The organism is Marivita sp. (assembly GCF_048006345.1).
Lineage (GTDB): Bacteria > Pseudomonadota > Alphaproteobacteria > Rhodobacterales > Rhodobacteraceae > Marivita.
Genome location: NZ_CP180351.1, coordinates 1,803,546 through 1,860,270, shown reverse-complemented (window position 1 = coordinate 1,860,270; position 56,725 = coordinate 1,803,546). Strand labels below are relative to the sequence as shown.

Sequence of the window (56,725 nt, the reverse complement as noted above, 5' to 3'; positions counted from 1 at the left end):
CGCAAGAGCGCTGCACCAGTTTGCCCGGCGTCGCGCACGTCGCGCCGCGCTTCGTCATACGAGGCATATCCGATCTTGCGGACAAAGCGCGATACCGTCGCGTTCGATACCCCCGCCAATTTGGCGACTTCGGATGCCGTATAGCCCGCCATATCGCCCGGAAAGTTCAAAACGGTTTCGGCAAGCCGGCGTTCAGTGGGGTGCAGTTCACCCATGCTGGCGCGGACACGAGAGATAAAGGAGCGTGAGGACGTCTTTTTCATACGTGAAAAATGCTTTGCGCGGACAGCAGCGTAAAGCAAAATCTGTCGATTTGACTGAAGGCTTTTCACGGCCACACCAGTCTCATCAATTCCGACGCACTGAGTGCAGCGCAAACTCTTCATGCTCCGCATCTGCGAAAGCCATTTCAACGCATGACAACAGTCCCGCAAAAGATGCGCTTTGCGTTGGCTTGTGGCGTGCCGAAGGATGTCTGAAATTAGCCCGCTAAGTGAGCATCTGCGGGCTGATCGATAGCCAAGCAGATCATTCGGGTCATGTCATTTTACAACGCCGTCGGCGATCCACTGATCAAAGGTCTCAAGGACTGTCTCCGTGAAGGCCACGTCATTGATATGCGCGTCGATTTCGACCAGCCGCACGTTATCAGGACACTGCGCCCGAACTTCATCCACGAAAGCGGCAAGTCCATCAGGATCACAGAGCGGCCCACCGGGGCGGTCCCATTCATTTCCACCTTGCGTTGGCAGCAGGAACGTTGTCGGGCCAGTGGCCGTGCCCAGCTTGCGGCACATCTCGCGAGCCATGGCGCGGCGTTGTTCGGCGGTCATCATCACAGAGGACAGGAGCCGGTTGTGGGCGTGCAACTCTTGGCCGACCAGTTTTCCGGGTACCTCTTGCCAGCCCACGAAATCCACCAGATCATAACAGCCGATCGAGACCATCTGGGGCGTGCCGGACAGCCCTGCAGCTGTCATCCGGTCGGCACCAGCCGAGATGCCGGATCCCATGAGGTGGTTGCCGACCTCTTGCGGGGCGAAATCCAGAACGGCGGCAAAGCGCCCTTCTGCTGCAAGGCTTTCAAACGCACGGCCGCCCATGCCAGTGGCATGGAAAACCGCCACCTCGAACCCGCGTTTTTCCAGTTCCGGCTTGAGAGCTACCATGTATCGAAGGACCGTTTTGCCGAATGACGTCATGCCAATAAGCGGCTTGTCGCGCGGTGGCGCTTCGACCGCGCGGGCGGCGCCAAGCACCGCACCGGCGGCTTGGCTGAGCGAGGATTTGCAGATCGAATTCAGCCCATAGAGCCCGCCTGCCCAGAGGATCATCTGGATATCTGCGGGTAGGCGTTCCGGCGGGATCAACGGCGAGAACGATACGGTCGAGACGATGTATTTGGGTACACCAAGCGGCAGCGCCGAGCAGATATCCAGCGCGGCATCGGTGCCCATGGTGCCGCCCAGAACAAGCACACCATCAATCCGGCCTTCCGAATGTGCCTTGGCCGCCAGGATTGCTCCGCCCGTGGCCATGATTTGCATGGCCGTGTTCTCATCCCCGCTGTCGATGGCGTTCTGAATGGAATGCCCTCCGGCTGCGGCCACGTCATGTTTCGAGATATCTGCAGGTTGGCTTGGGTCGCCCAGCACGCTGACATCCATCGACAGGACACGCCCGCCCTGCGCCCAGATCGTGTTGGCGATATAGGTGAGCTCATCCTCTTTGGTGTCATAGGTCCCCACCAGCAGAATTGTCTTGTCGCTCATGGGACTCTCCTAAAGTTTGATCCATGCCGTCTTGAGATCGAAGAATTTGTCAAACGCATGCAGTGACTTGTCGTGCCCATTGCCCGATTGACCGACGCCGCCAAGCGGCACGGTCATGTCTGATCCGCCATAGGTGTTCACATGGACAACTCCGGCGCGGAGACGCGCGATCATGCGGTGCGCCCGCGACAGGTTCGACGTCCAGAGCCCTGCGGCAAGACCTAATTCCGTGCCGTTCGCCAGAGCGATGGCCTCGTCTTCTGTGTCGAAGGCCTGAACGGTGACGACAGGGCCAAAAACCTCGTCCTGAACGATGCGGTCAGATTGCGCCACACCTGCAACGATGGTTGGGGCCATGTAATAGCCTCCGGTATCGGTCAGAATACGGGTGCCGCCGCAAACGATGTCGCGCCCGGCTGCCCGGGCCTCGTCGATAAAGGCGAGGTTTCGGGCCAACTGCTGGTCCGAGTTGACAGCTCCGGCCTGTGTGGCGGGATCAAGCGGATCGCCGACCACCATCGCTTCTGCCATGGATTTCAACTTGGCGACCAAGGCATCATGGATGCTGCGCTCGACCAAAAGGCGCGATCCGGCGATGCAGACCTGTCCAGAATTGCGGAAAATGCCCGATGCCGAGACCGCAACCGCCTCATCCAGATCGGGGGCATCGGCGAAAATGATGTTGGGGGATTTGCCGCCCAGTTCCAGGTAGACCCGCTTGAGGTTGGATCGCGCCGAGGCCTGCAAAAGCCGTCGCCCCGTCGCGCCTGAACCGGTGAAGACGAGCACATCCACGTCCGGGCTTTCGGCAATGGCAGCGCCCACAATCGCCCCTTCGCCACAGACCACGTTCAAGACGCCCTTGGGCAGCCCAGCCTGCAAGCCAACCTCTGCCAGACGCAAAAAACTCAGCGACGCGGTCTCGGCGGGCTTCAGGACAACGGTGCAGCCTGCGGCCAGTGCGGGCCCGATTTTCCATGCACCGATCATCAGGGGGAAGTTCCACGGGACGATGGCACCGACAACACCGACAGGCGTCTTGTGGACAAGGCCAAGCGTTCCGCGGGCCGTCGGCGCAATCTCACCGTATATCTTGTCGAGAGCTTCGGCATAATACCGGATCGTTCCAGCGGCGCTTTTGGGTTCGGCTTTCAGCGCCATGCTGATCTCGGTGCCATTGTCGCGGACGCCCAGGACCGCAAGTTCGAGCGCATGCGCATCGATCAAATCTGCCCATTTCAACAAGATCACCTTGCGGGCAGACGGAGCCATTCCCGACCAGCGACCATCGTCGAACGCTTGGCGGGCGGCTGTGATCGCTTGCGCAGCATCCTGTGCCGTGCCCCGTGCCATCGTGGTCAGCACGCTGCCGTCGATGGGCGAAACCACCGGCATTTCACCGCCATCTGACGCGGCAACCCGGACCCCGTCGATCAGGTGGAGCGCTGGGGGCACATCCACTTTTCTCAATTCTTCTATGGCGTTGCGATCCACGGAACCCTCCGGTTTGCGAGCGTCGCCCGACTGCGAAAGCACCCGGAACGAAAAAAGTTTGACAGAATCCGAGCCTCTGTCAATATTATTGATATCGATGGTTCAAATAATGAACCACGGAAAGCTACAGGGAGCTCTCATGTCCAAATTTGCTTCGGTCGCATTGACCGCCCTCGCTATCGGATTGGCTGGAACGGCCATGGCCGACTATCCGGAAAAACCTGTCACCTTCATCGTTCCGTGGCCTCCCGGCGACCTTGAAGATATTCTGACGCGCATGATCGCGGAAGATTTCCAGCAGGAATACGGGGTTCCAGCCGCAGTCGTGAACCGTCCCGGCGGCGGTGGCGGACCGTTCCCCGGCGCTGTTGAAGTGGCGACAGCTCCAGCCGATGGATATACGATCGGTTCTTTTGTTCCCGCCGTTTCGCTGATCGGGCACGAGATCGACATTCCCGAGCTGACGCCGGAAAAGTTTGATCCGATCGGGATCTTCCTCACTTATCCTTTTGTCATCGCAACCGCGGGTGATGCACCGTATTCGTCCATGGAAGAATTGGCTGCCTATGCCGCCTCGAATGATGTGTTCCTTGGCCATTTCGGGGACGTTTTGACGCCGACACAGGTGACCAAGGCACTGGCCGCGAACATGGGTTTCGAATGGGGCGGGGATGCGCCCTTTGATGCGCTTGATTGCAACACGCTGGCCTCTGGCGACGCGGATGTGATCAACACGACGCTGCAACTGATCCTGCCGTGCATCGATGATGTGAAGGTTCTGGTTTCGATCACCGGTGATCGCATTTCCCTGGTTCCCGACACGCCTGCCATCGGCGAAGTGGATGAAAGCCTGAACATCTCGCTTTGGAACGGGCTTTTCGTCACGAAGGACACCCCGGCCGAAGCACGTGAGGCCATTGCCGCTGTCGCAGAGCGTACCGTCATGAGCGACCGCGCGCAGGCACTGGCCGCGGAAACCGGAGCGCAGGTCTATTGGTTGAATGCCGAGGAAAGCGCCGCTGTGATCCAGGCGGACCGCGCCACACTTGGCACGATTTCCAAAGCGCTCGGCAACTGATCCAGAAAGGGGAGGGGACGCACCGCGTCCCTTTTCAACGCCTAAGCGATGTTTCCCTTTTCACAGGGCTCTTTTCTCATGAGCAAATCCGACCTTTTCGACGTCAAAACGCGCCTCTCTGGCCAGGTCATCTTCGTGATCGCCGCCTTCGCGGGATCGCTGCTGTTGCTGTCTCAAATCGGGACACAGACGCAATGGAGTGATACCGCCAGAACCATTGCCGCTCAGCCCCGCTTTTGGCCTGCCGTCGCTCTTGTGCTAATGGTGGCCGGTTTCGGTGCGCATTGGTGGTTGATGCGCAGGCGCAAGCCGGATCGCTCGGATTGGATCGAGGCGAAACGTTGGGTTGAGCCGCTCGAATATTACGGTTGGTTCATCCTCTTCGTCTTAGCGGTGCCGCGTCTTGGGTTCCTGCCGATGAGTTTGGTGTTTGCCTGCGCCCTGACATGGCGACTTGGCTACCGCAGCCGGGGCGCGCTGGCATTGGCCGCGATATTTGCCGTTGCGGTGACCGTGACGTTCAAAGGGTTTCTGGGTGTCAACATCCCGGGTGGGCAAATCTACGAACTTCTGCCTGCTTCAGTCCGTACGTTCTTCATGGTGTATCTGTGATGGACATGCTCCCCGCAGCTCTTGAAGTTCTCTGGCGTTGGGATGTTGCGCTTGCATTGCTGGCGGGGTCCATTGGCGGCGTGGCCATCGGCGCCATTCCAGGCGTCGGTCCTGCGGTGGCAATCGCAATCCTGCTGCCCGCGACATTTGCCATGGACCCGATCGTGGGGCTAACGCTGCTGCTGGGGATTTACGGATCGTCCATGTATGGCGGCGCGATCCCTGCGATCCTGATCAACACGCCCGGAACGGCCGTCAATGCCCTGACAACCTATGACGGGTACCCGATGACGCAGCGGGGCGAAGCCCGCCGTGCACTGTCCCTTGCTTATTCAGCGAGCTTTGTGGGTGGCATGTTTTCGGTCATCTGCCTGATCTTCCTGTCGCCCGTGCTGGCCAAGATCGCGCCCATGTTCGGCTCGCGCGAGATATTCCTTGCGGCGCTTCTTGGCATGATCCTCGTGGTCGTGGCGCATCGTGGACAGATGCTGATCGCGGCCGCCCTGTCAGGCTTTGGTATATTTCTGTCCACCGTAGGGCTGGAGCCCGCGGCCTATACCCGCCGCTACACATTCGAGCAAAGTTGGCTGGCAGGCGGTGTCGACCTGATTGTGGTGGTGCTGGGCCTCTTTGCGCTGTCCCAAGCGTTCCTGCTGCTGACCATGGACGACGAGAAGATCCGCCTGCCGCGCTCGCGCGGGTCGCTTTTGCAGGGCTTCCGCGAACTGGCACGTCATCCGCGCGTGGCTGCGGTGTCATCGGGCTTTGGCGTTCTGATGGGCATGATCCCAGGCGTGGGAGAATTCACCGCGCAATTCATGTCCTACACTTCCGCCAGGAAGTTGTCGAAGACCCCGCAGAGCTTTGGCAACGGATCGGCCGAAGGCCTGATTGCATCCGAAAGCGCCAACAACGCCGTGCCTGCCGCCGCAATGATCCCGCTTCTGGCGCTTGGCATCCCCGGTGAGGCGCTGACGGCAATGATGCTGTCGGTCTTCTATGTTCACAATGTCGTACCGGGGCCCGGGCTGTTTCAGAACGACATGCCCTTTGTCGTGGCGCTATATATTGCGTTGCTGATCCTGAACCTTTTGGTGCTGGTGTTCTTGCTGATCTCAACCGGGTGGCTGGTGCATCTGACACGTATCCCCAACCGGTTTCTTGGCATGTGCGTTCTGCTGCTCAGCTTTGTCGGCGTGTTCTCGATCCGCAACTCTGCCGTGGACTGCCTGATTGCCGGGGCCTTCGGGTTGCTTGGGTTTGTGTTGAAACGGCTGAACCTTCCCATCGTTCCAATCATCCTTGGCATGGTCCTCGGCGGGATCATGGAGGTCAAACTGCGCACCTCGCTGGCGCGTATCCGGGAGCCGCTTGATTTCATCGACCGCCCGATCGCCTTTATCCTGTTCTGCGTGATCCTGATTATTCTCGGCTCCACGCTGTGGCAGGTCTGGCGTGACTGGCGCAAACCCGACCGCCGGACCCCACAAAAGAAAGCCGTGAAGCACTTCAACACACGCATCGCGGGCCGGACGGCACGTCATTTCGAAAACCGTATAAAGCAACAGAGACGGAGACGGTTCTATGACCATTTGGGTTCCTGAGGATGACGGGTTCGCCGATCTGGGCAGTCATGACAGCTTTGCGAACGGAGCACCTTACAACACCTTCGCCCGCCTGCGACGCGAGGATCCGTGCCATTGGTCTGATTTTGAAGGCGGCAAAGGCTACTGGTCGATCACGCGACACGCCGACATCGACCGGATGATCCGCGACACCGACACCTTTTCCTCGGGGCTCGGCATCCGCATGGAAGACCAGACCTACGAAGAATACCTTGCCCGTCGCACCTTTCAGGAGGTGGATGGCGCCGATCATCGCAAGGTGCGCATGAAGGTCGCCCGTGCGTTCTCGCCGCGTGTCGTGGCGGACTTCGAAACACAGATCCGCGATCTTTGTGGCCCGATCCTCGACCGGGCCTGCGATATGGGCACCTTTGATGCGACGCGCGAAATTGCCCGCGAGCTTCCGATGCGGATGCTGGGGCAAATCCTTGGGCTGCCGGATGAAGATCTGCCATGGCTTGTCGATAAGGGCGATGCGCTGATGGCCAATTCCGATCCGGATTTCACGGATCATGTCGTCGACAAGCTGGAAACCGATGCCTACCGCCTGATGCCGTTCAATTCACCCGCCGGGGCCGAACTATATGACTATGCGCGCGAGTTGATGGAGCGAAAGAACGCGGCTGGCGATACCAGCGGCATTCTGCATCTTGTGCTGCAACCCGACGAGACCGGCGAGACGATCACCGAGTCCGAGTTCCGCAACTTCTTTTGCCTGCTTGTTGCCGCGGGCAACGACACCACGCGCTATTCCATCGCCGCCGGAATTCAGGCGCTGGCCTGTCAGGACGGCCTGTTGCAGCAGCTCCAGACCGGGGATGTTTGGGACACGGCACCGGATGAGATTGTGCGCTGGGCCTCGCCCGCGACCTATTTCCGCCGGACCGCAATGCGCGATGTCGAGGTGCATGGTCGCCAGATCCGCGAAGGCGACAAGGTGCTGTACTGGTTCATCTCTGCCAATCGCGATGAGGACATGTTCACCGACCCCTACCGCCTCGATCTGACCCGGAAACCCAACCGCCAGTTGGGTTGGGGTCAAGGCGGGCCTCATGTCTGTCTGGGAATGCATCTGGCGCGGCTCGAAGTGCGGGTGCTTTTCGAGGAATTGGCAAAGCGCATCAAACATATCGAACCAGCAGGCGAGGCCGCCTTCGTTCGTTCAAATTTCGTCAATGGCATCAAACGGATGCCTGTCACCGTTACAGTTCAGTAGGTTCCCATGTCCGACCGACTTCGCGCTCTATTCTTCGATCACCTGTCAATTGGCCGGGGCAAGTACCTGCCCAAAAGCAAGATCGGCGATGGTTCCAGCCGTTTTTCGCGTGCCACGTTTGCCGTGCATTACGACCGTGACCTTTTGCTGGATGCGCCGCATGCGGGCGCGCGCGATGGAGCGCCCGACATGGAACTGCGCTGGAATGGCGCTGATATCCGCTCGGGTTGGGAGCCGAACACGTCGGTTGTCCTTGGGGACTTGTATGACAATGACGGCGCGCCCTTGCCGCTGTGTCCCCGAGGGGCACTGAAACGCGCCATCGCGGATTGGCAGGCGCACGGGCTGACACCCAAACTTGGGATCGAGCTTGAGGCCTATGCCCTTCAGGGCGGTGAAGACGGACGCCTGCGCCCCTATGATGCGCCCGGCGGTGTGGTGTATGGCACCGGCCCCTTTGCCGATCCGATGCGGATCAATGACGTCATCTGGAACAAGGCCCACGAGGTGGGCTTCAAGCTGGACCTGATCACTGCTGAATATGACAGCCCGCAGTTTGAATACACGCTCAGCTTCGACGATGCGCTGGCCGCGGTCGATGACGTTGTCCTGTTCCGCCAGATGGCGCGTGAGATCGCACTGGATCACGGTGTGGTGCTGACCTTCTTGCCAAAGCCGATCTCCATGGCAGGTGGATCGGGCATGCATATCAATTTTTCGTTCTGGGATGCTGCGGGCCAGAACGCACTGGCCACCGGCGAAAAAGGCGGACCGGAGCACCTGAACGACCTGTCGCGGGGGTGTCTTGCGGGTTTGGTGCATCACCACAAGGGTCTGGCTGGGCTGATTGCACCCACGACCGGGTCCTATAACCGCCTGCAGCCATCTTCCATGTCAGGCTACTGGCAGAACTGGGGCGGTGATCATCGGGGCGTGACCACGCGGGTGTCCGGCGAAGGCGGGAAAAAGGCGCGGTTGGAACACCGCATGGCCGACGCCAGCGCGAACCCCTACACCGCCGCTGCCGCCGTTCTGCAAGCCGCCCGGCTCGGCTTCGAGGCAAAGCTGTCACTGCCCCCAATGGAGACCGGAGACGGCTTTGACAAAGTGGACGCAAAGGTCGGCACGGCCCAAAACCTGCGGGCCGCGATCCGGGATCTCGAGGCTGACCGCGCGCTTGTGGATGCGGTCGGGCGCCAACTGGTGGAGAACCACGCTTTCATGAAAGAACGCGAATTCCGCAAGACCCGCGACATGGAGCATGACGCGCTTCTCGATTTCTACGTCTGGTTTATCTGACATGAAGCTGGCCACCCTCGTCACGAACACCGATTTCAGCGACTTTGCCAAGGCACGGCCCCTAGACGATGCGAAATTCGCAGCGCTGATTGCAGAGGTGCGCCCAGAATGGACGGTGGAGGCATTCTGGGTCTGCAAAGGAGACTTCCCTGAGGATCTGTCGGTCTTCGACGGGATCATGGTCACCGGCAGTCCGGCCTCGGTCAATGATGCAGAACCGTGGATCGAGCAGTTGCAAGTCATGCTGCGGGGTGTGGTGGCGGAGGGCAAGCCGCTCTTCGGTGCTTGCTTTGGGCACCAGATCATCGCCAAGGCGCTTGGGTCTCAAGTGATCCGCAACCCCGATGGCTGGGCTCATGGTCTGCTCGATGTGATCCGCGTGGGCGACACGCCGTGGTCCAGTCCAGACCAGAGATTGCGGCTCTATGGGTCACATGTCGAGCAGGTCGATACGTTGCCGAAACACGCCAAACGGATCTTCGAAAGCCCAGGTTGCCCGATCGCGGGATTTTCCATCGGCACGACCGTCTTTACCATCCAGCACCATCCCGAGATGTCGCCCGACTTCTTTACCGATCTGGTCTCGGAATACGCGAGCTACGTAGGACCAGAGGTTACCGAGGCCGCCCGCGCATCTCTCGTTGGTCAGACTGCGGATGGTCGTGTGTTCGCCTCTGAGGTCGCAAGGTTTTTTGAGCAAGCGAGGCGCTGAAATGGGAACGATCACCAAGGCTCTGGACCTTCTCAATCTGTTTTCCGCCACCCAGCCGGAGATCGGGCTTGGTGAATTCGTGCGTCTGTCGGGGCGGGACAAGGCAACGGTCCATCGGCACCTGACCGAATTGGCCGAGAACGGCTATCTCGAACAGGATTCTGAAAGCCGCGCCTATCGGCTGGGGCCCGCGGTCTTGCGTCTGGCGGCCTTGCGCGAGACTCTCTTTCCGACGCGCAAGATCCTGTCTCGCATCGTCGTCGAACTCTCTCAGAAGGTCGGCGAACTTGCGCATGCAAGTCTGTTGCAAAGTAATGCAATGTCGCCGTTGGTTCATGCCGACCCCTGCGTCCATGGCGTGCAGGTGCATTTCGACATCGCCGAGATGTTGCCGCTGCACGCCACCTCGTCGGGGCTCGCCGCACTCGCCTTCAGCTCCAAAGAATTCCAGGAGCAGTTCCTCTCCGGCGAATTGACCCGTTTCACGGACAGCACCATCACCGACCCGGACGTGCTGCGCCGCGCGCTTAAGGACGCCCGAAGCTACGGTGTTGCAACCCTGACTGCGGCGTTCGACGATGGGGTAAGCTCGGTCGGCGCGCCGCTCTTTGGTCCGGGTGGACGGATCGTCGGCTCGCTTTCCGTCGCCATTCCGTCAATCCGCGTCACGCCCGAAAACCTGCGCCCCTTCGCGGTCGCCGTTTTGGCCTATGCCGAACAGGCAAGCATTGCCCTTGGCGGACGGTTCCCCAAGGATTTGACCCCAATTCCAAACGATTGGCCGATTGCCGCGTTGCAGGTTGATTGAACATCCAGATGAACGGAGCACGTCTCATGAAAGACTCAAACTTCCTCAAGGAAAACAATGGACGGTTGTTCTGGCACCCCATGACGTCTCCACAGGACAGCCTCGACAACCCGCCCAAGATCATCACCGGGGCGACGGGGGTGCGGCTGACAGATCTGGACGGGCATGCGGTGATTGATGCGGTCGGCGGACTTTGGAATGTCAATCTCGGCTATTCCTGTCAGCCGGTGAAAGACGCCATCGCGGCGCAGTTGGAGACCTTGCCGTATTATTCCACCTTTCGCGGCTCATCGAACGATGTCGCCATCGAACTGGCCTATGAACTGAACGCGTTCTTTGCCCCGGATGGGATGACGCGTGCCTTCTTCACTTCGGGTGGTTCGGATTCGGTGGAAACGGCGCTGCGCCTTGCCCGCCAGTACCACAAGCTGAGGGGCGAACCGGGCCGAACCAAGTTTCTGAGCCTCAAGAAAGGGTATCACGGCACCCATTTTGGCGGTGCGAGCGTCAACGGCAACGCCAATTTCCGCACCGCGTATGAACCGCTGATGCCCGGCTGCTTCCATCTGCCCGCACCTTATACGTATCGCAATCCCTTCAACGAAGCCGACCCCGAGCGTCTGGCACAGCTTTGCGCCGCTGCCCTTGAGGACGAAATCGCGTTTCAGGGGGCGAACACCATTGCCGCGATGATCATGGAGCCGGTGCTGGGTGCCGGAGGGGTGATCCCGCCGCATGAAAGCTTTATGCCGATGGTACGAGAGATCTGCACACGGCACGGAATCTTGTTGATCAGCGACGAAGTCATCACTGCCTACGGGCGCACCGGGGCATGGTCGGGCGCACGGCTCTGGGGCATTCAGCCCGATATGATGGCGACCGCCAAGGCGATCACCAACGGCTATTTCCCCTATGGGGCGGTGATGATCGGCGGACATGTCCAGGAGGTGTTCGAGAATAACCCCGCGGCCAAGATCGGCCACGGCTATACCTATTCCGGTCATCCCGTTGGCGCAGCGGCAGCCTTGGCCTGCCTTGCCGAAACGCAACGACTGAACGTGGTCGAAAACGCCGCTGCGCGGGGCACGCAGCTTTTCGAGGGGTGTCTGGCCCTGAAAGCCAAATATGGCATCGTTGGGGACGTGCGCGGTGGACATGGCCTGATGACCGCGATCGAGCTGGTCAGCGACCGCGCAACCAAAACGCCGCTCGGCGCCGAGGCCACCCAGATCATTCAGGAAACGGCCTATCAGCATGGCACGATGATCCGGATCTCCGGTCCGAACATCATCTTGTCGCCGCCGCTGGTGCTGACTGAAGCAGAGGCATCATCGATCCTTTCGGCGCTCGACGCTGGTCTTGCGGCCATCTGAGGGCCAGTCGTATGTCCGAAAATTACGTGGTTCTGCTTGGCACCAAGGGTGGTCCTGCGATCAGAACGGGGTCGTCGATGCCGACCTCGAACCTCTATCATTTGGGCGGGCGAGACATCGTCGTCGATTGCGGCCTTGGGGTGACGAAAGGGCTGGTGGATAAGGGCTTTGCCCTCAAGGACCTGTCCCTGATTTTCATCACCCACCTGCATTCGGACCATTTTCTGGAACTGGGTCCGCTCATTCACACGGCGTGGGTGGCGGGTCTGAAAACCCCGGTCGAGGTGTATGGCCCGCCCGGGCTAGATGCCTGTTGGAATGGCTTTCTTGCGTCGATGAAATGCGACATCGACCTGCGCATCGAGGATGAAGGTCGGCCTGACCTTGCTGCTCTCGTCTCGATCCACCCAATTTCCGAAGGCGTCTTCTTTGAAAGGGACGGCCTCACCGTTTCGGCCATCCGGACCGTCCACCCGCCACTCGTGGATTGCTTTGCCCTGTCGTTTCGCACAAATGAGGTCCATGTCGTGTGCTCCGGCGACACCGCACCGTTTGACGCGATGTCAGACTTCGCGCGCGGTGCAGACCTTCTGGTGCATGAAGCCATGCTGGAGGCCGCGTTGCCGGCGCTTCTTGAGCGGGTCGGGAACGGCAGCGACAAACTCTACGAGCATTGGCTTCGATCCCACACATTCGCCCATGACGCGGCGCGCATCGCGGCGGAAGCCGGGGTGAAGCGACTTGCCTTGTCACATCTGATCCCCTCCGACGACCCGACCTTTACAAAGGAGGACTGGGACGCCGCGACCTCAGAATATGCCGGGGAACTGAGCGTTCTGATCGGCTTTGATGGATTGAAAATTCACCTCTGAGGTGGGTGGCCGTGAGACGTCCGATTATCCCGTGGTTTCATGGTCTTCCTAGGACAGATCTATTGTAATCTTGCCGATGTGACCACGACTTGCCTGACGCTTCAGAGCTTCGCCGACTTGATCCATCGAAAAACGGGCCTCGTCGAGGATTGGCTTCAATCCATGAGCATCGATGGCAGAGATCGCCTCTTCAAGGTTGGTGCGGGACCCCGTGGCGATCCCCTGCACACGAATACAGCCGCCAATGAGTTTGCCGATATCGGCAGGTGCCTGTTTGGAACCCAGAAACCCGATTACGCCCACAAACCCATTAAAGGCCATGCTCTGCAAGGTCTGGGGCAGGGTGGAGCCCACGGTTTCAATGGCGATATCAACGCCACCACCGCTGATGTCCCGAACGACGGGGGCCCAATCCGGGGTCTCTTGGTAATTCACGACCGCGTCCGCGCCTAGGGTGGACAGCAAATCCGCCTTTTCCTGAGAGGACGTCAATGCCACGACGGATGCCCCTGCGAGTTTCGCGAATTGCAGAGCAAAAAGTGCGACGCCGCCTGTCCCCATTGTGAGGACCCATTGCCCGGGCCGTGCGCCCGCTTGTTTGAGCGTGGTCCACGCTGTGAGGGCTGCGATAGGCAGGGTGCTGGCCTCGCGATCGGACAGGGTTGAGGGCGCATGCACCGCATTGTCTTCAGATACTGCGATCATTTCTCGGGCGACTCCGTCGAAGGGGCCACCGAGCGTTCGCGCGGTACGCTGCTCAAGTGTTGCGCGTCCGTTCGTCCAGCCCCGTGTGTAGACGGGCAGGGCACGGTCACCCACTTTGAACCGGGTCACGCCGTCGCCGATTGAAACGACTTCGCCGCAGCCATCGGAGAGCGGGACAATCGGAAGGGCCATGTCGGGTCTGTACGTCCCGTCGACAACGACCACGTCGCGGTAATTCACCGATGCCGACGTTAACCGAATAACAATCTCATTTGGACTTGGATCGGGAACCGTGCGCTCTGTCAACATGAGGTGCTCTGCACCAAACTTCGGAAGTGTGACGGCTCGGTAAGTCTTGCTCATGAGCTTATTCTTTCAGTGGTTGGACAGGAGGCAGCTATTGCCGTGGTCGCGATACGGCTGCGCACGGCCCGAAATCTTTATTCTGCAGCTGGTTTGAGGCTGGCCATAAGGTGATGAAACTTTTCGCCCTGAACGGCGATATGCGCGCGCATCACATTTGCAGCTGTTTCACCGTCCCCGTTTTCGAGTGCGGCCACAATCGCCTTATGCTCGGACATCGATTGCCGCAGTCGCCCCCGGAGTTGCAGCTGCAATCGCCGGAACGGTTGGAGACGACGGTGCAGGCGAAAACATTCCTGCTCGAGGAAGCTGTTGCCGGATTGGCGGTACAACAGTGCGTGGAACCGCTCGTTTTCGCGGAAATAGCCGTTGGCATCATTGGCTTCGACCGCAGCATCGCAAAGCGCGTTTGTGTCGTGCAGCTTTTGCAAAGCGGCGTCCGAAATACGTGTCGCGGCAAGTCTCGCACAGACCGCTTCCAATTCGGCCATAACCTCGAACATCTCGATCAGTTCGACCGGTCCGGGTTGGCGCACAAACACGCCGCGTCTGGGCAACTGCTCGACAAGGCCGGACTGTGCAAGCCGCTGCAATGCTTCGCGAATTGGCGTGCGGGATACGTCAAAGCGACTGGCCAACTGCACTTCGTCCAGTCGTTCACCATCGGCGAGGGTGCCGTCAAAAATCAGCCCTTCTATCTCGTCGGCAATGATGTCAGATCGCTTTCTTTCCATGTTTTCGTCTGTATCCACAAGTGAGTTAGAATGCAAGATAGTTTGTCTTGTATACAAAAATATTGACTTCGAACACACCGCCGATACCTTGGTACACGGTTCCGAGGAGAATCGGGAGTTTTAGGGAGGATTCCATGAACAAGTTTTTCGCCACCGCAGCGGCTGCCGCTGCTCTGTTCGCGGGCGCGCTGAGTGCCAACGCAACAGAACTGCGCTTGTCCCATCAGTGGTCCGACAAGGACGTGCGCCATCAGGTTGCGCAGATCGTCGCCGACGAGGTCGCCGCAGCCGGTGTCGACCTCGATATCAAGATTTTTCCGACCGAGTCGCTGTTCAAAGCACGCGAGCAATACACGCCCCTGTCGCGCGGTCAGCTCGACATGACGGTGCTGCCGCTGTCCTATGCCGGTGGTCAGCAGCCTGCCTACAACCTCACGCTGATGCCGGGACTGGTGAAGAACCACGACCACGCTGCGCGCCTGTCCGACAGCCCCTTCATGACCGCTCTGGAAGAGAAGATGGCCGAAGACGACGTGATGGTGCTGGTGCACGGCTATCTCGCCGGAGGCTTCGCTGCCAAAGACAAGTGCATTCGCAAACCCGAAGATATTGCAGGCCTTCAGACCCGTGCCGCGGGCAAATCGTTCGAGCAGATGCTGGCCGGGGCAGGGGCGTCGATCGCCTCGATGGCCTCGTCCGAAGTCTATAACGCGATGCAGTCGGGCGTTCTGGATGCGGTCAACACGTCGTCCTCGTCCTTCGTGTCGTTCCGCCTTTACGAACAGGTTGCGTGCTATACGCCCGCAGGCGAATTCGCACTTTGGTTCATGTACCAGCCGCTTCTGATGAACAAATCCACCTTCGACGGCCTGAGTTCCGAACAGCAGGCTGCTCTGATGGCGGCTGCCGAAAAGGCCGAAGCCTTCTACCTTGAAGAAGCCAAAAAGGAAGACGCGGCTTCGGTCGAGGCATTCCGTGCTGCAAACGTGGAAATCGCCGAGATGACGCAGGAAGACTTCGATGCGTGGCTGGCCTTGGCCAAGGAAACGTCCTTCAAGGCCTTCGTCGAAGAGCTGCCGGATGGGCAGGCTCTGCTGGACATGGCTCTGGCCGTCGAGTGATGTGATCCGCCGGGGACGGCACCGCGCCGTCCCCGAACCTGTTTCGGAACTGACGCGAGGATGTCATGGCGACGCAACTCTCTGCTGCCCCGGCACGCACCGGCGGCAACCCCTTCCTGCGCATCGTGAACGGCATCTCGACCATGGCGGGCTGGACCGCGGCGGCGATGATCCTGACTTCGGTCTTCATCACCTGCCAGATGATCTTCGTGCGCTTCGTTCTCAATCAGTCGACCGTTTGGCAGACCGAGGCGGTGATCTACCTTATGGTGGCCTCGACACTCATCGGCTTGCCTTACGTCCAACGGATGCGGGGCCATGTGAATGTCGATCTGATCCCGCTGGCGCTTGCGCCGCGTCCGCGCTTCGCGCTCGCTGTCCTGACGCTGGGCCTGTCCATCGTCGTTGTCGCCGTGATGTTCTGGTATGCCTATGACTTCTGGCACCTTGCCTGGTCGCGCGGGTGGAAATCCGAAACAGTCTGGGCGGTGCGGCTCTGGATACCTTATCTGGCTCTACCCGTGGGGTTCGGCCTGTTCCTGCTTCAACTGATCGCCGATTTCGTGGCGCTGCTGATCGGTGCCGACAAACCTTTCGGACTGGAGAATAACTGATGGATCCGCTTGTCCTGGGCGCCTTCGTCGCCATCGCCACGATCGTGGTCCTGTTCTCGGGCGTGTCCGTCGCGCTGGGTCTGGTCATCGTCTCCGCCGGTTTTCTGATCGTCTTCGACGGCATGCGGTCGCTCGAGCTGCTGCCCGAGATCATGTTCGGCAAACTGAACTCCTTTGCCCTGCTGTCGATCCCGATGTTCATCATCATGGGCGCCGCCATTGCCTCTACAAGAGCGGGCGCAGACCTCTATGAGGCGCTTGAACGTTGGCTGACCCGCGTGCCCGGCGGTTTGGTGATTTCCAACCTCGGAGCCTGTGCGCTTTTCTCGGCAATGTCGGGGTCGAGCCCCGCGACCTGTGCCGCCATCGGCAAGATGGGCATCCCCGAGATGCGCAAGCGCGGCTATCCCGATGCGGTCGCTGCAGGGTCCATTGCCGCAGGTGGCACGCTGGGCATTCTGATCCCGCCCTCCGTGACGATGATCGTCTATGGCATCGCGACCGAAACCTCTATCGGACGCCTGTTTCTGGCGGGGGTTATTCCGGGCCTGCTTCTTGTGACCCTGTTCATGGCGTGGTCGCTTTACTCGACCTGGCGGTCCGGAGATGCGTCTGTCCTGACGGCGACGCCCTATACCTGGCGGCAGAAGTTCGAGATCCTGCCGCGCGTCTTGCCGTTTCTCATGATCATCCTCGGTGTGCTCTACGCCATGTATGGCGGGATCGCGACGCCGTCAGAGACGGCGGCCGTGGGTGCCCTGATGTGCCTTCTGATCGCGATGATCATCTACAAGCTGTGGAGCCCCACGGCCCTGTGGGTTGTCCTGCGGGACAGCACGCGGGAATCCGTGATGATCCTCTTCATCATCGGCGCGGCGGGCGTTTTCAGCTACATGCTCAGCTCGCTTTTCATCACGCAATCCATCGCCGAATGGATCGGAACGCTGGATGTGAACCGTTGGGTGCTCATGTTCGCAATCAACATCTTCCTGTTGGTCGCGGGTTTCTTCCTGCCGCCCGTAGCGGTGATCCTGATGGCGGCACCGATCCTGCTGCCTATCATCCTTGCCGCTGGGTTCGATCCGATCTGGTTCGCGGTGATCCTGACGATCAATATGGAGATCGGCCTGATTTCACCGCCAGTCGGACTAAACCTTTACGTCATCAACGGCATCGCGCCCGACATCAAGCTCAAGACCATCCTTGTCGGATCGCTGCCCTATGTCGGCTGCATGGTGCTCGCGATCATTCTGCTGTGCCTGTTCCCCGGGATTGTAACATGGCTCCCGGACCTGATCATGGGCCCTGCGATATGACGCTCTTCGCTGACCTTCTTTCGACGGTGTTCGAGCGGCGGTACAGACCCTGGGGTCCGGTGCGCCGAGACAGCCGACCGGTGACGGCGCTGGTCGCCGACCTGATCAGTGGCGCGGGCGAAGTGACAGGTGCGGGCCTCGCGCGGCAGATCATCGACCGCTACGGAGAGATGGACGACGACGCAAAGCTGGACTTCTTCCGGCACATCGCGACCAACCTCGCGATTGTCCCATCTGCCCTGCGTGCGGCGCTTGACGCCTATGAGGCCGAAGGTCAGTCAAAGGCGACCTATCGCGCGGTGATGGCCGCGTCCGAACCGCCGAGGCAGGAGTTGATCCGCCGTCTGAACCAGGTGCCGGGCGCAACGAAGTCGCTGGTCCGGATGCGAGCCGACCTGTTGCGGCTGGCACGGGGCGACGAAGCGCTTCAGGCCCTCGATCTCGATTTTCGGCACCTCTTTGCAAGCTGGTTCAACCGGGGCTTCCTTGTTCTGCGGCGGATCAGTTGGGAAAGTCCCGCAGACATCCTCGAAAAGATCATCGCCTACGAAGCTGTCCATGCAATCGACAGCTGGGATGACCTGCGCCGGCGTCTGCAGCCCAAGGATCGGCGCTGCTTTGCATTTTTTCACCCGGCCATGCCGGATGAGCCGCTGATCTTTGTCGAGGTCGCGTTGACGCGCGGGATTGCGGGATCGGTTCAGGCCTTGCTCTCGGAAAACCGGGAGGTGTTGCTTGCACAGGATGCGGACACGGCGGTGTTCTACTCCATCTCGAACTGTCAGGCGGGGCTTGCCGGTATTTCATTCGGCAACATGCTGATCAAACAGGTGGCCGCGGATCTGGCAGCCGAGCTTCCCGGTCTGAAGACCTTCATCACTCTGTCGCCTATCCCGGGATTTACCTCTTGGCTGTCGCAACAGCACCCGCAAGCAAGCAAGCCAGACGGCGAAACCTTGCGTGCACTGGCCGCGCACTACCTCGCCGAAGCCAAGCGCCCGGATGGCGTGCCGCTGGATCCGGTCGCGCGGTTTCATTTGGGCAACGGCGCGCAACTGCATGATGTGCACCTGAACGCGGACACGTCGCCCAACGGGGTGCGTCAATCACTCGGTGTGATGGTGAACTATCACTACGATCTCAAGAAGGTGGCCGAAAACCACGAACGTTTTGCAACCTCGCAAACGGTTGCGATGTCCTCCGGCTTCCGGTCGCTTTCGGCAAATGCCACGAAATTACTGACCGAGGAGGCATAACCATGCCCAACCCTCTTTACGACTCGCTATTTGGCATTCACGCGGGCAAGACGACGCCCTTCCTGCATCTGCAGGATGGCTCCGTGATCAGCCACAGTGACTTCCTCGAAAAGGCTGCGCGGCTTGCGCATGTCCTGACGGAAATCGGACTGGAACCGGGGGATCGGTTGGCCGTTCAGGTGCAGAAATCGCCCGAAGCGCTCGCGCTATATGCTGCCTGTGTTCAGGCCGGGGTCATCTTCCTGCCGCTGAACACGGCCTACACGGCCGACGAGGTCACCTATTTCATCGAGAACAGCGGCGCGCGGTGTGTCGTCTGCGACGACAAGAGTGCCGATGACCTCAAGGCAATCGCGGATCGTCTGGGTGCGCGGCTCGAAACGATGAACGCCAATGGCGGGGGAAGCCTGACCGATCAGGCTGCGAGCATGCCTGCCTCGTTCGACACGGTGCCGCGCGCGTCCGATGATTTGGCCGCGTTCCTCTACACCTCCGGCACGACGGGCCGGTCCAAGGGCGCGATGCTCACGCAGGACAACCTTCTGTCGAACGCGCTGACCTTGGGCGACTTCTGGAAATTCACGTCTGACGATGTGCTGCTGCATGCTTTGCCGATCTTCCACACGCATGGGCTTTTCGTGGCAACCAACGTCGTTCTGGCGACCGGTGGATCGATGATCTTCCTGCCGAAATTCGATCTCGATGCCATGATTGATCTCATGCCGAAGGCGACCACGATGATGGGGGTGCCCACCTTCTACACACGTCTGCTCGATGACGCGCGCTTCACAAAGGACCTCACGGCGCATATGCGGCTTTTCGTGTCCGGCAGCGCGCCGCTTTTGGCGGAAACCCATGTCCAGTTCGAAAAGCGCACGGGGCACCGCATTCTCGAACGCTACGGCATGACGGAAACCAACATGAACACCTCCAACCCGTATGACGGGGACCGCCGCGCCGGGACAGTTGGTTTTCCGCTTCCGGGTGTGGAGCTCAAGATCACCGATCCGGCGACGGGCAAAACGCTTCCACATGGCGACGTGGGCCAGATCGAAGTCCGCGGTCCCAATGTCTTCAAGGGCTATTGGCAGATGCCGGAAAAAACCGCCGCCGAATTGCGCGAGGACGGGTTCTTCATCACCGGTGATTTGGGCAAGCTTGATGACGACGGCTATGTGCACATCGTTGGACGGAACAAGGACCTTATCATCTCGGGCGGCTATAATATCTATCCCAAAGAGATCGAGTTGATCCTCGACGAACAACCGGGTGTTCTCGAAAGCGCCGTCATCGGTGTCCCGCACGCAGATTTTGGCGAGACAGTCCTCGGTCTGATTGTTCCAGAACACGGCGCGTCTCTAAATCTCGAAGCCATTGGCGAAGCTTGCAAAGCGTCACTTGCACGTTTCAAGCATCCCAGAAAGCTGATCGAAGTCGAAGATTTGCCGCGCAATACAATGGGAAAAGTTCAAAAGAACGTTCTTCGCGACACATACCGGGACGTGTTCTTGCCGGTCGATATGTAGGCGTACAGCCCGCTCACGTTTCGTTAGCGTGATTTCGCATCACCTCGCGCTTTCGTGCTTGGTCTTGTCAAAGACTGAGTGACTGCGCTTCGCATTTCACAACCCGAGTGTTCTGAGCACAGCTCCGCTGTTCGGTGCCCGCTTTCGCCTTTTTGAACCAAACACATTAAATGTTGGGATGACATGAGCCAACGCGTGATGAGCCTCGGGCAACAGGATCAACAGGCACGGGGAGCAAGCATCAATCCCGTGCAAGGCTTGAGCGAAATGCGTCACTCACGCGGCCAGCCAAGCGCCTATCACGACGCAAGCGCGGGCCGGGCGTGCCGAAGTCAACGTACCCAAAAGGATTCGGCGATTCAGCCAGTCGAATTTCCCAGCCTCCGCCGTAGCATCGATCACCGACATGGCATACCGGTTGGGCTGGACGGTTGGGTCCACGATCACGCGATTGCGCACGGTGATGATTGTGCCGTCCTCGCATTTCATCTCGTAGAGCGCGTCCAGTTCCTTGATCCCATCCGAACGCAAGAACTGTCGATCCGCTCCGCCGGGGAGTACGGTTCCGCTCAGACCTGCGCCTGCAGGACCGGCATAAAAGCGGCCCCCGGTGATAGGTACAAGAAAACGGTGTCCGCCACGCGCCGGTCCAAGGTCGATACCTTCGCCCACCTCGACCACGGCACGCCAGACCAATGAGAGTTCCGGTTTTTGCGGCTCCATGTCGTTCAGAAGTCGCGCATCATCCACAGAGTGCGGGGGCAATCGGACCTCCATTTTATGCTCTGACAGTGATATGGATGTCAGATCGCTAAGCCGAGAGACTTATTATACTCTTATAATGGTCGCAGATAGCATTTCAGGCAAGCGTATATGAAACGCGACAGGGAGGAATTGAAATGCTTGCGACACGTCGCTCTGGACTGGCGTTTTGCGCCGCTGCCGTTCTATCGGCTTTCTTGGCGAAACCAGCACTTGCTGCCGATGAACTGGTCATCTCGACAGCAACGCCGCCGCATCACATGCAAACGACCACGATGACGGATTTCGTGGCGGCTTTGGAAGAACGGTCGGGGGGCGCGCTGACGGGCAAGGTGTTCGACTCCAGCCAGCTTTACAACGCGCGGGATGTGTCCAAAGCGGTGGCACGGGGAGATGTGGGCATGGCTATCGTGCCGTCGCCCTATCTGAGCCGGATCGAGGCCAACATCAACGTGCTCGATCTGCCGATCCTCAACGGCATGACGGAAGACGCGCGCGCGGCGATGCTGGACGGGCCGCTCGGGACGGAACTCAACAAGATGCTAGAGGCCAAGATGGGTGTTGTCGTTCCCGGTCACTGGCCGTTGCTCGGACGGGTGTACTACTGGTCCACGGCCAAACCCCTGACGAATTTCGAGGAATTCGTCGGTATGCAGGTCCGCATTCCCGGTGGTGCCGCGCCCGCGGCACGGGTCGAGGGCATGGGTGGTGTTCCCGTGGTCATGCCCGGTTCGGATATGCCTTTGGCGCTGCAGCAAGGCACGGTGGATGCGACAATGGGGTCGATTGAATCCGTGGTGCAGCAGAAACTGACCGATGTCGGCGTGCGTTACGGGTTCTGGGATCAGGGTATCGTTGGCTTTCTTGTGCCGATTGTCAGCCAGAAATACTGGGACAGCCTGACCGAGGACGAAAAGGCGTTGTTCACCGAAGTCTGGAACGAAAACGTGGTGGCGCAGCGCGCGGAAGCGATTGCGCTTGATGGAGAATACCGTGCGACACTGGAAGCTCTGGGCGTCAAGATCTCGGATGCCTCGGCAGAGTCCGCACAAGCCATGCGCGAACAGATGATGCCGCAACAGCAGGACGTTGTCTCGAAATACGAGCTCTCCGCCGAGATCGTCGGCTTGGCCGAGGCCGCCGTGAAGTGAGTTGCCTGATCGCATTCCTCGACGATCTGATCGGCTGGATTGCAGCCGCAGCGATCGCGATCTGTTTCGTCCTGCTGACCTTCAATGTCGGTGCACGCTATCTTGCACCGTCCCTGCAGCCGAACTGGGTCTTTGAGGTCTGCGTCTTTCTTCTGGTTTGGGCGATCCTTCTCGGGGTCGCCCGGATCGAAAAACGCGCGCAACATATCCGGGTGGATTTCCTTTTCAACATGTTCGGCCCCAAGGTTCAGGTCGCTGCCGAGGTGCTGGCGTTGATCTTTGCGGTCGTGGTTGCGGTGTTCTTCATCTACTCGGGCTGGATCGTTGTGCAGGAGGCGATCCTTTGGGACGAACGCACCGAAAGCACCCTGCGCTTGCCATTCTGGGTTTTCTATCTGGCCTTGAGTGTCTCTTTCACTGTTCACCTGATCTTCATCCTTGAAAGACTGCGATTGCTGCTCTTTTCGGGGCAAAGTGTCCGGCAGTCACAATCCCATTAGGAACGCACAAAGATGGGCAGCCTCATCGTCATCGGTCTTGGCGCCGTGATCCTGTTTCTCGCACTCGGCATACCGATCTACCTCGTTCTGATGGGCGTAGCCTCGACCTTGCTGGTTGCCGAAGGGCGTACGGTCGCCGGTCTGGGACAACATGTCCTCGACCACCTGCAATCTCCCATCCTGATCTCGGTTCCGTTCTTCATTCTTGCCGCCGTGCTGATGCAGGGGGGTGGACTTGCGCGGGTTCTCTTCAACGCGGCTCTGGCGTGGATTGGCTGGGTGAGGGGAGGGTTGGCCATGTCGGGCATTGCCGCCACGGCAGTGTTCGCCGCAATCACAGGGTCGTCTGCGGCCACGACCATGGCGATGGGCACGCTGCTTGTGCCCATGATGGTCGAACGGGGCTATAAACCCAGCTTTGCCATGGGGTTGACGGCGGCAGCGGGCACACTTGGGATACTCATCCCGCCCTCGCTGCCGATGATCCTTTTCGGACTGATCGCCGAAGAAAGCATTCCGCGCCTGTTCCTTGGCGGCGTGATCCCCGGATTGATGCAGGCTGGTCTTTTTGCGCTCTATGTCTTTTTTGTTGCCGATCGTGTCGGGGGCAGGGCGGAACCGATGGTGTCGGGGCGGGAGTTTCTGTCCACGAACCTGCACGCGATCCCGGCCTACATGATCCCGATCGTTGTTCTCGGGGGCATCTATGGCGGGTTTGTCACCCTGACGGAGGCGGCGGTTCTGGGTGTGCTCTGTGCGCTGATCGCGGTGCTGTTTGTCTACCGCTCGGCGCGGCTGCGCGACATTCCGAAGATGTTGACCGACGCGGTCGACCGGACATCCGTTATCATCCTGATCATCATGGGCGCCACGCTTGTCTCGGCCTGGATCATAAAGTCCGGCGTCCCGCAGGATTTTGCCCGTACGATCATCGAAAGCGATCTTAAGCCGTGGCAATTCCTGCTGATCCTCAATGCCTGTCTGCTGATCCTGGGAATGTTCCTGGAAGGGGTCGCAATCATCCTGATTGTGCTGCCCGTGGTCTCGCTTGTCGTGCGCGACATGGGGATCGACATGACCCATTTCGCAGTGGTGATGGTGATCAATATCGAACTGGCCCTCTTGTCTCCGCCAATCGGGCTGAACCTGTTCGTGATGTCAAACGTCACCGGACGCCCCGTCAGCGAGGTCTTGCGCGGCACCGTGCCGTTCTTTCTCATAATGCTATGTCTCTTGATGATGGTGACATTCATCCCCGCCCTGTCGACATGGCTGCCGAACCTTGTTTTGGGCCAAGGCGGATAGCCTTGGAACGCTTTAGGAGACTGATATGAAACGCTTTATCATGACATCCATCCTGGCTCTTGGTCTGGCCTCCAGCCTGTCGGCCCAATCCGTAGAGCGGGATCTTGCATACGGTCCGCGTGACAGAAATACCTTGGATCTTTACTTGCCCGCAGGCGAAGGTGCCGCCCCTGTAGTCATGTTCATCCATGGCGGGCGCTGGTTCCGTAATGACAAGTCGCAGATCGAACTCTATGGCCGGATTGAGGCGCTGACCGGTGCGGGCATCGCCGTGGCGTCGATCAATCACACCTATTCAAGCGAGGCCCTTTGGCCAGCCCAGCGCGAAGACGTTTTGGCCGCTCTGCGCTTTCTCACCGAGAACGGCACAGAACTCGGAATAGACACGGACCACCTTGCTGTGTGGGGGCAATCATCCGGCGCGCATCTTGCCTTGTGGTCTGCTTTGGTCGACCTCGAAAGCGACGCAATCGAGGTCGATGCGGTGGTGTCGTGGTATGCGCCGTCCAACCTCTCGCAATTGACGGAAGACCGCGCAAACGATGATGTCCCGGGCGCGAACGAACGGTTCCCGGAGCCGTCGCCGGAAAGCCAGTTGATCGGGGTTCCGGTGCCGGAAAATCCCGAAGCGGCAGATGCAGCCAGCCCTGAACGGGCGCTTGCCGCACTGGAAAAAGATGTACCTCTTCCGCCATTCTTTCTGGTGCATGGGGATGCAGACCAAGTGGTCTCGCCGCTGCAAAGCGTCAGGTTGATGGAAACCTTGCAAGCGCATGGCACGGATGTTTCGCTCCGGATCGTTGCAGGTGGCGGACACGGAGGCGATGGCTTTGAGGCCGTGGTTCCAGAGGTGGTCGACTTCCTGCGCCCGATCCTGATACCTGATCGCTGAAGACGGAAACGTCAGGCGAGAGCCTGCGCGAGCAGGCGGTTTTCGGCGAGGAACGCCATCACTTCGCTGTTGAACTGTTCGGCTTGCTCCTGCGATACCGAATGGCCGCTTCGCGGGATGATCCGGACCTTTGCCTGTGGCATTGCCGTGCAGAGGTTCCTGAAGATCGCCGCATGAACCGGCGCGGTTTCGGCACCTGACATCAGCAGGATCGGCATCTGCAAGGCGGCAAGCCGCTCCGGCTCGATCCAAGGGAACTCGTCATCGGACAAGGCCAAGCTGCGGGCCGCGCGGACATTCGTCATGCGCCGATCCAGCACGGCCGCCGGAATGGCCTCGGGGGCACGCCCGGAAATACCGCCGGTCAAAAGCCGAACGCCTTCGACATCGTCTCCGCGGATGAATGCTGCGCGCGCCGGTCGGGCCGCGTTTTCAAGAAACGCCTCCGAAATCAGTGTGCCCTCTTCGGTTAGCGCGGCATAGCGCATCATCGGCGCTTCGACCGAGACAACGGCCTTGACCCGTTCAGGTGCACGGGCTGCCATCGCCAAAGCGGTGAACCCGCCATAAGAGCTTCCGACGAGGATTGCACTGTCCAGTGACAGGGCGTCTAACAATGCCTCCAGATCAGCCGCATCCACCAGCGCGTTGTGATCATGTGTCGTCAGTTCGTTTGGGTTCGGAAAACTGTATCTGCGGCTGTAACTGATACAATCGAACCGCGTGGTGAAATGGGTCCATTGTGGCCGCCAAGAGCGATAATCACCCATGGCACCATGTATGAAGACAAGCGGGTCTCCTGCGCCATCGCGGATGTAATTCAGCGTGGCGCCTGTCGGCAATTCCACGGGTTTAGGCGGGATATCGGCGATGTCCAAATGGCGTCCTTGGTTCGGGTCAGCGTTGTGGGGGCGTAAACTCTGATCGCAACTCTAGTCGTTCCAAGATATAGGGATAAAATAATCAATGTGACTTAGTGATACGAAAAGGCGATATGATGCCCGCGCCCGATGCCAACATTCTGATGAACCGTCTCCTGCTCAAGGGCAAGGTCCGGCACATGTTGGTGCTCGTCCGCCTCATCGAATTGGGCAGCATGCGACGCACGGCGACAGCGTTGAACATGGCCCAGCCTGCCGTGACGCAAATCGTGGCCGAGATGGAAGCATTGCTGGAGACTGAGCTTTTCTTCAGACATGCACGGGGGGTCGAACCCACCGAGGCGGCCAAAGACCTGCTTCCGGTAGCGCATCGCATCCTTGATGCTTTGCGTGACGGGGCCGAAGCTGTGGCCAATCGTCTGCACAATCATGGTGGACTGGTACGAATCTCCAGCAGTCCAGCAGCCCTTGGCGGCATGCTTCATGGACGACTTGATGACTTTGCCAGACGTTATCCCGATATTCAGGTGGTGATCGTGGAGGCGTCAAGCACGACGCCATTGCACGGCATTTCGGATGGGACGGCCGACATCATCTGCACGCGCGAACCCGAAGTGATCCCGGAAGGCTGGGAGTTTCAGCGATGTGTGGAGGATGCCTTGGTCGTCGTTTGCGGCAAGACCCATCCGCTGGCCGAGGTGAAGCATCCGACACTTGCGCAACTTGGAACCGGGAAATGGTTGATGAACCATGTCGGTTCCGTTGCGCGCAACCGGTTCGAGGAGGTCTTCGTCAAAGCAGGCTGGCCGCAAAGCGTGAGATGCCAGATCGTGATGCACATTCCAAAGCTCACCCGCGAAATGCTCGAAAGCGGGCGCTATCTGGCCATTCTTCCCCGCAGCGTTGCCGCGTCCTGGTTGGGTGAGGGCAGCGTGTGCGAATTGAAATCCGACATAAACACACCCTTGGCGCCGCTGGGGTATCTCTGGCGCGGAAAACAGGCCGGCACGGCCATCTCTGTCTTTGCGAGGTTTCTGGCGGAGTCATGAACTCCGAAAAGAGTAGCCTTTTCGAGTTTGGTTGTCCGCATCGTGCGACCACCCCAAGACGCAAGGACATGCCCCAGAGGGTCCGGGTTGCTCCGCGAAGCCGGAGGGCCGTGACTTGGTCTTCCTCAACGGCACCTTGTTGTAGCTTCTGAACTGTTTCCTGCGGATTGAGCCGCGGCTTTTCCTGCAGCGTCGCATCAAGCGCATGAAAACACGGGTCGAGCGCCGCAAGACAGTTTCCCACCCGGCACCAGGTTCAATATTGCTGGCCGAATCGATGCGCGCTTATTATTAACTAACTGATGGTTATTAATTTGAACTCCACATCTACGCCAGCCAGCCTCCGCCGTTCACATCGCGGAATGGCACTTTCCCTGATCGAGGCACAGCCCGGGGTCAGTCGGGCAGACCTGGCGCGTGCGCTTGGCTTTTCCGAGATGGCCGCGACACGGATCGTCCGTGAACTCTTGGCAGTCGGACTGGTTGAGGAATTCGAAGACGAGAACTGGTCAAGAAACCAGCGCAAGCGGGTAGGGCGTCCCAAGACCGGCCTGCGGGTTGTGCCGACCAGCCTTTACGCGGTTGGGATCACTGTCTCGGCGTATCATTCCGAAGTCTCGATTTCGGATGCCGCCGGAGAAATCCAAGCGACCCGTGCGATTACAAACCCAAACTTCGAAAGCGTCGAAGGCGCAGCGCAGGTCTATGCGCGCGCGCTGAAGGAGCTGATCGACGACACCGAAATCGATAACGAGCGTATCGTCGGCATCGGAGTGGCGTTGTCAGCGCGAACCAATCCTGAGAAGGGAGAGATCCTCCGGTCGGAATATTTCGGCTGGTCAAATGATGACGGCGCTTTTTGCGATGAGCTTCGCAAGATCCTCGACTTGCCAGTCGAAATCGAGAACATCGCGAACGCAATCGCTACTGCTGAAATGCGCTTTGGCGCCGCGCGCGCGTCCCGCGAGTTTTCGCTCGTTCACGTGGCGACCTTCGTAGGTGCCAGCGTCGTTTCCGAAAGCAGGGTGGTGCGCGGTGCCTCGGGGTTCTCTGGCTTGATCGGTCATATCCGGTCGCAGAAAACGGAACTGACCTGCGTGTGTGGGCGCAACGATTGCCTCAATCTCAACGCGACCGGCTTCGGCCTGCTGTCCCGCTTGGGCAAGCTTGATCAGCCGAAATTCGACACGTCGCGTCTGTCTGACTACGCCTCGTATCTTCTCGATGTCCTGAATGACGCAGACACGGCTGGTCTGGTAACGGATGCCGGCAAGGCTCTTGCGCCAGCAATCGACAGCATGGGCAAGATCCTTGGCCCCGAGATGATCATTATCAGCGGCCATCTTGGAGCCAACCCAACCTATTTCGATGGCGTGCAAACTGCCCTTGAGACGGAGTTCGGGCATGCGCGCGCTGCGCCGTTTCGACTTGTACGGGGCACGATAAGCCCGGAACGGTCGGCGGCGTTGCTGGCGCTTCATGCTTTTTGCTATTCCGACCGGCTTGACTACGACCGTCTGGCCGAGATCTCGGAGCGTCGGACGGCCCGCCATGGATAGGCCCCGGATCGTTTCGGCGTTGAATTTCATTCTCGCCCTAACGGCTCTGGCTCTGATCGGACTTACACTTTACAGCGCCTATTTCGGTGTTTTCCCTGATGGCATTCAGCGCAGTGCGCATTTGCTGATGATCTTTGTTCTGGTCACCGCCTATGCCCTGCGCGACACGTTCGACGCCGACAGGCCACAAAGCAGTTACCCCGGTTTAAAGCGGTTTTTCGCAGTTCTCATGATGACCGGCGGGCTTGTCGCGGTCGGACATCAGCTGGTCAATTTCGAGGCGATCAACAATCGCTACGGCGCGATCACGCAATTCGAGGTCTACCTCGGCGTTCTGCTGATCATTGCCCTGTTCGATGCATGTCGCAGAACCATCGGGTGGCCGATCGTGCTGCTTGCCAGCGCCTTTATCCTATACGGGCTCTTCGGTAACTATTTGCCGTCACCCTTCGGTCACCGCGGGTATTCAGTCCAGCGTGTCATGTCCCAGGTCTATCTCGGCGGTGGGGGCATTTTCGGCACACCTCTCGGCGTCAGCGCGACCTTTGTGACTGGCGTGGTGGTTCTTGGGGCGCTGCTGGAAAAAACCGGCGCAGGCCAGGTTTTGATGGACATCGCCACCGCGCTGACCGGCAGGTTGCGCGGCGGCCCGGCAAAGGCAGCGGTTGTGGGGTCGAGCCTCATGGGCATGATCTCTGGAACGGCGGTCGCCAACGTGCTGACAACCGGCCCAATATCGATCCCGCTGATGCGAAAGAGCGGCTACAACAAAGAGGCCGCTGGCGCGATTGAGGCCGTCGCGTCGACCGGTGGCCAGTTGATGCCGCCCGTCATGGGGGCCGCGGCCTTCATCATGGCAGAGTTCACCGAGACCTCGTATCTGACCATCGCCAAGGCCGCGTTTCTGCCCGCCGTGATCTACTATGCTGTGCTGCTCGCGATGGTGCATTTCGAAGCCGTGCGGCGGAACATTCCTGTTCTGCGCGATGCCGGTTCGACGATCGACTGGGCGTCGATCTTGCGGCGCGCCTATTTGCTCGCACCCCTGCCGATCTTCATCAGCATGTTGCTGAACGGCTATTCGATCATGCTGTCGTCATTCTGGGCAATCGTCGCCGCCTCGCTGGTCAGCTTTCTCAGCCGTGAGAGTGCCTTGACCCCGACACGTCTCATCGAGACAGCACAAGCTGCAGCACGCGCGGTGATCCCGGTTGCGCTGGCCTGTGCGGCGGCAGGTGTGATCATCGGCATCATCACTCTGACCGGGATCGGCCTGAAATTCTCGACGCTTGTCGTCCTACTTTCAGGTGGCTCTCTCCCGGTCGCCCTCGTGCTGACCATGCTGACATGTCTTGTCCTGGGCATGGGCTTGCCGACGGCGGCGGCCTATATTTTGGTCGCCACGCTGGTGGCGCCGGCTCTTGTCGATCTTGGCGTTGGGCTGCTGGCGGCGCATCTCTTTGTTCTCTACTCGGCGATGCTCTCTTCAATTACACCGCCGGTGGCTTTGGCCGCCTACGCCGCGGCGTCGATTGCCGACGGCAACCCGCTCAAGATCGCGTTGCTTGCCTGCAAGTTCGGAATGGCCGCCTTTGCCGTTCCATATTTCTTTGTCTACGACCCGTCGATCCTCGGCATCGACGTGACGGTGACCCAGATCGGTGTCTCCTTCGTCACGGCAATCTTGGGCGGGGTTTGTGCGAGCGCGGCGATAATCGGCTTTTTCAAAGGGCGGCTGACATTGGTGACACGCCTAGGCTTTGCTGTTCTCGCCATCTGCTTCTTGACGTCGGACTGGCGGCTCGATCTTGCGGCCGGTTTGGCTCTGGCCGCCCTGATCTACGTCGTGACCCGAGCGACTTTTCCACAAGACCAACAAGCCGGAGCACAACCGGCATCCATCAAATCAAAGGGAGATCTGAAATGAAACTTGGCCTGAGAGTCGCGGTTTTCGCGGCAGCACTGTCGTGTTCGTCCGCAGTCCATGCGAATGATTACTTGTCGATCGGGTCCTGCCCGGTCACCTGTACCGCTTACACGTGGTCGGCGGGCATCGCGGATGTCATCAACAGGAATGTGGAAGGTGTCGAGGCGACGGCCGAAGAAACCAAGGGCTATGTCGCGAACATCGCGCTGATGCAAAATGGAGAGCTTGAGGCCTCCATGGCGACCTCACTATCCGCCTACGAAGCCTGGGCAGGGACAGGAAACTATGCCGGAACCGAGCCAGGCAAGATCCTGTCATGGATGTCAATCGCTCCGGTCGCAATGCACATCATCACGGTGGAGGGGAGCGGAGTGTCCTCGGTCGCAGATCTCAAAGGCAAACGCATCGGCATGGGACAGCCGGGTGGCGTGTCGATGCTCGACGCCGACGTGTTGATGGCCAAGGTCGCGGGGGAGGACTTTGAACCGTTCCGTGTCCGCCTCGGCGATATGGTGGACATGCTGAGCGACGGCAATATTGATGCGGCGCTTTGGAACGGATCGTTTCCACTGGCACCAGTCATCAAACTCGCGGCAACTCGCGATCTCAAACTCATTCCGGTTGATGACGCCTTCTTCGCAGACTTGCAGGCTGCCTATCCGCCCTATTTCCGCCTTTCGATCCCCGGCAACACATATGAAGGCGTCGCGGGCGATGTGCCGACCTACGGTCTGGCCAACGGTCTGGTGATTTCGGCTGATGTCCCCGAAGAGCGGGTCTATGCTATGACGAAGGCCGTTTTTGAGAACCTCGACGCGCTTGCGGGCGTTCACCCGGCATTTGGAAAGATGTCCAAGGAAACCGTGCTCGACGGTTTCGGTTCACCTCTGCATCCGGGTGCGCTGCGCTACTACCGGGAAATAGGTGTCCCTGGCATCGAAGAATTCGTTACCCGAACCGGTGGCTGAACGCCTCCTTTGACCGCTGCCCGGACCGGTCTGTGCCGGTCCGGGGCCATCACGTTTACCCAAGGAAGCCCTATGACGCGCCCGAACATCCTCGTTATTCAGGCCGACCAGCTGACAGCGCTTTGCCTCTCGGCCTATGGCAAGCCCTATGCGATCACTCCAAATATCGACCGGATCGCCGAGCGCGGCACGACATTCACCAACAGCTATTGCAACAACCCGGTCTGTGGTCCATCGCGCGCGTCGATGATGACGGGCCGTCTTCCGTCGGATGTCGGGGTGTTTGACAATGGCGCCGAATTTCTCGCCTCCGAGCCGACATTCGCCCACTATCTGCGCAGTCTCGGCTACAAGACGACGCTGTCAGGCAAGATGCACTTTGTCGGCCCCGATCAGCTTCATGGCTTCGAAGAGCGTGTGACAACCGACATCTACCCGTCGGATTTCGCTTGGACCGCCGACTGGGAACAAACGGACGAGCCGTACGCGCCGTCTGTCATGAGCCTTCTCAGCGTGGTTGAGGCTGGTCCCTGTGAGCGCAACCTCCAGATCGACTATGACGAGGAGGTGTTCCACGCCGCGAAGCAGGAACTCTACAATCACGCCCGCTCGACCGATGATCGTCCCTTCATGCTGCATGTCTCGTTCACGCAGCCGCACAACCCATTCGTGGCGAGCCGAAAGTATTGGGACATGTACGAAGACGTCGACATTCCCGGCCCCGAAGTTCCCCACATTCCCTATGCAGAGCGAGACCCCTGGTCGCAGCGGTATTATCTGACGATCCGCCAGGACGAATTCGACATCACGCCCGAACAACTTGCCAATGCGCGGCGCGGGTACATGGCGATGGTCACCCATGTCGACGACCTGATCGGTGGCTTGATCGAAACTCTGGAAAGCATCGGCCAGCTCGACAACACCTACGTCATCATCACTTCGGACCATGGAGAGATGCTGGGCGAGCGCGGTATGTGGTACAAGTTCAACCCCTATGAGGCGTCTGTCCGCGTACCGCTCATCATGCAGGGGCCGGGCGTTGCAGCAGGTCACCGCGAAACGGCACTTGCCTCGCTTGTCGATCTGCTGCCAACGTTTACCGAAATTGCCAGTGGCGGCAGTTTCGACGGCTACGCGGCACCAATTGACGGGCGAAGCCTTTTGAACCTGCCCGAGCGTGAAAGCCCGGATGACAGGATCTTCATAGAGTTCAACGGCGAGGGGCTCTATGCTCCAGCGCTGATCATGATCAAAGGCCGCTACAAACTGGTCCACAGTCGCACCGATCCGAAGATGCTGTTCGATCTGTATGAGGACCCGCTCGAACTGAACAACCTTGCCAACGATCCGGCGCATGCGGCGCTTCTTGAAGATATGGTGGCGGAAATGCAGGCCCGTTGGGACGAGGACGATCTGGACCGCCGTATCCGGGCCTCACAGAAGAAACGCCTCTTTGTGCAGTCGGCGATGAAGCACGGGCGCTTTCCGTATTGGGATTATGGGCCACCCTATGATCCAGCCAAGGTCTATGTGCGCGGCGGAACGGACCCGAGTACGACTGCAACCAAACAGCGCGGACGGTTCCCCTATGTCCCGGTCACACCGCCCCAACATCCGCGCGCAAAGGGCACATGACGATACGGTCTCGCTGGAATGCAGTGTCGTTTCGGAGGACACTTGCCCCGAATTGGTTGGGTCCGGAAACCACCTGATGTCATGTTGCCCGCCTCCACGCCCGCAAAAAGCCGACGCGCCGGAGACGCGCGAGGTTGCAACATGCAATGGGCATGCAGTCTCCCCCATCAAGGGCGTAGACATCCCCGGCGGAGTGGCATTGATCGGCACAGCAAAGCCCGTTTTGCCTGCTGATGGAGAAGGTCCGATCAGACGCAAGAAACTGGCGCGGTTCCGCCTTGGCGCGACCACGGTGACGACGGCAGAGTTCGAGAGCTTTGTGCAGGCGACCGGCTACGTTACGGATGCCGAACGCCTCGGCGATTCCCTGGTGTTTCAGGGCCTCTTGCCAAGCGGTACGCCCCCGACACAAGCCGTGGCAGTCGCGCCCTGGTGGCGCCTGGTGCCCGGTGCGACCTGGCGTCGGCCCGCCGGACCGGGCGGCGCAGACGCCCTGCCGGATCATCCGGTCGTTCACGTCTCATGGAACGATGCCAAGGCCTTTGCCTTCTGGGCAGGCGGCAGGCTGCCCTCCGAGGCCGAATGGGAACACGCGGCGCGTGGGGGTGCTGGCGATGTTCGCTTCCCTTGGGGGGATCAGGAACCCAACGATACGGATTTCTATCCCTGCAATATCTGGCAGGGCCCTTTTCCTCAAAAGGACCGGGGGCTTGACGGGTATTGCGGAACCGCTCCTGCACAATCGTATGAGCCGAACGCCTATGGTCTGTACAACATGATCGGCAATGTCTGGGAATGGACATCCGAAACTTTTCGGGTCCGTTCACTCAAGAAAGGCAGCAAGGCAGCCCATGCCGGCAAAAGCGATTTCAAGCTTTGCAAAGGTGGCTCTTTTCTGTGCCACAGGAGTTATTGCTACAGGTACAGGATCGCTGCGCGCAACAGTTCCTCCGCTACGTCCTCAACCTCACATATCGGCTTTCGCGTTGCATTAGATTTCAAGTGACGCCTGACGCCGTCACTGGGTCACGGTATCGGTCTGGGTCAATGTGGGTCACGCTACCGAAACTGACAGATCAAAGAATGTCTTGGCGTCCCATTGCAAGTTCTGGCAAAGCCGGGATAACCGAGACCCGACGCCGCCGGTCCAGCCCAGGAGCCAGCATGACCGCAGACCTTGCCGCCCCTCACAATGCCGCCGTCGCCGGTATCCGGACCAACCGTCTTCAGGCCTTCATCGCAGAAGAAAACGCGAGGTTTGTTGCAGCGCGACTCCGCGCTCAGGCGGCTTTTGAGAACGACAGCGCGGCCTGGCTGAACCGGGTGCCGATGCACTGGATGCGAGACTGGCCATCGCCTTTTCCGCTCGTGGTGGATGCCGCACAGGACGCGACACTGGTGGATGTCGATGGGCACCGGCTTGATGATTTTTGCCTTGGCGACACTGGCTCCATGTTCGGGCACGCACCTGCTGCTGTGACCCGGGCGATCCGGGACCAAGCGGCGCGTGGGCTGACCTATATGCTGCCCTCCGAGGCGGCGTTGCGGGCAGGGGCTCTGATGTCGGACACGTTCGGTCCCTTCCGCTGGCAGGTCACATTGAGTGCAACCGATGCAAACCGCAATGCGCTTCGTGTCGCCCGCGCGGTGACGGGTCGTCGCAAGGTTCTGGTCTTCAATGGCTGCTATCACGGCACGCTCGAGGACACGATGGTCGAACTGCGATCTGGCCTGACGATCGCCCGGCAGGGGCTGGTGGGGCAGGGGTTCGACCTGACCACGGGCGCAGTCTGTGTCGAGTTCAACGATCTGGACGCGGTGGCAGCCGCCCTGAAGGCGGGCGATGTTGCAGCCATCCTGACAGAACCGGTGATGACCAATTCCTGCATGGTCCTGCCGCAGGACGGGTTCCTTGAAGGCTTGCGCGAACTGGCTGACACCCACGGCGCTCTTTTGATCATTGACGAGACACACACCCAATCCAGCGGTTACGGCGGCTATACCCGCCAGCACGGGTTACACCCGGATATCTTCGTGATCGGCAAATGCGTTGCGGGGGGTATGCCGATGGCGCTTTGGGGGATGACCGATCCGGTCGCGGCTCGCTTTGCGGCTTATGACGCCGATCGACCTGCCGGTCATTCCGGCATGGGCACGACGTTGGCTGGCAATCCGATGCAGTTTGCCTGCCTTGAGGCTACTTTGCGGGAGGTTGCCACTCCGCAGGCTTTTGCCAAGATGAACGCCGGAGCCGAGCGGCTGGCCACAGGTCTCAGCAAGACAATCGACGCTGTGGGAGTGCCGTGGCATGTGGTCCGGGTCGGCGCACGGGTGGAATTTATCTGTGCTCCCGGCCCCTTGCGGAACGGGACAGAGGCGGCGGCGGCCCATCACGCAACGCTGGAGGGGGCGCTGCATCTGGGGCTCTTGAACCGGGGCTGCCTGATCGCACCTTTCCATAACATGATGCTTGTCAGCCCGGTCACGGCAGACGCACAGATCGACAGGCTGATTGCAGCATTTGCGGACGTCCTGTCTGCATTGACAGGAGACACCCATGTCTGACACCTGCCCATCCGGCGCGACCGTGCAAGAGTGTACGGACTTTCTTGCCGCGCATCCGCAGATCGAGGCGATTGACATCGTTCTGCTCGATTCCAATGGCATCGGGCGGGGCAAGATCATCCGGCGGCACGAACTTGAAGGGCTCTATCGCAACGGGCGGCATCTGCCGATCTCGATCCTTGGTCTTGATGTGGTGGGCGAGGATGTTCATGAAACTGGCCTGATCTGGGACACGGGCGATGGTGACCTGCGGGCCTGGCCGGTGCCCGGGTCACTGGTGGCCCAGCATGGGACGACCCCGCCACGTGCCGAACTGCTGCTGTCGCAATACCATCTCGATGGCACGCCGATGCTGTCGGACCCGCGCCACGCCCTGCACCGGCAGGTCGCCGCACTTGCCGAAATGGGGCTTTATCCCACAGCTGCGCTGGAACTGGAGTTCTTCCTGCTCGATCCTGAGCGGGACAGCGAAGGGCGCATCCGCCCTGCGGCGGACGTGCTGGATGGTCGCCGGTCAGCCAAGACCGAGGTGTATTCGGTCGATCACCTGATCGGGATGCAACCCTTGTTCGCCGACATCTATGCCGGCGCGGCCTTGGCCGGGATCACGCTCGAGACACTGATTTCGGAATATGCGCCGGGACAGTACGAACTCACGCTGCATCACCGGACCGATATCGTGCAGGCGGTCGACGATCTGGCCCGGCTCAAGCGGATTGTCCGTGCGCAGGCACGTCGTCACGGTGCGGTCGCTTGTTTCATGGCCAAGCCGCTCCCGGACTATGCGGGTTCCGGGATGCATTTGCACCTCAGCCTGTGCGATGCAGACGGCCACAACATGTTTACCGAGGAAGAAGGCGCTGGTTGGACCGACCTGTTGCGACATGCCATCGGAGGGGTGCTCGACACCATGGGCGAGAGCATGTTGGTCTTTGCCCCCCATGCCAACAGCTGGCGGCGCTTCGCCAACCAGAGCTATGCGCCCGTGGCGCCGACATGGGGCGTCAACAACCGGTCTGTCGCAGTGCGTGTCCCGGCTGGCCCGCGTTCCGCCCGCCGCATTGAACATCGTCTCTCGGGGGTGGATGCCAATCCACATCTGGTGGCGGCAACGGTGCTCGCCGCTGTCCGCAAAGGGATCACAGAACGCATCGACCCCGGCCCGGAAACCACGGGCAACGGCTATGAAGACGACAAGGCAGAAGCCCTGCCGCGGGACTGGAACGCCGCCATTGGTGCCGCGCAGGCATCAGTCTTTCTGAAAGACGCTCTTGGCGAAGAGATGCACCGCACCTTTACAGCCGTAAAAGCCGCCGAATACGCCCGCGTGGCGCGAACGATCCCGGATGTCGATTACGATCTGTATTTGCACACCATTTGACCAAAACCGATGGCTGGCCTTCGCGTTGCCGAGATACGCACTCAAGCCCAGACGGACAGATGCACAAGCGACTGGCGCATACGTGGGGATGTCCCTGCGATAGCCTTGCGGCTTCCGCGCGTCATGGGTCATTTCATTGACCGCATGAAGTGGGTGTCCAACCCTCGTCTGTCAGACGCCTCGCGCACGTGCGACCGCGCGCCGCCAACGGAAACGATCCGCTTTGCGTTTCGCAGGCTGCTCAACCGGAACAAAAATGTCCGTCCCAAGGTCGATTGCCATGGGATGGCCAATGGCGTTTGCGGCCATTGCTGCGACACCCAGAGCACCGACCTCTGCGACCTGCGAACGCTCAACCTTGCATCCGATGAGGTTTGACTGAAGCTGCATGAGACTTGAATTCGAAGACGCGCCGCCATCGGCGCGCAGGGCAGCGGTTTCGCGGCCGGCATCAGCGCTCATGGCTTCGAACACGTCGGCGACCTGTTGCGCAATGGCGTCGATCGCGGCCCGCGCGATATGGCCACGTTTTGTCCCAAGGCTCAGGCCAGCGAAAAGCCCACGCGCCTCATCGTCCCAATATGGCGCGCCAAGACCTGCAAGCGCGGGCACGAAGGTAACGCCGCCCGTGTCGTCGACGGTATCGGCCAAATCCGCGAGATCGGTCACCCTATCGAGGCCGAGCATTTCTGCTGCAAATTCGGCAGCCTGTCCGGACACCGTGATATTGCCTTCGAGCGCATAGATCGTCCGCCCGCCTTCGGTCCATGCGACTGTCGAAGAGATCCCGCTGTTGGGCAGCAAACGTTCTTCTGTCAGCATCATCAGAGAAGAGCCAGTGCCGTAGGTCGCCTTTACCGCCCCCGGATTGCGCAAACCGTGGCCGTATAGCGCTGCATGGCTGTCACCCATCACTGCACGGATGGGAATACCTGCGGGAACGCCCTCTATGCCTGGTCCCGTGCACCCGAAATCGCCATCTGAGCTCTTGCACTCCGCGAGACAACTGAGGGGGACGCCAAAGATATCGGCCAGAACATTGCTCCACGACATCGCATTGGTGTCGAACAAAAGTGTTCGGGAGGCGTTGGAATGATCCGTGGCGAAGACCGTGCCGCCGGTCAGATTCCAGATCAACCATGTATCAACCGTTCCCGCGCGAAGGTTGCCAGAATGCGCCAAATCGCGCGCGCGTGCATCGGTGTTCAGAAACCATGTGAGTTTCGAGGCGGGAAAAAGCGGGTTGATCTCCAGTCCCGTGCGACTGTGCACGTCTGGACCGTGTCCTTGATCCACCAGATCTCGGCATTGCGCTGCGGTCCGCCTGCATTGCCAAAGGGGAGCCGGTCCGATGGGGTCACCCGTCTGAGCGTCCCAAACCACAAGCGTTTCGCGCTGATTGGCAATGCCAATCACGTCGATGGCCGGGGCCTCCCTCGTCAACTCGGCGATTACGGCTTGTGTTGATGCCCAGATTTGGGTCGCGTCCTGCTCTGCCCAACCCGCATGTGGATAGGTGGACGTCATCGCGCGCGACGCAGTGCTAAGGATCTGACCGGACTGGTCGACCAAAAGCGCCTTTGTGTTGGTCGTGCCCTGATCTATGGCAAGGCAGATCATCGGTCCTTGGACTTTCTTCCGAGGACGCGATGTGTCGCGCTCTTGATCCCATCGGCGGACAATCCGGCCTTGGCAAAGAGCGTTTCGGCATCCCCCGTCGTCTGAAACCCATCAAAGCCGATCCGCTCGAGAGGGACGGGCGTATTGGCGGTCACCAATTCCGCCACTGCTCCCCCGAGACCTCCGGATTTGAGCCCTTCCTCGACGGTGATCAGCGCTTTGGTTTCTTCAGCCGCCGCAAGAACTGCATCTACGTCGATCGGGTTCAGAGTGTGAAACGAAAGAACACGGACATCGATCCCTTCGGCGGCCAGTTCGTCAGCAGCGTTCAGAGCAAGGTGCACCGTCGTGCCACTTGCTAGGATGGTGGCATCATCCCCGTGTCGCATCGTGCGAGCCCGGCCGGGGGTGAAGCGGCGCGCGCCGTCGGCATCAGGGCCGAGGTCAGGCACTTTCATGCGCGAAAGCCGCAAATAGACTGGGCCGTCGTGCGCAGCAGCCCATCTTACGGCCTCTTCGGTCTCCCAGGGGTCGGCTGGGACGATTGTCGTGATTTGGGGCATCGCGCGAAGCCAGGTTAGATCTTCGATCGAATGATGTGTTGCGCCAAGTTCGCCATAGGCCACGCCCGAAGACTGGCCAACAAGCTTCACGTTGTAATTCGAGTAGGCGACATCGGCCTTGATCTGCTCAAGCGCACGACCCGTCAGGAAACAAGATGCGGCGGAAACAAATGGCACGCGACCGCCGTTGGCCAAGCCGGCTCCGACGCCGACCATCACCTGTTCGGCAATGCCGACATTCACAATCCGGTCCGGAAAGCGCGCCTGAAAACCACCGAGATTCGAAGAGCCGACAGAGTCGTTCACCACGGCGACGATGCGCGTGTCTTCTTCGGCAAGAGATTCAAGCGTGGTCGCCCAGGCCTTGCGGCAATCAAAGAGTTCTTGAGCGGCGGGCATCAGGCAAGCTCCTGCATCGCAATTGCGTATTCGTCATCAGAAGGGACACCGTGGTGCCATTTCGCCTTGTCCTCCATGAAGGATACACCCTTGCCCTTGATCGTGTGGGCGATGACGCAGCGCGGACGTCCATCCCGGGTCGATGGATCAAGCGCATCCAGAAGCGAAACAGGATCGTGACCGTCAGCATCGACCACGTCCCACCCGAAAGCGTGGTACTTTTCGTCAAGCGGGTCGAGCGCCGTTGTCTCGGACGTCCGCGTCCCCTGTTGCAGATGGTTGCGGTCGATGATGAGCGTCAGGTTATCAAGCTTGTGATGGGCGGCAACCATGGCCGCCTCCCAGTTCGAGCCTTCCTGCTGCTCGCCATCACCCGTAAGCACATAGGTGTTGAACGATGCATCTGACAGCTTTGCTGCAATTGCTATCCCAACGGCAATCGGGAAGCCGTGACCAAGCGGTCCTGTATTCGCTTCGACCCCAGGCAGGTAATTCCGATTTGGGTGGCCGTTCAGTTTGCTTTCTGGCTGCATGTACGTTTGCAGCATGTCCTCCGGAAAAAAGCCCGCCGCCGCAAGGGCTGTGTATAGAGCGCCGGTTGCGTGACCTTTGCTCATGACAAAGCGGTCGCGCCCATCCCAGTCTGGTTGCTCAGGATCATAGCGAAGCACCCCAAAATAAAGCGTGGCAAGGATGTCGGTCGCCGAAAAGTCACCGCCGATATGGCCGAGGCCTTTGCGGTGCACCATTTGCAATGCTGTTCTCCGCATCCAAAGGGCCCGCCCCCGGATATGGGAGATGACACCTTCCGTCGGTGCCTTTTGAGCTGTCAGTGTCATTTCAATTCCTTCCCTCAAGGCAGAGGTGGCAGTGTCGGGCGAGGGGCGATCTCGGCCCCATGATGATAGGTCGGCCAACGCAGATATCGGGTGACCGCTTCATTCAGAGCATCGGCGTGTGACCCGCGGACCATCGCGACGTGATGTTCAAAGCCGTTTTGTGTGACAAACGCCATCAGTCGGCGCAGATCGCGAACCTTGGTCACGGCTATCCCGCCGTCCATTCCGAATGGATCGTCCGTAAACGCGCCCTCGCCAACATAGCTCTTCAGCGTTCCCGCGCGATCATCCGATGACAACCGGAAGAACGTCATGTCGCCGGCCTTTACCTTGCCTTTGACCGCGCCAAAGCACTTCGACCGTCCAATGGTTTCGCCAAGGACATCGAGTTCGCCGATTTCGGGCGTCGCACCGGTGAAGGATTTCGGAAAGTTTCCGCAATGGGTGCAGACGCACTTATCGATGTCACGGCCGTAGTTGTTGTTCCAGTCGAGGATTGCGGCGGGGGCGCCCGATGCGAGGGTCAGGGCGTACATGGAGAGCGCTCCCATGACATCGACCTCGCAGGCCGATGGCATCAATTCCTCGCTCATCATCGACATGGTCACACAGGTGGCACATCCGAAATTGTCCTGAAGCGATCTCCAGCACTGGATGGCTGACGCATCGCATTCGTTCTCGGCGATCCATCAATTCACGGCGAGTGTCCACTTGGCCTGGGTCGCGATCTGTTTTTCGGTGATATGGACTGGGATTGTGCCATAGGCACGTATCCGGTCCATTTTTTCGGTGAGTTCGGGCGCGTTGTCGGCGATAGCACCGGCGGCCTGCATCATCTCGGAAAGATCGACGGTGATCACAGTGATACCGGACGATTGCAGAAGCTTTTCGGAGTACCGCATGGTCTGAAACGGCCCCGTGCGGGCACCGATAGCGCCAATGCGAGCGCCACGAAGGCCGCGGACGGTACGGCAGGTCCGGGCAAATTTGTCGAGGTCCCGACGAAACGCCGCCGAGTCAAGATCAATCGAATGCTCGGACGTTTCGGAAAAAGCGATTCCGTACTGCCAGAAGTTGTTGGAAATCGATATTTTTCCGCAGAACGCATCACGGCGTGAATGGACTTCAACCTGGTCGATTTCGTCGTTACAGGCCTGCAAGAGGATCGGCACATTGAGGTTTGCGCGACTGATCAACTCTGCGATGGCAATCTCGTCGCCAAAGTTCGGCAGGCTGATGACGAGTCCGTCAATTCTGTCTCTGTTGGCTCGGAAGTGTTCGGCGTAAAGCCGTGCGTCTTCGATGGATTGGACAGCGCCGTTCGCAGTCGCATCAAAGGGAAGCGTCACTGCGGTGACTCCAAGTGCGTCGCATTGCGCTAGGATATCCCGGCGCGCATCGGCGCAGGGAGCAGGGCTGAAAAATGCGCGGCTCGCAATGACGATACCGAGTGACACCGGCCGGTCGAAGATCCTGGACACGTATCCCTCCCTCTCTCCGTTGATTATCGATTGGTTTCGTTTTCTTTCACATTGATTTGGCGCTTGGTCAAGCTGTAATCCATCTGACCCCATCTAATCATACAGTCTTTGTTGGTCTTGCGATTGTTTTTGGGTCAATAATCCTGCAGCGCCAGCATGTTGGCCGCTTTCGGAAAGCCGGCACGTCGACGTTAAACAAAAATAAACAAAAATAATAATTGACAAATGAAGCCAATTTGATTGGAGATGAAAGCACGCCGCGCAAGTGAGCGTTAATGAACGGGAGGACACCACCGATGCCTATGAAGCGTCGCACATTCTTGACGACAACCGCTGCAGCTGGCGCCGCCTTCGCGGCATTCAGCCTGCCGCTCCGCGCTGGCAGCCATGCCGGCGGCACAATCGCAATCATCACGCCAAGCCACGACAACCCTTTCTTCAAAGCGGAAGCCGATGGCGCACAGGCGAAAGCGGAGGAGCTTGGCTACAAGACCATAGTTCTGGTCCATGACGACGATCCGAACAAGCAATCCGAGCAATTCGATACGGTCATCGCACAAGGTGTCATTGCCATCATTCTCGACAACGCTGGTGCGGACGCCTCTGTTGCGGCTGTGCAGCGCGCGAAGGACGCAGGTATTCCATCGTTCCTGATCGACCGCGAAATCACGGCGACCGGTGTTGCCGTCAGCCAGATTGTTTCGAACAACTATCAGGGCGCGCAGCTGGGGGCGGAAGAATTCGTCATCCAAATGGGTGAGAGCGGTCCTTATGCAGAACTTCTTGGCAAGGAGTCGGACACGAACGCTGGTATCCGCAGCCAAGGGTATCACGATGTGATTGATCAGTTTGCGGATATGAAGATGGTTGCCCAGCAGACCGCCAATTGGTCCCAGACCGAGGCGTTCACGGTCATGGAGTCGATGCTGCAGGCCAACCCCGATATCAAGGGCGTGATCTGCGGCAATGACACGATGGCCATGGGTGCCTATGCCGCCCTCGAGGCGGCGGGTCGTGGCGACGTGATCGTTGCGGGTTTCGATGGCTCCAACGATGTCCGCGACTCCATCCTTGGAGGCGGTATCAAGGCGACTGTGCTCCAGCCCGCATACGAGCAGGCCCAGATTGCCGTCGAACAGGCTCACAAGTATCTTGAAACGGGCTCGACCGGACTGGACGAAAAGCAACTGATGGATTGCGTTCTGATCACGGAAGAGAATGCCGGGCAGCTTGATAATTTTCAGCTGAGCTGACCAAACGCAGCCGGCGCAGGCGGGGACAGTCCCTCCTGCGCCGATTGCCTGTCTTGGTAATGGGGCTATGACCAGATTCCTGATTGTTCTTTTCTGTTTGGTCGCACTCACCGGCTGCAAGATCGTCTTCGAGGATGAGGCTGATACAACAGCGATCCCGGATGGTCCGGAAGGGGATGACGCACGCAACGCCGCCCGCCTTGAGGAGACGTTCGATGAGCAACTCCTCCCTCTCATCGAGGCACGTGCTTTGAGCGTGGCGGCGTTGCGCGACGAGCTTGGGCGTGGCCTTGACGTGGCGGGCGCAGCGCACGCAACGCAGGGCGCTGGACGTGGTGCTGCGTGGAATTTCGCGGTGGCCGATTCAGGCAGGGTCGTTGAGGCGAACCTGACGTCCAGCGCACGAACAGCCGAAGTCGATGTGGATGGCGATGGGGCCGCCGACCTTAGGCTGCAGCTTGGACCGGTTTTTCGCGGAACGGCCCTGCGCGACGTGGCGCCATTCTACAACTTCGACGATTTTCGTGATCAGATCGAATATGCAAAGCTGGCCCGTGCGATCAGCGATAAAATCAAGCCGACGCTGGTCGTGCCGGATGTTTTGGTGGGCGAGACGATTTCCTTTGTCGGCGTGGTTCCCCTGAAATCTGCTGGCGAGCAATTGGTCGTGACGCCAATTTCTGTCGGCGTCACGGAATGAACGCTGTGGTGGACACAAACCCGCTTGCGGCGGCAGACCTTCATCCAGTGGGGCTGTCCATTCGGGGCGCGGTCAAGGTGTATCCCGGCACGCGCGCTCTTAAGAGTGTCGACTTCGATATCCGGATGGGTGCCGTCAACGTTCTTGTCGGCGAGAACGGAGCCGGCAAATCAACACTGATGAAGGTTATCGCTGGCGTCGAAGAACTCACCGGAGGCGAGATCACCGTGAACGGCGTGCCTAAGATCTTCAAATCCAAGGATGACGCGGTCAAGGCCGGCGTTGGGATCGTCTTTCAGGAGTTGAACCTTTTTCCCGAAATGAGTGTTGCGGAAAACGTCTTTATCGGGCGCGAGCCGACGCGGGCAGGGATCGACATCGACCAGGATGCCATCAGAACCCGCACGCGCGCATTGATGGCGCGGCTTGAACAGCCGATTTCGCCTGACACGACGCTTGGGCATTTGCGTATCGGCCAGCAGCAGGTCGTCGAGATCGCCAAAGCGCTGGCTCAGGACACCAACATCCTCATTCTCGATGAACCGACCTCGGCGCTTTCGGCGCAAGAGGTAGAGGTGCTGTTCCGCATCATCGACGATCTGAAGAAACAGGGTGTCGGGATCGTTTATATTTCGCATCGGCTCGAAGAGCTCATCCGCGTCGGCGACTATATCACCGTGCTTAGAGACGGCGAGATCACCGGCAACCGATCGATGGATGGCGTCGATATCCCCTGGATCGTGCGGGCCATGATTGGAGACAAGTCCAAGGATTTCTCGTCCCAGGTCAGCCACGAATTCGGTCAGGTGATGTTCGAGGCCGTGGATGTCTGTCTGCCCCGGCAAGGGGGCGGCTGGGCGGTCAATCATGTCTCGATGAACGTCCGCGCGGGCGAGGTTCTGGGGGTCTACGGCCTGATGGGCGCTGGCCGCACTGAATTTCTTGAATGCGTCATGGGCCAGCATCCCGGATGCGGCGGTACTGTGTCGGTCGATGGTCGCTCACTCGACGGGCTGTCGGTTGGCAAGCGCATTGCGCGCGGTATCGCCATCGTGCCGGAGGATCGCAAGCGCGACGGTCTGGTTCAGATCATGGCTATTCGCGAGAACCTGACGCTGTCGTCGCTCAAAAAGCTGACGCGCGGCATCGACCTCTCGCCTGCCCGCGAGGCGTCCCGGGCGCGCGACTTCATCAATCGGCTGACCATCAAGGTGGCCTCGGCAGAAAATCCGGTTTCGTCCCTCTCTGGGGGCAATCAGCAGAAGGTGGTGATCGGCAAGGCCCTGATGACCGAACCGAAGGTGCTTTTGATGGACGAGCCATCACGTGGCATCGACATCGGAGCGAAGGCCGAGATCTACCGGATGATCCGTCATCTTGCCGCTGAAGGCCTCGCTATCATCTTCGTCTCGTCTGATATCGAAGAGGTTCTCGCCCTGTCGGACCGCATCATCGTCATGGCCGACGGGAGGGTGACGGGCGAGTTTACGCACGGGCGGGATACGGACGCCATTGTGACTGCCGCGAACCCATCAAAGACAAAGGAACCCGTCGGATGACCGATGCCGCCGCCGCGACCGTTTCACTGCCAATCCAGCGGAATTGGCTTCTGACACTTCTTGAACTGCGCACATATGTGGCGCTGATCCTCGTTTTCGTGTTCTTCGCAATAATGGCACCGAATTTTCTGACGGTGGATAACGCGGTCCTGATCTCGAAGCATGTCGCGATCAATGCGTTCCTCGCAATCGGAATGACGTTCGTCATCATCACCGGCGGGATCGATCTGTCGGTCGGCTCGGTAGTGGGGTTGACGGGAATGGTGGCGGGATACCTGGTGCTCTACGGCATCGACCTTGGCCTTGGATGGTCTATCCAGTTCAACACATTCGAGATTGTTCTGATCACTTGCGCGGTTGGCGTTTTCGTGGGCTGGGTCAACGGGATGCTCATTACCAAGCTGCATGTCGCGCCGTTCATCGCCACGCTCGGCACCCTCTATGTCGCACGTGGTGCCGCACTTCTCATGTCGGAAGGCCGGACTTTTCCGAACCTCAACGGTGTGGAGGAGTACGGGTCGGCCAGTTTCCCGGCAATTGGTGCCGGAACATTGCTCGGCGTTCCCGTCATGATTTGGTGCCTCGTCGTGGTGACCATTGCGGCGATCTATATTTCGCGCCGCACTCCGCTCGGTCGGGCGATTTATGCCACAGGAGGCAACGAACGTGGCGCAGCGCTTTCGGGAATTAACGTCGATCGCACCAAACTCTTTGTCTACATGTTTTCGGGCCTCATGGCGGCCATTGTCGGTATCATCATCGCGTCACAGCTTCGCGCCGCGCACCCCGCGACCGGTGAGTTCTTCGAACTCAATGCCATCGCGGCCGCTGTTCTTGGCGGCACATCAATGGCCGGCGGCCGCGGCCGCATCTGGGGGACCATCATCGGGGCCTTCGTGATCGGCATCCTAAGCGACGGATTGATCATGATGGGGGTCTCGTCGTTCTGGCAGATGGTCATTAAGGGACTCGTCATCATCGCGGCGGTTGTCGTCGATCAATGGCAACGCAAGCTCAGTGCGCGTCTCGCGCTCGCACAAGAGGCGGGGTGATGCGTTGTATCCGTCGTCGACAGGAGCTACGGTGATCCAAACCTAAACATGGTCGAAATCAACGTGAAGATTACACCCGCCGACAACTCGCGCGCCGCCCCTGGTATGTTATCGTCGGTCCGGCGCCAGAACATTATGGCGTGGATCGAAGAAGAAGGCTCGGTGCGCGTCCGCGATCTTGCCTCAGCATTCGAAGTGACTGAGGCGACGATCCGGACAGACCTGGAACGGCTTGAACAAACAGGCCGCATTAAACGCGAACATGGCGGCGCGTTTCTGGTTTCCATGCATGATGAAGTTGTCTCTCTTTCGCTGCATCACCGGGTGGAGATGGGCCGGAAAACGAAAATTGGTGCAAAAGCCGCGTCTTTGGTCAATGACGGGGAAACCATCATTCTTGATGCCGGGACGACAACAACCGAAGTCGCGGCTCGGCTCCATGAACGACAGGGGCTAACGGTCATTACGAATGCGCTGAATATCGCCATTACACTCGGTTCGGTGCCCGGCTTCGAAGTACACATGCCTGGAGGGCAGTTTAAGCCGCCGACCTTGTCGCTGACGGGGGATACGTCGGTTGAATATTTCCGGAACATCTTGGCGAGCCGTTTGTTTCTCGCCACCGCTGGCGTAGATATCAATGCCGGTTTGACCTATCCGTCTTTCGCCGACCTGCAGTTGAAACAAGCCATGATCAAGGCCGCCCAGCACGTTTACCTCGTAGCTGACTCCACCAAGATCAATCGCTCGTCCTTCACGCGACTCGGCGATCTTGATCTGGTCCAGACCTTCATCACGGATGATGGGATCTCGGATCAGGATGCCAAAGAGTTCGAAGCCCGCGGTGTCCAGGTTCTTATTGCTGAGTGAACTGATCCCCGATGTTCGGAAAGTGGCTGGCGTGATCTAGGCGTTTGCCTGTTCGGGTTCTATTTCGCTTTTTCTCAACAACAGACCACGACCGGAGCTCTGCCGCCATGGTCCCAGTGGGGGCGCTGGCTGGTGAGGGTGCGCAGCGCCACTAGGGGCAAGAGATCGGAGACGGGGTTCCGGCAATGCATCCGATCATGCGCTAATCCTGCGCAAAAGCGATCTTGCAAGAACCGGGTGTCGATACTTGACCCACATCACCTTGGCGCGTTGCGCGCTAAGGGGAGCGGCATCCGCCCCATCAGTTCTCAGTGACTATCGACAAATCCTGACTTCAGTGCGGGAAAGGTGAAATCGTTACATGATGTAGCGATTTTCCGATTTTGTTTCTTTGAGCGGAGCTGCATTATAATGCGAAATGTGCAAGCGTGGTGGTGCATAAACCGGCAGTTACCGAAAGAGATGCGCCGTAAAGTGCAGTATAATGCGATTAATTCATGATCAAGGGAGGGTTATCATGACGACACGGAGAAGGATTTTCGGTTTTGTCGGGGCTGCTGCGCTGACGGTGACAAGTGCGCTGATGGCGACATCGGCCATGGCGCAGGAAGTGACGCTGCGGCTGCACCAGTTCTTGCCTGCGCAAGCCAACGTGCCGCGCCTTGTGCTGGATGTATGGGCGGACAACGTCGAGCGCGACTCGGGTGGGCGGATCAAGGTCGAACGTTATGCCGCGATGGCGTTGGGTGGCACCCCGCCGGAGCTCTACGATCAGGCCGCCGACGGGATCGCCGATATTGTCTGGACCATTCCGGGCTATACGCCGGGCCGCTTCCTGCGTCCCGAAGTGTTCGAACTGCCGTTCTTCGTGGAAGATGCGCGGGCAGCGTCCTACGCCTATTGGAAACTTAACGAGGCCCATATGGCCGCAAATGATTTTCAGGATGTGCATGTCCTCGGCACCTGGGTGCATGGCCCCGGCCTGTTCCACACCAGCCGGCCCGTGACCACGCCCGCAGACCTCGAAGGCATGAAAATCCGCGGTGGCTCGCGGCTGGTCAATGACCTCCTGACCCGCGTCGGCGCCGAGCCGATCGGAATGCCTGTTCCGGCTGTTTCAGAAGCGCTGTCCAAGGGCGTTATCGACGGTACCACCATCCCATGGGAGGTGACGACCGCACTGCGTGTGGCGGAATTGGTGAGCAACCACACCGAATTCGAAGGACCGGCCCTTTACAACCTGGCCTTCATCATGGCGATGAACAAGGACCGTTACGAAAGCCTGCCCGAAGATCTGCGCGCGGTGATCGACGCCAATTCCGGTTTGGAGTTTTCGGTCTTTGCGGGCGGCACCCAGGCGGATGCCGATGGTCCTGCGCGCCAGATTGCAGTGGATCGCGGCAATAACATCATCACGGTGACCGATACCGCTGATTGGGATGCACTGGCTCGCCCGATCTACGAGACTTGGGTGGCGGACCTCGAAAGCCGGGGGATCGACGGTCAGGCTTTGATCGACGAGGCGCGCGCGCTTATGGCGGAATACACCGCCAACAACTGATGCACCCTCGCGTGAACCGGGTCGCGGCTTTGCCGCCGCGACCCAATTTCTTCTCACCGGAGCGTCGCCCATGTCTTCCCTGCACCGTGCCGTGACAACGGTCGCACGTCTGCTTGCCATGTTTGGCGGCATTATCTTGTCGGCGGCGATCGTGATCACATGCCTGTCGATCCTTGGCCGCACCGCCAGCACCATCTTGCATTGGGACCCGCTTGTGGCGGCGTTCCCGGGGCTGACCAAATGGCTTCTCGACATCGGGGTCGGCCCGATCCGGGGCGATTTCGAACTGGTTGAGGCGGGGATGGCCTTTTGCATCTTTGCGTTCCTGCCGTACTGTCAAGTGACGGCCGGACATGCTTCGGTCGACATCTTCACCAGCCGCATTGGACCGCGGGGGCAGCGGGTGCTCTCGCTGCTGATCGAATTGCTGTTCGCTGTCGTTCTTGTGGTGATAGCGGTGCAGTTGAAGGGAGGCCTCGATGCGCGGATCCGCTCTGGCCAGACCTCGTTCCTCCTGCAATTCCCGATTTGGTGGGCCTACGCTGCAAGTTTCGCCGCTGCCAGTGTTGCGGCTGCGGCCGGGGTTTACATGGCAGGCATCAGATTGGCCGAGATGCTCGCAGGGCGCGCGCTGATCGAGACCGGTGAGGGAGCAGGACATTGAGCAATATCGAAATCGGGCTTTTGTCTTTCCCTGCGCTTCTTACGATGATTTTCCTGCGCGTGCCGATCGGGCTTGCGATGTTCGTGACCGGATTTGCCGGGCTCTGGATCGTGATGGGCAACCCGTCCATGGCGCTCGCACGGCTCAAGACCGAAAGCTATACGACCTTTTCCAATTATTCGCTGTCCATCGTGCCGATGTTCCTGCTGATGGGCTATTTCGCAATGCTGGGAGGCATGAGTCAGGCCCTGTTCCGCGCCGCTGAAAGCTGGCTTGGGCACCGCAAGGGCGGCGTTGCGATGGCCGCCGTCGGGGCCTGCGCGGGGTTCGGCTCGATCTGCGGATCTTCGCTCGCCACCGCCGCCACCATGGGGCGCGTGGCTCTGCCAGAGATGAAGCGCTATGGCTATGAGGGCGGCTTTTCCTCGGCGACGCTGGCGGCGGGCGGCACGCTTGGGATCTTGATCCCGCCCTCTGTTGTGTTGGTGATCTATGCTATCCTGACCGAGCAGAACATCGCCAAGCTGTTTCTTGCGGCCATCGTGCCGGGGGTTCTGGCAGCGATGGGTTACATGATCACCATTGCAATTTATGTCCGGATCCATCCGGGTGCCGCGGGTGTGCGCGAGCGCATGCCCTACGCCGAGAGATTCCGCGCCCTTGGCAATGTCTGGCCGGTGCTGCTGGTCTTCGTCACGGTGGTGGGAGGCATCTATGGTGGTATTTTCACACCCACCGAAGGGGCCGCGGTCGGCGCGCTTGGTACCGGGTTGATCGCATGGGCAAGTGGCGGGCTGACCCGGACCACCCTTCTGGAAAGCTTTACCGCCACGGCGCGTTCGACAGCGATGATCTTCTTCATCGTGCTCGGTGCCGCTTTTTTCAACGGATTTCTCGCGCTGACCCAAGTGCCTCAGGAACTTGCAAGGATCGTGCTCGAGGCCGGGTTTGCGCCGATCACTGTGCTGGCCGGTATTCTCGTGCTGTACCTGATCTTCGGCTGTTTCATGGACAGCCTGTCGATGATCCTTCTGACCGTTCCGATTTTCTTTCCGGTGATCACGGTGCTGGATTTCGGGTTGAGCCCGGAACACACAGCAATCTGGTTCGGCATTCTGGTGCTGATCGTGGTTGAGGTCGGACTGATCACGCCGCCCGTGGGTATGAATCTGTTCATCATCAACGCGATGGACCGAGCCACGTCGATCGTCGAGACCTATCGCGCGGTGATCTGGTTTGTCGCCTCGGACCTGATCCGGGTCGTGATCCTTGTAGCATTTCCAGCGATTACGCTGTTCTTGCTGCCGGGCTAGAAAGGGGGGCGCCGATGAACCAGATGACCGAGCCATCCTCCTTGCCCGAGGATGCCGTGCTTCGGCAGTTCATGGGCTACCGCCTGCGACGGGCCTTTGCGGTGGTTCAAGGGGATCTCAACGCAACGCTGGCTCCGTTCGAACTGCGCCGATTGACCTTTGCCGTGCTGGCCATGGTGGTCGACCGTCCCGGGCTGCGACAGGCGCGGCTGGCCGAGGTTCTGAACATCGAGGGCCCGCACCTTGTAGGGCTTCTGGACGAATTGCAGGGTCGGGGATTGATCCGGCGTGATCGGGATCCGACCGACCTGCGCGCCCATGTGCTTGAGCCGACTGACATTGGTCGCGATCTGGCCGCGCGGGCGACCTGCGCGGTGGTCGACCACGATATGCGGATGCTCGCGGGCATTCCCAAGGGGATGCGCGCGGCGATGGACAGGGGATTGGAACGGGTGGAAGCCAAGGCAAGAGGGGTGAAGTGATGGTTGCACAGGAAAGACGCTACCTGCCGCATCGCGTCCGGCGTGAGGATCGGGACGACGGCGCGGTGATCCTGCGGTCGGGCCATCCGATGGGGCCGGTGGACTCCACCGTCGGAACCTGGCTTGACCGTTGGGCCGAGGCGCGCGCCGAGACAGTCTTTCTTGCTGAACGCAGCGGACCGGGCTGGCGCGCCTTGAGTTACGCGCAAACCCGCGAGGCTGTCCGCAGCATCGCTGCAGCCCTGCTGGAACGAGGTCTGGGCCCCGACAGCCCGATCGTCATCATCTCTGGCAATTCGGTCGATCACGGGTTGCTGATGTTGGCGGCGCATTACGTCGGCGTGCCCGTGGTGCCGTTGGCCGAGCAATATGCCCTGATCCCCGCAGCCCACGCGCAACTGCGCCACTGTGTGGGACTGGTACGACCGCGCGTGGTCTTTGCCGATGATGGTGCGCGCTATGGCGCAGCTTTGGGGTTGGATGTCTTTGATGGGATGGAAAAGATCGTATCGGCCAATCCTGACCCGGGGATGACCGAATTCGCGTCGCTGTTGCATGCGCATGACCCCGCGGGTGTCGATGCGGCTGCCGCTGGGGTCGGGCCGGATACAGTCGCGAAATACCTGATGACCTCGGGCTCCACCGCGCATCCGAAAGGGGTAATCACCACCCATGGCATGATGTGCGCGAACCAGACGATGATCGCGGATGCGCTGACCTTTCTGCGCGACCGACCGCCGGTGATCCTGGACTGGCTGCCTTGGAACCACGTCTTCGGTGGGTCGCACAATTTCAACATGATGCTGGCCAATGGCGGCAGTCTCTATATCGACAACGGCAAGCCCGTGAAGGGGCTGGTCGAGCGCACGATCGAGAACCTGCGCCTGCAAACCGGGACGATGGCCTTCAATGTACCGCTCGGTTTTGCCATGGTGCGCGACGCGCTGAAGGCGGATGCCGGACTCAGGCAGCGTTACTTCGAAGATCTCGACATGATCTTCTATGCTGGTGCGTCCCTGCCGCAGGATGTTTGGGCTGATTTGGCCGAAATGGCGCGCGAGGTGCGGGGCGATGTGCCGCTGATGACGTCATCCTGGGGGATGACCGAAACGGCGCCCGCCTGCCTGATCGTGCATGAACCGACCACGCGTTCGGGCATCATCGGGGTGCCGATGACCGGGGTCGACATCAAGCTGATCCCGGAAGCCGACGGGCGTTATGACCTGCGGGTGCGCGGGCCGAATGTCACGCCGGGATATTTCGAGGACCCGGCCAAGACAGCCGAGCTCTTCGACAACGAAGGCTTCCTGATCTCGGGCGACGCGGTCAAATTCGTCGATCCCGACCGGCCAGAGCTGGGGTTGGTCTTTGACGGGCGTATGTCCGAAGATTTCAAGCTGATCTCGGGAACCTGGGTGCGCGCTGCGAACCTGCGGCTCGAACTTCTGCCGCTTCTGGGCGGGTTGGCGTCTGACGTGGTGGTCTGCGGGGCTGACCGGGCCGAGATCGGACTGATGATCTTCCCGACACCCGAGGCGCGCGAGATGGCGGAAGAGTCGGACGGCACGCTGTGGTCCGAAGCCCTGGCTGGTGCCCTTCATGCGCGGTTGGCCAAGCGTGGCGAGCAGGGCTCGGCCAGTCGCGTCGCGCGCGTTCTGGTTCTGGCCGAACCCCCTTCGATGGGTGAGGGCGAGATCACGGCCAAAGGCAACCTCAACTTTCGCAAGATTTTGAGCCGGCGGGCAGACCTGCTGGACCGGCTTTATGATGAGAGCAACATGCAGGTGATCCGGACATGAGCCTTTTCATCCCCTATGGGGCCTATTGGTCTACGCCCTTCGCTCGCTGGCAAGGTGCGCTGGCGCATCTGCATTCGGTGGAACTGGCTGCTCACGTCACCCGCGCGGCACTGGCAGAACGGGGCATCGGGACCGAGCAATTCGACGCGGCGTGCTATGGCTGGACGGTGATCCAGCCCGAATGCTTCTATGCCGGACCATGGTTCACCGGTCTGATCGGGGCGGGGCATCTGCCATGTCCCACAATCAATCAGGCTTGTGCGACCGGCCCGCGGCTTCTGGCCCATATCGCGGGTGAATTCGCGCGCGGTGAGGGACGTCTGGCGCTGGTCGCCTCAGGAGATCGGACCTCGAACGGAGCGCATGTCTATTACCCCGCGCCCGGTGCAACCGGCGGCACAGGCCGGGCCGAGGATTGGGTTCTGGGCAGCTTTGGCCGCGATCCCTGGGCGGGTGGCGCAATGCTCGAGACCGCCGAGAACGTCGCCGCGCGGGTGGGCATTGAGACCGCCGAGCAGCACGAGGTCGTCCTCTTCCGTGCTGCGCAATATGACCGGGCGCTGGCCGAGGATCGTGCCTTTCAGCGACGCTACATGCCTGCGCAGTTCGAGGTGCCGGATGCGCGTTTTCGCAAGACGGTCGCCGTGCTTGAGGGGGATGCGGGCGTTGAGCCCGTGAACCCGGACAAGATCGCGCGGCTGGTGCCGGTGCGATCCGGCGGCACGGTCACCTTTGCAGGCCAGACCCATCCCGCCGATGGGGCGGCAGGCATGGTCTTGGCCGCCAGTGCCGCAGCTGCGGCCGAGATTGCGCCGGGAGGGCCTATAATCGAGGTTCTGGCCCTGACGCAATCGCGCGAGGAAAAGGGCTTCATGCCTGCGGCCCCGATTGCCGCAACCCGCGCAGCACTTGCACGCGCAGGGCTGGAAATTGGACAAGTCGATGCGATCAAGTCGCATAATCCTTTTGCGGTCAACGACATCGCCTTTGCACGGGCCTTCGGGATCGATTGGCGGCAGATGAACAATTTCGGCTCGTCGCTGATCTGGGGTCATCCGCAGGGGCCAACCGGGCTGCGCGGGATCATTGAATTGATCGAGGAGCTTGAGATGCGCGGTGGGGGCATTGGGCTGTTTCAGGGCTGTGCGGCGGGAGACAGCGCCATGGCTGTGCTGATCCGGGTTGGAGATGTGCATTAAAATGCATATATTGGTAAATATTACTTGCGATAGGCGTGATGAATTGCACTATATAGCATCAAGGGGAGTCGCAACTGGGGGAGCGCACTGATGTCCCAACAGGAATTCGCCAAGGCCGTGGCCGAAATTGTACAGATCGTGGGTGACGCCCCACTGGATGCTGCGTTGGAGGTGCGGCTGAACGCGAACGTTCCACCGGGATCGCCGGCTTTCCAGCGACTTGCGGCGCTCTGCGCGGAAGGTGAGGCCGAGGGTTGGTTGATGGCGCGCGAGGCAGGCGGCATCCGCTATGGCCGCGCGATCAAACCCGGTGCCGAGGCCGGACGGTTCAGCGTGGATGTGGTGCGCATGCGCGATGTCCGTGGCCCGCATCACGTCCATACCACCGGCGAGATCGGCGCGATTTTCCCGCTTGAAGGCGATCCGCGTTTCGACGGCCGTGAGAAGGGCTGGTATGTCTATGGTCCGGGTTCGGACCACCATCCGACGGTCGAGGGTGGCGATGCACATATCCTGTATCTTCTGCCCGAGGGGGCGATCGAGTTCACCGGCCGGTAGGTCGCGGTGCCAGCCGCAGCGCCAGTGTCACGCGGCAAGCAGGGAGGAAGACGGATGGAGGAGAACCAAAACGCGGCCCTATGGTTCGTGGACCGGCACATTGCCGAAGGCCGCGATGCCAAGCCCGCTTTCCGCGAGGTTGGCGAGGGCACGGCGGAATTGACCTATGGGCAATTGGCCGCAGAAACAGATCGGATGGCCGGGGCCTTTGCCCGTGCCGGGATCATGCGGGAGGAACGGGTGGCCTGTATCCTGCTGGACCGCGTCAGTTATCCGGTGGTTTTCTGGGGCGGCTTGAAATCAGGGGTGGTCCCCATCGCGTTGAATACGCTTCTGGCCACACCTGTCTATGACGCGATCCTGCGTGACAGTCGGGCGGCCTGCCTTTTCGTCTCGGCCGAGCTTTTGCCGGTGGTTCTTCCTGCAACGCAGGGCAATCCCTATCTGCGCCATATCGTTGTCGAAGGGGGCGCCGCACCCGAAGGATGCGTGACGCTGGCCGAATTCACCGAAGGTGCGACCCCTGTTGCGGCGGTACAGGCAGGGGCGGATGAGTGCGCCTTCTGGCTCTATTCCTCAGGGTCGACCGGTCAGCCCAAAGGCGTGCGGCACGTTCACGGTGCGTTGCGCGCTACGGCGGAAACCTATGGTGCCCATGTCCTGCAGATGCGCGAAGACGATATCGTGTATTCGGTGGCCAAGATCTTTTTTGCCTATGGGCTTGGCAATGCGATGACGTTTCCCATGTCCGCGGGGGCCACCACACTGCTTTACGCGGGTCGTCCCACGCCCGAAGTTGTGGTCGATATCCTGCGCGAACATGCGCCCACGATCTATTGCGGGGTGCCCACGCTTTATGCCGCCACCATCGCGCATCTGGAGCGCCACGGCGTGCCGCCCGCCGCCATGCGCTGCTGCATCTCGGCCGGAGAGGCTTTGCCCGAGGAGGTGGGCCTGAAATGGAAACGTCTTTGGGGCGTGGATATCCTTGACGGGGTCGGCTCTACCGAGATGCTGCACATCTTTCTGTCCAACCGTCCCGACGATGTCGTCTACGGGACGTCGGGCATGGCGGTGCCGGGGTATGACTTGCGTTGCGTTGACGAGGCGGGCCATGACATCGCACCGGGCGAGGTCGGTGAGCTGCTGGTGCGTGGGGCTTCCGCCGCCGATGGTTACTGGAACCAGCGCGCCAAAAGTCGTGCCACCTTCGAGGGTGTCTGGACGCGCACCGGCGACAAGTATTCCATCACCGAAGAGGGACGCTTTGTCTATTGCGGGCGCACCGATGACCTGTTCAAGGTCTCGGGAATCTGGGTCAGCCCCTTCGAGGTGGAACAGGCCCTTGTCGCCCATGATGCCGTTCTCGAGGCCGCAGTCGTAGCGCGGCGCGATGCCGAAGGGCTCGAAAAACCGATGGCCTATGTGGTGTTGAAGGATGGCGCTTCATCCGAGGACATACAGGCCCGGCTCAAGGAGTTTGTGAAAGACAGGATTGGCGCGTGGAAGTATCCGCGTTGGGTCGAGATCGTGCCAGACCTGCCGAAAACGGCGACGGGCAAAATTCAGCGTTTCAAACTACGGGAGATGGCATGATGGCAATCGCATGGGCGAGTGGCGCTGGGCGTCTTGAGGCGGATGGTAAATCGCTGGAATGGGCAAGCTGGGGACCGGCGCCTGAAAAAGCCCCGACACTTGTTCTTCTGCATGAAGGATTGGGTTCGCTTGGTCTTTGGCGCGAC

Annotated in this window: 52 protein-coding genes (2 of these 52 only partly in view); 40 read left to right on the top strand and 12 right to left on the bottom strand. The window is 59.9% G+C overall.

What is annotated here, in order from left to right:
• The 3 genes from ACMVPR_RS09245 to ACMVPR_RS09235 form a co-directional block, all read right to left on the bottom strand.
• Positions 1–263, bottom strand: the 5' portion of a protein-coding gene (locus tag ACMVPR_RS09245) for a MurR/RpiR family transcriptional regulator (RefSeq protein WP_416882623.1). It extends 583 nt beyond the left edge of the window; the window shows 263 of its 846 coding nt (coding positions 1–263); the start codon lies at positions 261–263; its stop codon lies off the left edge, out of view.
• A gap of 279 nt (positions 264–542) precedes the next feature.
• Positions 543–1,772 (bottom strand): Tm-1-like ATP-binding domain-containing protein, encoded by a 1,230-nt coding sequence (locus ACMVPR_RS09240; protein WP_416882622.1) that lies wholly within the window; start codon positions 1,770–1,772, stop codon positions 543–545.
• A gap of 9 nt (positions 1,773–1,781) precedes the next feature.
• Complete coding sequence (locus tag ACMVPR_RS09235) at positions 1,782–3,266, bottom strand: aldehyde dehydrogenase family protein (RefSeq protein WP_416882621.1); 1,485 nt, start codon at positions 3,264–3,266, stop codon at positions 1,782–1,784.
• Positions 3,267–3,405: 139 nt separating this feature from the next.
• On the opposite strand from ACMVPR_RS09235, the gene ACMVPR_RS09230 reads away from it, so the two are divergent.
• From ACMVPR_RS09230 to ACMVPR_RS09190, 9 genes are all read left to right on the top strand, one after another.
• Entirely contained in the window at positions 3,406–4,344 is a 939-nt protein-coding gene (locus ACMVPR_RS09230) for a tripartite tricarboxylate transporter substrate-binding protein (protein WP_416882620.1), read from the top strand.
• A gap of 78 nt (positions 4,345–4,422) precedes the next feature.
• Positions 4,423–4,956: a tripartite tricarboxylate transporter TctB family protein gene (locus ACMVPR_RS09225; protein ID WP_416882619.1), complete on the top strand. Its 534-nt coding sequence runs from the start codon at positions 4,423–4,425 to the stop codon at positions 4,954–4,956.
• Entirely contained in the window at positions 4,956–6,560 is a 1,605-nt protein-coding gene (locus tag ACMVPR_RS09220; protein ID WP_416882618.1) for a tripartite tricarboxylate transporter permease, read from the top strand. Before ACMVPR_RS09225 ends, ACMVPR_RS09220 begins: the two co-directional genes overlap by 1 nt.
• Positions 6,541–7,797 carry a cytochrome P450 gene (locus ACMVPR_RS09215; protein ID WP_416882617.1) on the top strand — a complete coding sequence of 419 codons (1,257 nt, stop codon included), beginning with the start codon at positions 6,541–6,543 and terminating at the stop codon, positions 7,795–7,797. Before ACMVPR_RS09220 ends, ACMVPR_RS09215 begins: the two co-directional genes overlap by 20 nt.
• A 6-nt stretch (positions 7,798–7,803) precedes the next feature.
• Positions 7,804–9,096 (top strand): glutamine synthetase, encoded by a 1,293-nt coding sequence (locus ACMVPR_RS09210; protein WP_416882616.1) that lies wholly within the window; start codon positions 7,804–7,806, stop codon positions 9,094–9,096.
• 1 nt (position 9,097) lies between these two features.
• Entirely contained in the window at positions 9,098–9,808 is a 711-nt protein-coding gene (locus ACMVPR_RS09205) for a type 1 glutamine amidotransferase (RefSeq protein ID WP_416882615.1), read from the top strand.
• Between the two features lies 1 nt (position 9,809).
• Positions 9,810–10,616 (top strand): IclR family transcriptional regulator, encoded by an 807-nt coding sequence (locus tag ACMVPR_RS09200; RefSeq protein ID WP_416882614.1) that lies wholly within the window; start codon positions 9,810–9,812, stop codon positions 10,614–10,616.
• A 26-nt stretch (positions 10,617–10,642) separates the two neighbouring features.
• A complete protein-coding gene (locus tag ACMVPR_RS09195; RefSeq protein WP_416882613.1) occupies positions 10,643–11,989 on the top strand; it encodes an aminotransferase class III-fold pyridoxal phosphate-dependent enzyme in 1,347 nt (448 codons plus the stop codon).
• 11 nt (positions 11,990–12,000) lie between these two features.
• Positions 12,001–12,861 (top strand): MBL fold metallo-hydrolase, encoded by an 861-nt coding sequence (locus tag ACMVPR_RS09190; protein ID WP_416882612.1) that lies wholly within the window; start codon positions 12,001–12,003, stop codon positions 12,859–12,861.
• A 48-nt stretch (positions 12,862–12,909) separates the two neighbouring features.
• Here the strand turns inward: ACMVPR_RS09190 and ACMVPR_RS09185 are convergent, their stop codons facing one another.
• Complete coding sequence (locus ACMVPR_RS09185) at positions 12,910–13,929, bottom strand: zinc-dependent alcohol dehydrogenase family protein (protein WP_416882611.1); 1,020 nt, start codon at positions 13,927–13,929, stop codon at positions 12,910–12,912.
• A 77-nt stretch (positions 13,930–14,006) separates the two neighbouring features.
• Positions 14,007–14,663 carry a GntR family transcriptional regulator gene (locus ACMVPR_RS09180; RefSeq protein WP_292266447.1) on the bottom strand — a complete coding sequence of 219 codons (657 nt, stop codon included), beginning with the start codon at positions 14,661–14,663 and terminating at the stop codon, positions 14,007–14,009.
• A gap of 134 nt (positions 14,664–14,797) precedes the next feature.
• Here ACMVPR_RS09180 and dctP (ACMVPR_RS09175) point away from each other — a divergent pair, with 134 nt between their 5' ends.
• The 5 genes from dctP (ACMVPR_RS09175) to ACMVPR_RS09155 all read left to right on the top strand — a co-directional run bounded on the left by dctP (ACMVPR_RS09175) (position 14,798) and on the right by ACMVPR_RS09155 (position 20,496).
• The gene (dctP, locus tag ACMVPR_RS09175) at positions 14,798–15,784 is read left to right on the top strand and encodes a TRAP transporter substrate-binding protein DctP (protein WP_416882610.1); all 987 of its coding nucleotides are present in this window, start codon (positions 14,798–14,800) and stop codon (positions 15,782–15,784) included.
• Between the two features lie 65 nt (positions 15,785–15,849).
• Positions 15,850–16,398, top strand: a complete 549-nt coding sequence (locus ACMVPR_RS09170) for a TRAP transporter small permease (protein WP_416882609.1) — start codon at positions 15,850–15,852, stop codon at positions 16,396–16,398.
• On the top strand, positions 16,398–17,714 hold the full coding sequence (locus tag ACMVPR_RS09165; RefSeq protein WP_416882608.1) for a TRAP transporter large permease: 1,317 nt from the start codon (positions 16,398–16,400) through the stop codon (positions 17,712–17,714). The genes ACMVPR_RS09170 and ACMVPR_RS09165 overlap by 1 nt, the downstream gene beginning before the upstream one ends.
• Positions 17,711–18,970 carry a malonyl-CoA decarboxylase gene (locus ACMVPR_RS09160; RefSeq protein ID WP_416884643.1) on the top strand — a complete coding sequence of 420 codons (1,260 nt, stop codon included), beginning with the start codon at positions 17,711–17,713 and terminating at the stop codon, positions 18,968–18,970. Before ACMVPR_RS09165 ends, ACMVPR_RS09160 begins: the two co-directional genes overlap by 4 nt.
• 2 nt (positions 18,971–18,972) lie before the next feature.
• Complete coding sequence (locus tag ACMVPR_RS09155; protein WP_416882607.1) at positions 18,973–20,496, top strand: malonate--CoA ligase; 1,524 nt, start codon at positions 18,973–18,975, stop codon at positions 20,494–20,496.
• Positions 20,497–20,772: 276 nt separating this feature from the next.
• Here the strand turns inward: ACMVPR_RS09155 and ACMVPR_RS09150 are convergent, their stop codons facing one another.
• Positions 20,773–21,261: a DUF3237 domain-containing protein gene (locus ACMVPR_RS09150; RefSeq protein WP_416882606.1), complete on the bottom strand. Its 489-nt coding sequence runs from the start codon at positions 21,259–21,261 to the stop codon at positions 20,773–20,775.
• A gap of 134 nt (positions 21,262–21,395) precedes the next feature.
• Between ACMVPR_RS09150 and dctP (ACMVPR_RS09145) the strand changes: the two genes are divergently transcribed.
• The 4 genes from dctP (ACMVPR_RS09145) to ACMVPR_RS09130 are packed head-to-tail and all read left to right on the top strand — an operon-like array spanning position 21,396 to position 25,106.
• Complete coding sequence (dctP, locus tag ACMVPR_RS09145; protein WP_416882605.1) at positions 21,396–22,409, top strand: TRAP transporter substrate-binding protein DctP; 1,014 nt, start codon at positions 21,396–21,398, stop codon at positions 22,407–22,409.
• Positions 22,406–22,909 carry a TRAP transporter small permease gene (locus ACMVPR_RS09140; protein ID WP_416882604.1) on the top strand — a complete coding sequence of 168 codons (504 nt, stop codon included), beginning with the start codon at positions 22,406–22,408 and terminating at the stop codon, positions 22,907–22,909. Before dctP (ACMVPR_RS09145) ends, ACMVPR_RS09140 begins: the two co-directional genes overlap by 4 nt.
• A 12-nt stretch (positions 22,910–22,921) precedes the next feature.
• Positions 22,922–24,214 carry a TRAP transporter large permease gene (locus ACMVPR_RS09135; RefSeq protein ID WP_416882603.1) on the top strand — a complete coding sequence of 431 codons (1,293 nt, stop codon included), beginning with the start codon at positions 22,922–22,924 and terminating at the stop codon, positions 24,212–24,214.
• Positions 24,215–24,239: 25 nt separating this feature from the next.
• A complete protein-coding gene (locus ACMVPR_RS09130; RefSeq protein WP_416882602.1) occupies positions 24,240–25,106 on the top strand; it encodes an alpha/beta hydrolase fold domain-containing protein in 867 nt (288 codons plus the stop codon).
• Positions 25,107–25,117: 11 nt separating this feature from the next.
• On the opposite strand, the gene ACMVPR_RS09125 is transcribed toward ACMVPR_RS09130, so the two are convergent.
• The gene (locus ACMVPR_RS09125; RefSeq protein WP_416882601.1) at positions 25,118–25,984 is read right to left on the bottom strand and encodes an alpha/beta fold hydrolase; all 867 of its coding nucleotides are present in this window, start codon (positions 25,982–25,984) and stop codon (positions 25,118–25,120) included.
• Positions 25,985–26,100: 116 nt separating this feature from the next.
• Here ACMVPR_RS09125 and ACMVPR_RS09120 point away from each other — a divergent pair, with 116 nt between their 5' ends.
• The 8 genes from ACMVPR_RS09120 to ACMVPR_RS09085 all read left to right on the top strand — a co-directional run bounded on the left by ACMVPR_RS09120 (position 26,101) and on the right by ACMVPR_RS09085 (position 37,071).
• Positions 26,101–27,036 carry a LysR family transcriptional regulator gene (locus ACMVPR_RS09120; RefSeq protein ID WP_416882600.1) on the top strand — a complete coding sequence of 312 codons (936 nt, stop codon included), beginning with the start codon at positions 26,101–26,103 and terminating at the stop codon, positions 27,034–27,036.
• A 362-nt stretch (positions 27,037–27,398) separates the two neighbouring features.
• Positions 27,399–28,595 (top strand): ROK family transcriptional regulator, encoded by a 1,197-nt coding sequence (locus ACMVPR_RS09115; RefSeq protein WP_416882599.1) that lies wholly within the window; start codon positions 27,399–27,401, stop codon positions 28,593–28,595.
• Positions 28,588–30,522 carry a TRAP transporter permease gene (locus tag ACMVPR_RS09110; RefSeq protein ID WP_416882598.1) on the top strand — a complete coding sequence of 645 codons (1,935 nt, stop codon included), beginning with the start codon at positions 28,588–28,590 and terminating at the stop codon, positions 30,520–30,522. Before ACMVPR_RS09115 ends, ACMVPR_RS09110 begins: the two co-directional genes overlap by 8 nt.
• Positions 30,519–31,490 carry a TAXI family TRAP transporter solute-binding subunit gene (locus tag ACMVPR_RS09105; protein ID WP_416882597.1) on the top strand — a complete coding sequence of 324 codons (972 nt, stop codon included), beginning with the start codon at positions 30,519–30,521 and terminating at the stop codon, positions 31,488–31,490. The genes ACMVPR_RS09110 and ACMVPR_RS09105 overlap by 4 nt, the downstream gene beginning before the upstream one ends.
• 72 nt (positions 31,491–31,562) lie before the next feature.
• On the top strand, positions 31,563–33,125 hold the full coding sequence (betC, locus tag ACMVPR_RS09100) for a choline-sulfatase (protein ID WP_416882596.1): 1,563 nt from the start codon (positions 31,563–31,565) through the stop codon (positions 33,123–33,125).
• A 76-nt stretch (positions 33,126–33,201) separates the two neighbouring features.
• Positions 33,202–34,131 (top strand): formylglycine-generating enzyme family protein, encoded by a 930-nt coding sequence (locus ACMVPR_RS09095; protein ID WP_416882595.1) that lies wholly within the window; start codon positions 33,202–33,204, stop codon positions 34,129–34,131.
• A 158-nt stretch (positions 34,132–34,289) separates the two neighbouring features.
• On the top strand, positions 34,290–35,690 hold the full coding sequence (locus ACMVPR_RS09090) for an aspartate aminotransferase family protein (protein ID WP_416882594.1): 1,401 nt from the start codon (positions 34,290–34,292) through the stop codon (positions 35,688–35,690).
• Complete coding sequence (locus ACMVPR_RS09085) at positions 35,683–37,071, top strand: glutamine synthetase family protein (RefSeq protein WP_416882593.1); 1,389 nt, start codon at positions 35,683–35,685, stop codon at positions 37,069–37,071. Before ACMVPR_RS09090 ends, ACMVPR_RS09085 begins: the two co-directional genes overlap by 8 nt.
• A 171-nt stretch (positions 37,072–37,242) precedes the next feature.
• Here ACMVPR_RS09085 and ACMVPR_RS09080 read toward each other — a convergent pair whose 3' ends face one another.
• The 5 genes from ACMVPR_RS09080 to ACMVPR_RS09060 all read right to left on the bottom strand — a co-directional run bounded on the left by ACMVPR_RS09080 (position 37,243) and on the right by ACMVPR_RS09060 (position 42,066).
• Positions 37,243–38,691, bottom strand: a complete 1,449-nt coding sequence (locus ACMVPR_RS09080; RefSeq protein WP_416882592.1) for an FGGY-family carbohydrate kinase — start codon at positions 38,689–38,691, stop codon at positions 37,243–37,245.
• Positions 38,688–39,653 carry a transketolase family protein gene (locus tag ACMVPR_RS09075; RefSeq protein ID WP_416882591.1) on the bottom strand — a complete coding sequence of 322 codons (966 nt, stop codon included), beginning with the start codon at positions 39,651–39,653 and terminating at the stop codon, positions 38,688–38,690. The genes ACMVPR_RS09080 and ACMVPR_RS09075 overlap by 4 nt, the downstream gene beginning before the upstream one ends.
• Entirely contained in the window at positions 39,653–40,492 is an 840-nt protein-coding gene (locus ACMVPR_RS09070) for a transketolase (RefSeq protein WP_416882590.1), read from the bottom strand. The genes ACMVPR_RS09075 and ACMVPR_RS09070 overlap by 1 nt, the downstream gene beginning before the upstream one ends.
• A 14-nt stretch (positions 40,493–40,506) precedes the next feature.
• Complete coding sequence (locus tag ACMVPR_RS09065; RefSeq protein WP_416882589.1) at positions 40,507–41,028, bottom strand: hypothetical protein; 522 nt, start codon at positions 41,026–41,028, stop codon at positions 40,507–40,509.
• Positions 41,029–41,181: 153 nt separating this feature from the next.
• Complete coding sequence (locus ACMVPR_RS09060) at positions 41,182–42,066, bottom strand: hypothetical protein (RefSeq protein WP_416882588.1); 885 nt, start codon at positions 42,064–42,066, stop codon at positions 41,182–41,184.
• Positions 42,067–42,269: 203 nt separating this feature from the next.
• Here ACMVPR_RS09060 and ACMVPR_RS09055 point away from each other — a divergent pair, with 203 nt between their 5' ends.
• From ACMVPR_RS09055 to ACMVPR_RS08990, 14 genes are all read left to right on the top strand, one after another.
• Positions 42,270–43,226: a D-ribose ABC transporter substrate-binding protein gene (locus ACMVPR_RS09055; RefSeq protein WP_416882587.1), complete on the top strand. Its 957-nt coding sequence runs from the start codon at positions 42,270–42,272 to the stop codon at positions 43,224–43,226.
• Positions 43,227–43,293: 67 nt separating this feature from the next.
• The gene (locus ACMVPR_RS09050; RefSeq protein ID WP_416882586.1) at positions 43,294–43,926 is read left to right on the top strand and encodes a DUF2291 family protein; all 633 of its coding nucleotides are present in this window, start codon (positions 43,294–43,296) and stop codon (positions 43,924–43,926) included.
• Positions 43,923–45,485 carry a sugar ABC transporter ATP-binding protein gene (locus tag ACMVPR_RS09045; protein WP_416882585.1) on the top strand — a complete coding sequence of 521 codons (1,563 nt, stop codon included), beginning with the start codon at positions 43,923–43,925 and terminating at the stop codon, positions 45,483–45,485. Before ACMVPR_RS09050 ends, ACMVPR_RS09045 begins: the two co-directional genes overlap by 4 nt.
• Positions 45,482–46,537 (top strand): ABC transporter permease, encoded by a 1,056-nt coding sequence (locus tag ACMVPR_RS09040; protein ID WP_416882584.1) that lies wholly within the window; start codon positions 45,482–45,484, stop codon positions 46,535–46,537. Before ACMVPR_RS09045 ends, ACMVPR_RS09040 begins: the two co-directional genes overlap by 4 nt.
• A 48-nt stretch (positions 46,538–46,585) precedes the next feature.
• Positions 46,586–47,407: a DeoR/GlpR family DNA-binding transcription regulator gene (locus tag ACMVPR_RS09035; RefSeq protein WP_416882583.1), complete on the top strand. Its 822-nt coding sequence runs from the start codon at positions 46,586–46,588 to the stop codon at positions 47,405–47,407.
• Positions 47,408–47,924: 517 nt separating this feature from the next.
• Positions 47,925–48,968: a TRAP transporter substrate-binding protein gene (locus ACMVPR_RS09030; protein ID WP_416882582.1), complete on the top strand. Its 1,044-nt coding sequence runs from the start codon at positions 47,925–47,927 to the stop codon at positions 48,966–48,968.
• Positions 48,969–49,038: 70 nt separating this feature from the next.
• Entirely contained in the window at positions 49,039–49,632 is a 594-nt protein-coding gene (locus ACMVPR_RS09025; protein WP_416882581.1) for a TRAP transporter small permease, read from the top strand.
• A complete protein-coding gene (locus ACMVPR_RS09020; protein WP_416882580.1) occupies positions 49,629–50,945 on the top strand; it encodes a TRAP transporter large permease in 1,317 nt (438 codons plus the stop codon). The genes ACMVPR_RS09025 and ACMVPR_RS09020 overlap by 4 nt, the downstream gene beginning before the upstream one ends.
• A 14-nt stretch (positions 50,946–50,959) precedes the next feature.
• Positions 50,960–51,427: a MarR family winged helix-turn-helix transcriptional regulator gene (locus ACMVPR_RS09015; RefSeq protein ID WP_416882579.1), complete on the top strand. Its 468-nt coding sequence runs from the start codon at positions 50,960–50,962 to the stop codon at positions 51,425–51,427.
• Complete coding sequence (locus tag ACMVPR_RS09010) at positions 51,427–53,226, top strand: feruloyl-CoA synthase (RefSeq protein WP_416884642.1); 1,800 nt, start codon at positions 51,427–51,429, stop codon at positions 53,224–53,226. Before ACMVPR_RS09015 ends, ACMVPR_RS09010 begins: the two co-directional genes overlap by 1 nt.
• A complete protein-coding gene (locus ACMVPR_RS09005) occupies positions 53,223–54,425 on the top strand; it encodes a thiolase family protein (protein WP_416882578.1) in 1,203 nt (400 codons plus the stop codon). Before ACMVPR_RS09010 ends, ACMVPR_RS09005 begins: the two co-directional genes overlap by 4 nt.
• 90 nt (positions 54,426–54,515) lie before the next feature.
• Positions 54,516–54,983: a DUF4863 family protein gene (locus ACMVPR_RS09000; RefSeq protein ID WP_416882577.1), complete on the top strand. Its 468-nt coding sequence runs from the start codon at positions 54,516–54,518 to the stop codon at positions 54,981–54,983.
• A 54-nt stretch (positions 54,984–55,037) separates the two neighbouring features.
• Positions 55,038–56,579, top strand: a complete 1,542-nt coding sequence (locus ACMVPR_RS08995; RefSeq protein WP_416882576.1) for a benzoate-CoA ligase family protein — start codon at positions 55,038–55,040, stop codon at positions 56,577–56,579.
• On the top strand, positions 56,576–56,725 hold the 5' end (the start) of the coding sequence (locus ACMVPR_RS08990; protein ID WP_416882575.1) for an alpha/beta fold hydrolase. 675 nt of this gene lie beyond the right edge of the window; only the first 150 of its 825 coding nucleotides appear in the window; it begins with the start codon at positions 56,576–56,578; its stop codon lies beyond the right edge, outside the window. Before ACMVPR_RS08995 ends, ACMVPR_RS08990 begins: the two co-directional genes overlap by 4 nt.

Excerpts from the sequence above, each read along its gene's own strand:
- ACMVPR_RS09240 (WP_416882622.1), bottom strand. The coding sequence starts at position 1,772 with ATGAGCGACAAGACAATTCTGCTGGTGGGGACCTATGACACCAAAGAG.
- ACMVPR_RS09230 (WP_416882620.1), top strand. The coding sequence starts at position 3,406 with ATGTCCAAATTTGCTTCGGTCGCATTGACCGCCCTCGCTATCGGATTG.
- ACMVPR_RS09225 (WP_416882619.1), top strand. The coding sequence starts at position 4,423 with ATGAGCAAATCCGACCTTTTCGACGTCAAAACGCGCCTCTCTGGCCAG.
- ACMVPR_RS09220 (WP_416882618.1), top strand. The coding sequence starts at position 4,956 with ATGGACATGCTCCCCGCAGCTCTTGAAGTTCTCTGGCGTTGGGATGTT.
- ACMVPR_RS09215 (WP_416882617.1), top strand. The coding sequence starts at position 6,541 with ATGACCATTTGGGTTCCTGAGGATGACGGGTTCGCCGATCTGGGCAGT.
- ACMVPR_RS09210 (WP_416882616.1), top strand. The coding sequence starts at position 7,804 with ATGTCCGACCGACTTCGCGCTCTATTCTTCGATCACCTGTCAATTGGC.
- ACMVPR_RS09205 (WP_416882615.1), top strand. The coding sequence starts at position 9,098 with ATGAAGCTGGCCACCCTCGTCACGAACACCGATTTCAGCGACTTTGCC.
- ACMVPR_RS09200 (WP_416882614.1), top strand. The coding sequence starts at position 9,810 with ATGGGAACGATCACCAAGGCTCTGGACCTTCTCAATCTGTTTTCCGCC.
- ACMVPR_RS09195 (WP_416882613.1), top strand. The coding sequence starts at position 10,643 with ATGAAAGACTCAAACTTCCTCAAGGAAAACAATGGACGGTTGTTCTGG.
- ACMVPR_RS09190 (WP_416882612.1), top strand. The coding sequence starts at position 12,001 with ATGTCCGAAAATTACGTGGTTCTGCTTGGCACCAAGGGTGGTCCTGCG.
- ACMVPR_RS09185 (WP_416882611.1), bottom strand. The coding sequence starts at position 13,929 with ATGAGCAAGACTTACCGAGCCGTCACACTTCCGAAGTTTGGTGCAGAG.
- ACMVPR_RS09180 (WP_292266447.1), bottom strand. The coding sequence starts at position 14,663 with ATGGAAAGAAAGCGATCTGACATCATTGCCGACGAGATAGAAGGGCTG.
- dctP (WP_416882610.1), top strand. The coding sequence starts at position 14,798 with ATGAACAAGTTTTTCGCCACCGCAGCGGCTGCCGCTGCTCTGTTCGCG.
- ACMVPR_RS09170 (WP_416882609.1), top strand. The coding sequence starts at position 15,850 with ATGGCGACGCAACTCTCTGCTGCCCCGGCACGCACCGGCGGCAACCCC.
- ACMVPR_RS09165 (WP_416882608.1), top strand. The coding sequence starts at position 16,398 with ATGGATCCGCTTGTCCTGGGCGCCTTCGTCGCCATCGCCACGATCGTG.
- ACMVPR_RS09160 (WP_416884643.1), top strand. The coding sequence starts at position 17,711 with ATGACGCTCTTCGCTGACCTTCTTTCGACGGTGTTCGAGCGGCGGTAC.
- ACMVPR_RS09155 (WP_416882607.1), top strand. The coding sequence starts at position 18,973 with ATGCCCAACCCTCTTTACGACTCGCTATTTGGCATTCACGCGGGCAAG.
- dctP (WP_416882605.1), top strand. The coding sequence starts at position 21,396 with ATGCTTGCGACACGTCGCTCTGGACTGGCGTTTTGCGCCGCTGCCGTT.
- ACMVPR_RS09135 (WP_416882603.1), top strand. The coding sequence starts at position 22,922 with ATGGGCAGCCTCATCGTCATCGGTCTTGGCGCCGTGATCCTGTTTCTC.
- ACMVPR_RS09130 (WP_416882602.1), top strand. The coding sequence starts at position 24,240 with ATGAAACGCTTTATCATGACATCCATCCTGGCTCTTGGTCTGGCCTCC.
- ACMVPR_RS09120 (WP_416882600.1), top strand. The coding sequence starts at position 26,101 with ATGATGCCCGCGCCCGATGCCAACATTCTGATGAACCGTCTCCTGCTC.
- ACMVPR_RS09115 (WP_416882599.1), top strand. The coding sequence starts at position 27,399 with ATGGCACTTTCCCTGATCGAGGCACAGCCCGGGGTCAGTCGGGCAGAC.
- ACMVPR_RS09110 (WP_416882598.1), top strand. The coding sequence starts at position 28,588 with ATGGATAGGCCCCGGATCGTTTCGGCGTTGAATTTCATTCTCGCCCTA.
- ACMVPR_RS09105 (WP_416882597.1), top strand. The coding sequence starts at position 30,519 with ATGAAACTTGGCCTGAGAGTCGCGGTTTTCGCGGCAGCACTGTCGTGT.
- betC (WP_416882596.1), top strand. The coding sequence starts at position 31,563 with ATGACGCGCCCGAACATCCTCGTTATTCAGGCCGACCAGCTGACAGCG.
- ACMVPR_RS09095 (WP_416882595.1), top strand. The coding sequence starts at position 33,202 with ATGTCATGTTGCCCGCCTCCACGCCCGCAAAAAGCCGACGCGCCGGAG.
- ACMVPR_RS09090 (WP_416882594.1), top strand. The coding sequence starts at position 34,290 with ATGACCGCAGACCTTGCCGCCCCTCACAATGCCGCCGTCGCCGGTATC.
- ACMVPR_RS09085 (WP_416882593.1), top strand. The coding sequence starts at position 35,683 with ATGTCTGACACCTGCCCATCCGGCGCGACCGTGCAAGAGTGTACGGAC.
- ACMVPR_RS09080 (WP_416882592.1), bottom strand. The coding sequence starts at position 38,691 with ATGATCTGCCTTGCCATAGATCAGGGCACGACCAACACAAAGGCGCTT.
- ACMVPR_RS09075 (WP_416882591.1), bottom strand. The coding sequence starts at position 39,653 with ATGCCCGCCGCTCAAGAACTCTTTGATTGCCGCAAGGCCTGGGCGACC.
- ACMVPR_RS09070 (WP_416882590.1), bottom strand. The coding sequence starts at position 40,492 with ATGACACTGACAGCTCAAAAGGCACCGACGGAAGGTGTCATCTCCCAT.
- ACMVPR_RS09065 (WP_416882589.1), bottom strand. The coding sequence starts at position 41,028 with ATGTACGCCCTGACCCTCGCATCGGGCGCCCCCGCCGCAATCCTCGAC.
- ACMVPR_RS09060 (WP_416882588.1), bottom strand. The coding sequence starts at position 42,066 with ATGGGGTCAGATGGATTACAGCTTGACCAAGCGCCAAATCAATGTGAA.
- ACMVPR_RS09055 (WP_416882587.1), top strand. The coding sequence starts at position 42,270 with ATGCCTATGAAGCGTCGCACATTCTTGACGACAACCGCTGCAGCTGGC.
- ACMVPR_RS09050 (WP_416882586.1), top strand. The coding sequence starts at position 43,294 with ATGACCAGATTCCTGATTGTTCTTTTCTGTTTGGTCGCACTCACCGGC.
- ACMVPR_RS09045 (WP_416882585.1), top strand. The coding sequence starts at position 43,923 with ATGAACGCTGTGGTGGACACAAACCCGCTTGCGGCGGCAGACCTTCAT.
- ACMVPR_RS09040 (WP_416882584.1), top strand. The coding sequence starts at position 45,482 with ATGACCGATGCCGCCGCCGCGACCGTTTCACTGCCAATCCAGCGGAAT.
- ACMVPR_RS09035 (WP_416882583.1), top strand. The coding sequence starts at position 46,586 with ATGGTCGAAATCAACGTGAAGATTACACCCGCCGACAACTCGCGCGCC.
- ACMVPR_RS09030 (WP_416882582.1), top strand. The coding sequence starts at position 47,925 with ATGACGACACGGAGAAGGATTTTCGGTTTTGTCGGGGCTGCTGCGCTG.
- ACMVPR_RS09025 (WP_416882581.1), top strand. The coding sequence starts at position 49,039 with ATGTCTTCCCTGCACCGTGCCGTGACAACGGTCGCACGTCTGCTTGCC.
- ACMVPR_RS09015 (WP_416882579.1), top strand. The coding sequence starts at position 50,960 with ATGAACCAGATGACCGAGCCATCCTCCTTGCCCGAGGATGCCGTGCTT.
- ACMVPR_RS09010 (WP_416884642.1), top strand. The coding sequence starts at position 51,427 with ATGGTTGCACAGGAAAGACGCTACCTGCCGCATCGCGTCCGGCGTGAG.
- ACMVPR_RS09005 (WP_416882578.1), top strand. The coding sequence starts at position 53,223 with ATGAGCCTTTTCATCCCCTATGGGGCCTATTGGTCTACGCCCTTCGCT.
- ACMVPR_RS09000 (WP_416882577.1), top strand. The coding sequence starts at position 54,516 with ATGTCCCAACAGGAATTCGCCAAGGCCGTGGCCGAAATTGTACAGATC.
- ACMVPR_RS08995 (WP_416882576.1), top strand. The coding sequence starts at position 55,038 with ATGGAGGAGAACCAAAACGCGGCCCTATGGTTCGTGGACCGGCACATT.